Origin of the sequence: Rhizobium sp. NPDC090275 (assembly GCF_044772225.1) — a bacterium.
GTDB lineage: Bacteria > Pseudomonadota > Alphaproteobacteria > Rhizobiales > Rhizobiaceae > Rhizobium.
Genome location: NZ_JBIVYL010000008.1, coordinates 173015 through 230685 on the forward strand (window position 1 = coordinate 173015; position 57671 = coordinate 230685).

At 61.5% G+C, this 57671-nt stretch carries 51 protein-coding genes; 19 read left to right on the plus strand and 32 right to left on the minus strand.

What is annotated here, in order from left to right; translation table 11 throughout:
• Positions 1 to 19: 19 nt before the first annotated feature.
• Positions 20 to 238, minus strand: coding sequence for a hypothetical protein (locus ACIQUB_RS20930; RefSeq protein ID WP_402931767.1), 219 nt, complete (start codon positions 236 to 238; stop codon positions 20 to 22).
• A gap of 169 nt (positions 239 to 407) precedes the next feature.
• On the opposite strand from ACIQUB_RS20930, the gene ACIQUB_RS20935 reads away from it, so the two are divergent.
• Positions 408 to 659 (plus strand): DUF982 domain-containing protein, encoded by a 252-nt coding sequence (locus tag ACIQUB_RS20935; protein WP_113199019.1) that lies wholly within the window; start codon positions 408 to 410, stop codon positions 657 to 659.
• Between the two features lie 121 nt (positions 660 to 780).
• The gene (locus ACIQUB_RS20940; RefSeq protein WP_402931989.1) at positions 781 to 2598 is read left to right on the plus strand and encodes an EAL domain-containing protein; all 1818 of its coding nucleotides are present in this window, start codon (positions 781 to 783) and stop codon (positions 2596 to 2598) included.
• A 12-nt stretch (positions 2599 to 2610) separates the two neighbouring features.
• Here ACIQUB_RS20940 and ACIQUB_RS20945 read toward each other — a convergent pair whose 3' ends face one another.
• The 7 genes from ACIQUB_RS20945 to ACIQUB_RS20975 form a co-directional block, all read right to left on the minus strand.
• On the minus strand, positions 2611 to 4332 hold the full coding sequence (locus ACIQUB_RS20945; RefSeq protein WP_402931770.1) for a glycerol-3-phosphate dehydrogenase/oxidase: 1722 nt from the start codon (positions 4330 to 4332) through the stop codon (positions 2611 to 2613).
• Between the two features lie 59 nt (positions 4333 to 4391).
• Positions 4392 to 5921 (minus strand): FGGY-family carbohydrate kinase, encoded by a 1530-nt coding sequence (locus ACIQUB_RS20950; RefSeq protein ID WP_402931771.1) that lies wholly within the window; start codon positions 5919 to 5921, stop codon positions 4392 to 4394.
• Between the two features lie 7 nt (positions 5922 to 5928).
• Positions 5929 to 6789: a DeoR/GlpR family DNA-binding transcription regulator gene (locus ACIQUB_RS20955; protein ID WP_018896947.1), complete on the minus strand. Its 861-nt coding sequence runs from the start codon at positions 6787 to 6789 to the stop codon at positions 5929 to 5931.
• Positions 6790 to 6893: 104 nt separating this feature from the next.
• Positions 6894 to 7841, minus strand: coding sequence for a D-ribose ABC transporter substrate-binding protein (locus ACIQUB_RS20960; protein WP_018896948.1), 948 nt, complete (start codon positions 7839 to 7841; stop codon positions 6894 to 6896).
• A gap of 86 nt (positions 7842 to 7927) precedes the next feature.
• The gene (locus ACIQUB_RS20965; protein WP_402931774.1) at positions 7928 to 8980 is read right to left on the minus strand and encodes an ABC transporter permease; all 1053 of its coding nucleotides are present in this window, start codon (positions 8978 to 8980) and stop codon (positions 7928 to 7930) included.
• Between the two features lie 23 nt (positions 8981 to 9003).
• Positions 9004 to 10554: a sugar ABC transporter ATP-binding protein gene (locus ACIQUB_RS20970; RefSeq protein ID WP_113012154.1), complete on the minus strand. Its 1551-nt coding sequence runs from the start codon at positions 10552 to 10554 to the stop codon at positions 9004 to 9006.
• Positions 10551 to 11207, minus strand: a complete 657-nt coding sequence (locus ACIQUB_RS20975; protein WP_402931777.1) for a DUF2291 family protein — start codon at positions 11205 to 11207, stop codon at positions 10551 to 10553. The genes ACIQUB_RS20970 and ACIQUB_RS20975 overlap by 4 nt, the downstream gene beginning before the upstream one ends.
• Before the next feature lie 932 nt (positions 11208 to 12139).
• Between ACIQUB_RS20975 and ACIQUB_RS20980 the strand changes: the two genes are divergently transcribed.
• The 11 genes from ACIQUB_RS20980 (at position 12140) to minE (ending at position 22093) form a co-directional block, all read left to right on the plus strand.
• Positions 12140 to 13693 carry an FGGY-family carbohydrate kinase gene (locus ACIQUB_RS20980; protein WP_402931779.1) on the plus strand — a complete coding sequence of 518 codons (1554 nt, stop codon included), beginning with the start codon at positions 12140 to 12142 and terminating at the stop codon, positions 13691 to 13693.
• 85 nt (positions 13694 to 13778) lie between these two features.
• On the plus strand, positions 13779 to 15293 hold the full coding sequence (locus tag ACIQUB_RS20985; RefSeq protein ID WP_111565097.1) for a glycerol-3-phosphate dehydrogenase: 1515 nt from the start codon (positions 13779 to 13781) through the stop codon (positions 15291 to 15293).
• An 11-nt stretch (positions 15294 to 15304) separates the two neighbouring features.
• Entirely contained in the window at positions 15305 to 16237 is a 933-nt protein-coding gene (locus tag ACIQUB_RS20990) for a TIM barrel protein (RefSeq protein ID WP_402931781.1), read from the plus strand.
• Between the two features lie 64 nt (positions 16238 to 16301).
• Positions 16302 to 17237 carry a sugar-binding transcriptional regulator gene (locus ACIQUB_RS20995; RefSeq protein ID WP_402931783.1) on the plus strand — a complete coding sequence of 312 codons (936 nt, stop codon included), beginning with the start codon at positions 16302 to 16304 and terminating at the stop codon, positions 17235 to 17237.
• Between the two features lie 41 nt (positions 17238 to 17278).
• Entirely contained in the window at positions 17279 to 18076 is a 798-nt protein-coding gene (locus tag ACIQUB_RS21000) for a triose-phosphate isomerase (RefSeq protein WP_402931785.1), read from the plus strand.
• Positions 18073 to 18528: an RpiB/LacA/LacB family sugar-phosphate isomerase gene (locus ACIQUB_RS21005; protein ID WP_018896957.1), complete on the plus strand. Its 456-nt coding sequence runs from the start codon at positions 18073 to 18075 to the stop codon at positions 18526 to 18528. The genes ACIQUB_RS21000 and ACIQUB_RS21005 overlap by 4 nt, the downstream gene beginning before the upstream one ends.
• Before the next feature lie 358 nt (positions 18529 to 18886).
• A complete protein-coding gene (locus tag ACIQUB_RS21010) occupies positions 18887 to 19729 on the plus strand; it encodes an alpha/beta fold hydrolase (RefSeq protein WP_402931787.1) in 843 nt (280 codons plus the stop codon).
• A 186-nt stretch (positions 19730 to 19915) separates the two neighbouring features.
• The gene (locus ACIQUB_RS21015; protein WP_402931789.1) at positions 19916 to 20053 is read left to right on the plus strand and encodes a DUF1127 domain-containing protein; all 138 of its coding nucleotides are present in this window, start codon (positions 19916 to 19918) and stop codon (positions 20051 to 20053) included.
• A 216-nt stretch (positions 20054 to 20269) separates the two neighbouring features.
• Complete coding sequence (gene minC / locus ACIQUB_RS21020) at positions 20270 to 20992, plus strand: septum site-determining protein MinC (RefSeq protein WP_402931791.1); 723 nt, start codon at positions 20270 to 20272, stop codon at positions 20990 to 20992.
• A 31-nt stretch (positions 20993 to 21023) separates the two neighbouring features.
• A complete protein-coding gene (gene minD, locus ACIQUB_RS21025) occupies positions 21024 to 21839 on the plus strand; it encodes a septum site-determining protein MinD (protein WP_018896961.1) in 816 nt (271 codons plus the stop codon).
• Entirely contained in the window at positions 21836 to 22093 is a 258-nt protein-coding gene (minE, locus tag ACIQUB_RS21030) for a cell division topological specificity factor MinE (RefSeq protein ID WP_018896962.1), read from the plus strand. Before minD ends, minE begins: the two co-directional genes overlap by 4 nt.
• Positions 22094 to 22151: 58 nt before the next feature.
• Here the strand turns inward: minE and ACIQUB_RS21035 are convergent, their stop codons facing one another.
• Both ACIQUB_RS21035 and ACIQUB_RS21040 read right to left on the minus strand, forming a co-directional pair.
• Positions 22152 to 22382, minus strand: coding sequence for a hypothetical protein (locus tag ACIQUB_RS21035; RefSeq protein ID WP_018896963.1), 231 nt, complete (start codon positions 22380 to 22382; stop codon positions 22152 to 22154).
• Between the two features lie 225 nt (positions 22383 to 22607).
• The gene (locus ACIQUB_RS21040) at positions 22608 to 23708 is read right to left on the minus strand and encodes a DUF2218 domain-containing protein (protein WP_402931793.1); all 1101 of its coding nucleotides are present in this window, start codon (positions 23706 to 23708) and stop codon (positions 22608 to 22610) included.
• A gap of 354 nt (positions 23709 to 24062) precedes the next feature.
• On the opposite strand from ACIQUB_RS21040, the gene ACIQUB_RS21045 reads away from it, so the two are divergent.
• Complete coding sequence (locus ACIQUB_RS21045) at positions 24063 to 25055, plus strand: substrate-binding domain-containing protein (RefSeq protein ID WP_402931795.1); 993 nt, start codon at positions 24063 to 24065, stop codon at positions 25053 to 25055.
• A 51-nt stretch (positions 25056 to 25106) separates the two neighbouring features.
• Here ACIQUB_RS21045 and ACIQUB_RS21050 read toward each other — a convergent pair whose 3' ends face one another.
• Genes ACIQUB_RS21050 through ACIQUB_RS21070 form a run of 5 tightly spaced genes read right to left on the minus strand, consistent with a single transcriptional unit; the run spans position 25107 to position 30165 of the window.
• A complete protein-coding gene (locus tag ACIQUB_RS21050) occupies positions 25107 to 26372 on the minus strand; it encodes an ABC transporter substrate-binding protein (protein ID WP_018896966.1) in 1266 nt (421 codons plus the stop codon).
• A gap of 29 nt (positions 26373 to 26401) precedes the next feature.
• Complete coding sequence (locus ACIQUB_RS21055; protein ID WP_112949457.1) at positions 26402 to 27238, minus strand: carbohydrate ABC transporter permease; 837 nt, start codon at positions 27236 to 27238, stop codon at positions 26402 to 26404.
• A gap of 11 nt (positions 27239 to 27249) precedes the next feature.
• Positions 27250 to 28176 (minus strand): carbohydrate ABC transporter permease, encoded by a 927-nt coding sequence (locus ACIQUB_RS21060; RefSeq protein ID WP_402931798.1) that lies wholly within the window; start codon positions 28174 to 28176, stop codon positions 27250 to 27252.
• Positions 28169 to 29332 carry an ABC transporter ATP-binding protein gene (locus ACIQUB_RS21065; protein WP_402931799.1) on the minus strand — a complete coding sequence of 388 codons (1164 nt, stop codon included), beginning with the start codon at positions 29330 to 29332 and terminating at the stop codon, positions 28169 to 28171. The genes ACIQUB_RS21060 and ACIQUB_RS21065 overlap by 8 nt, the downstream gene beginning before the upstream one ends.
• Positions 29329 to 30165: a metallophosphoesterase family protein gene (locus ACIQUB_RS21070; RefSeq protein ID WP_402931801.1), complete on the minus strand. Its 837-nt coding sequence runs from the start codon at positions 30163 to 30165 to the stop codon at positions 29329 to 29331. The genes ACIQUB_RS21065 and ACIQUB_RS21070 overlap by 4 nt, the downstream gene beginning before the upstream one ends.
• Before the next feature lie 303 nt (positions 30166 to 30468).
• Between ACIQUB_RS21070 and ACIQUB_RS21075 the strand changes: the two genes are divergently transcribed.
• From ACIQUB_RS21075 to ACIQUB_RS21090, 4 genes are all read left to right on the plus strand, one after another.
• Entirely contained in the window at positions 30469 to 31599 is a 1131-nt protein-coding gene (locus tag ACIQUB_RS21075; RefSeq protein WP_402931803.1) for an ABC transporter ATP-binding protein, read from the plus strand.
• Between the two features lie 54 nt (positions 31600 to 31653).
• Positions 31654 to 32787, plus strand: a complete 1134-nt coding sequence (locus tag ACIQUB_RS21080) for an extracellular solute-binding protein (RefSeq protein ID WP_113236824.1) — start codon at positions 31654 to 31656, stop codon at positions 32785 to 32787.
• Positions 32788 to 32931: 144 nt separating this feature from the next.
• On the plus strand, positions 32932 to 33756 hold the full coding sequence (locus ACIQUB_RS21085; protein ID WP_402931806.1) for an ABC transporter permease: 825 nt from the start codon (positions 32932 to 32934) through the stop codon (positions 33754 to 33756).
• On the plus strand, positions 33756 to 34589 hold the full coding sequence (locus tag ACIQUB_RS21090) for an ABC transporter permease (protein WP_402931808.1): 834 nt from the start codon (positions 33756 to 33758) through the stop codon (positions 34587 to 34589). The genes ACIQUB_RS21085 and ACIQUB_RS21090 overlap by 1 nt, the downstream gene beginning before the upstream one ends.
• 22 nt (positions 34590 to 34611) lie before the next feature.
• Here ACIQUB_RS21090 and ACIQUB_RS21095 read toward each other — a convergent pair whose 3' ends face one another.
• The 7 genes from ACIQUB_RS21095 to cyoA form a co-directional block, all read right to left on the minus strand.
• A complete protein-coding gene (locus ACIQUB_RS21095) occupies positions 34612 to 34920 on the minus strand; it encodes a hypothetical protein (RefSeq protein ID WP_402931810.1) in 309 nt (102 codons plus the stop codon).
• 142 nt (positions 34921 to 35062) lie between these two features.
• A complete protein-coding gene (locus tag ACIQUB_RS21100) occupies positions 35063 to 35824 on the minus strand; it encodes a histidine phosphatase family protein (protein WP_402931990.1) in 762 nt (253 codons plus the stop codon).
• Between the two features lie 97 nt (positions 35825 to 35921).
• Positions 35922 to 36674 carry an SURF1 family protein gene (locus ACIQUB_RS21105; protein WP_402931812.1) on the minus strand — a complete coding sequence of 251 codons (753 nt, stop codon included), beginning with the start codon at positions 36672 to 36674 and terminating at the stop codon, positions 35922 to 35924.
• A 50-nt stretch (positions 36675 to 36724) separates the two neighbouring features.
• Positions 36725 to 37126 (minus strand): cytochrome o ubiquinol oxidase subunit IV, encoded by a 402-nt coding sequence (cyoD, locus tag ACIQUB_RS21110; protein ID WP_018896978.1) that lies wholly within the window; start codon positions 37124 to 37126, stop codon positions 36725 to 36727.
• A complete protein-coding gene (cyoC, locus tag ACIQUB_RS21115) occupies positions 37123 to 37743 on the minus strand; it encodes a cytochrome o ubiquinol oxidase subunit III (RefSeq protein ID WP_402931814.1) in 621 nt (206 codons plus the stop codon). Before cyoC ends, cyoD begins: the two co-directional genes overlap by 4 nt.
• Before the next feature lie 4 nt (positions 37744 to 37747).
• The gene (gene cyoB, locus ACIQUB_RS21120; RefSeq protein ID WP_402931816.1) at positions 37748 to 39751 is read right to left on the minus strand and encodes a cytochrome o ubiquinol oxidase subunit I; all 2004 of its coding nucleotides are present in this window, start codon (positions 39749 to 39751) and stop codon (positions 37748 to 37750) included.
• 49 nt (positions 39752 to 39800) lie between these two features.
• Positions 39801 to 40958: a ubiquinol oxidase subunit II gene (cyoA, locus tag ACIQUB_RS21125; protein ID WP_402931818.1), complete on the minus strand. Its 1158-nt coding sequence runs from the start codon at positions 40956 to 40958 to the stop codon at positions 39801 to 39803.
• Positions 40959 to 41344: 386 nt separating this feature from the next.
• Here cyoA and ACIQUB_RS21130 point away from each other — a divergent pair, with 386 nt between their 5' ends.
• The gene (locus tag ACIQUB_RS21130) at positions 41345 to 42676 is read left to right on the plus strand and encodes an MFS transporter (protein WP_402931820.1); all 1332 of its coding nucleotides are present in this window, start codon (positions 41345 to 41347) and stop codon (positions 42674 to 42676) included.
• Positions 42677 to 42759: 83 nt separating this feature from the next.
• Here ACIQUB_RS21130 and ACIQUB_RS21135 read toward each other — a convergent pair whose 3' ends face one another.
• The 10 genes from ACIQUB_RS21135 to ACIQUB_RS21180 form a co-directional block, all read right to left on the minus strand.
• On the minus strand, positions 42760 to 43227 hold the full coding sequence (locus ACIQUB_RS21135) for a cyclic nucleotide-binding domain-containing protein (protein ID WP_209192443.1): 468 nt from the start codon (positions 43225 to 43227) through the stop codon (positions 42760 to 42762).
• 94 nt (positions 43228 to 43321) lie between these two features.
• Positions 43322 to 46036: an ABC transporter transmembrane domain-containing protein gene (locus ACIQUB_RS21140; RefSeq protein WP_402931823.1), complete on the minus strand. Its 2715-nt coding sequence runs from the start codon at positions 46034 to 46036 to the stop codon at positions 43322 to 43324.
• 185 nt (positions 46037 to 46221) lie between these two features.
• The gene (locus tag ACIQUB_RS21145) at positions 46222 to 47361 is read right to left on the minus strand and encodes a glycosyltransferase family protein (protein WP_402931825.1); all 1140 of its coding nucleotides are present in this window, start codon (positions 47359 to 47361) and stop codon (positions 46222 to 46224) included.
• Complete coding sequence (locus tag ACIQUB_RS21150; protein WP_402931991.1) at positions 47358 to 48605, minus strand: glycosyltransferase; 1248 nt, start codon at positions 48603 to 48605, stop codon at positions 47358 to 47360. The genes ACIQUB_RS21145 and ACIQUB_RS21150 overlap by 4 nt, the downstream gene beginning before the upstream one ends.
• An 11-nt stretch (positions 48606 to 48616) precedes the next feature.
• The gene (locus ACIQUB_RS21155; RefSeq protein ID WP_402931827.1) at positions 48617 to 49825 is read right to left on the minus strand and encodes a glycosyltransferase family protein; all 1209 of its coding nucleotides are present in this window, start codon (positions 49823 to 49825) and stop codon (positions 48617 to 48619) included.
• A gap of 85 nt (positions 49826 to 49910) precedes the next feature.
• Positions 49911 to 51083 carry an ABC transporter permease gene (locus ACIQUB_RS21160; RefSeq protein ID WP_402931829.1) on the minus strand — a complete coding sequence of 391 codons (1173 nt, stop codon included), beginning with the start codon at positions 51081 to 51083 and terminating at the stop codon, positions 49911 to 49913.
• Positions 51083 to 52081, minus strand: a complete 999-nt coding sequence (locus tag ACIQUB_RS21165) for an ABC transporter permease (RefSeq protein WP_047504155.1) — start codon at positions 52079 to 52081, stop codon at positions 51083 to 51085. The genes ACIQUB_RS21160 and ACIQUB_RS21165 overlap by 1 nt, the downstream gene beginning before the upstream one ends.
• A gap of 3 nt (positions 52082 to 52084) precedes the next feature.
• The gene (locus ACIQUB_RS21170) at positions 52085 to 53995 is read right to left on the minus strand and encodes an ABC transporter substrate-binding protein (protein ID WP_402931832.1); all 1911 of its coding nucleotides are present in this window, start codon (positions 53993 to 53995) and stop codon (positions 52085 to 52087) included.
• Complete coding sequence (locus ACIQUB_RS21175; protein WP_402931834.1) at positions 53989 to 55887, minus strand: ABC transporter ATP-binding protein; 1899 nt, start codon at positions 55885 to 55887, stop codon at positions 53989 to 53991. Before ACIQUB_RS21175 ends, ACIQUB_RS21170 begins: the two co-directional genes overlap by 7 nt.
• A gap of 148 nt (positions 55888 to 56035) precedes the next feature.
• A complete protein-coding gene (locus ACIQUB_RS21180) occupies positions 56036 to 57379 on the minus strand; it encodes an adenylate/guanylate cyclase domain-containing protein (RefSeq protein WP_047504149.1) in 1344 nt (447 codons plus the stop codon).
• Positions 57380 to 57671: the final 292 nt, after the last annotated feature.

Here is a 57671-nt window from a genome sequence, read left to right on the forward strand (position 1 = left end):
TGACCAAGTCTCCCAAAGACTATGGCTTCAGCGGCAACTCGTCGCGAGCCAGCCGCGCGAGCTCTTTCTCGTCCTGCACGCCGAATTCGAACCAGTCGATCAGCGCCTTGGCGGTTGCCTGGCCGCGGTCGCTGGTCACGTCACAGTTTTGCTCAAGGGACCATTGTCTGAGGATGCGATCCAGCATCTCCATCGCTTCCGATGTCAGCGCCTCTTTCGGCCAGTCCGTCTTCGTCATCACATCCACCCCCGTTTCGCACCACCGTAACGCGTATCAGCTGGCGCGCTATGACCGGCAAAACACAGTCGCGTAAAATCGTCGCGGACATTCCGGTATCGACGATTACGTTGAAATATTGGAACGCCACAACCGCACATGCGTTAACCGGTATCGGAGGTATTGCGTTATGGACCCGAAACGATGGAGCCGGCCGATCTACTTCCAGGCGAGCAGATACGGCGAATTCCGAACAGTGACGAATACGAGCGAGGCCGCGACGGCGCTGAATACGGCGTGGCCGATCGATCGCGGGCGCAGTCTGAAGACCGCCAAGCGAACCTGCCAGCAGGTCTTAAGCGGCAAGAGACCGCCTTCGGAGGCCAGAAACGCGTTCATCGCGGCGGCTGTGGAGGCCAATGTCTACGTGAAAGAAAGGTAGCCGGAACAGAAATCAGAAAAATCTTATTTAGGTAGAGTGCAAAGATAGAAGTTTAATGATGCATTCAATCCGATTTGAACATGAGCGTGCCACTGTGGGTTTCGTAATCTCGAGTGGGACAATCATGCTGACGCTGCAGAATGCCATTCTTGAAATGATCGCCAAGGGCGAGCCGCTCGGCGCCGTCGTCCATGATCTTTGCACGCGCGTGGAGGCCGCCATCCCCTGGACAGTCTGTTCGGTGCTGACGGTCAAGGATGGCCGAATGCATCCGCTTGCCGGGCCATCGCTGCCGCTCACTTATTCGCAGGCCGTGGACAATCTGGCCATCGGCCCTCTGGCCGGCTCCTGCGGGACGGCGGCCTATCATGGCGTCCCTGTTACCGTTACAGACATCGAAAACGATGCGCGCTGGCAGGACTTCAAGGCCATGGTTCTCCCCCTCGGCTTCAAAGCGTGCTGGTCGACGCCAATCATGAGCGGCGATCGGGTTCTCGCGACCTTCGCCTTCTATTTTCGCGAAAAGCGTGGCCCGAGCCAGCTTGAGCGCGACGTCGTGGACGCATGCGTGCATCTTTGCGCTATTGCGCTGGAGAGAAACGAACGCGCGCTTGAGCGCGAGGCGCTGACCTATACGGATGCGCTTACGGGGCTGCCCAATCGCGCGCGGTTCAACGAGGTGCTCAAGCAGCAGCATCGATCCGCCGAGCGAAGTTGGGGCATGCTGCTTGTCGACGTCGACAACTTGAAGCTGGTGAACGACACGTTCGGTCATGGCGCGGGTGACGCGCTCATCCAGGTCGTCGCGCGCCGCATGGCCGCCACCATGCCGACCGAAACGACGTTCCGATTGGGTGGCGACGAGTTTGCGGTCATTCTGCATGATGGGCCGGAGCCGGATCTTGCCGCAAAGGCCGAGGACATCCTGCGGGAGATCAAGCGGCCGGCGCAGTGCGATGGCCATGTGATCTTTCCCGCGGCCAGCATTGGCGGCGCAATCGCCGAGATCGACGACACGCCCGAGCAGGTCCGGCACAATGCCGATGTGGCGCTCTATCACGGCAAGGAGCGCAATCGTGGTCAATACACGGCCTATCATGCGGGACTGGGGACATCTCTGACGCGCCGCTTCCGCGCCATCCGCGACGTCAGTGTCGCGCTGGCGCAGAACCGCATCGATGCTCATTACCAGCCGATCCTTCGCCTCGACACGCGCGAGGTCGTCGGCTTCGAAGCACTGTGTCGCATGACCACGCAGGCCGGGGATGTCGTCTCGGCGGCGAACTTTCATGATGCGACGCTGGACGCTCAGGTGGCATCCGAATTGACCGAGCGTATGCTCTCACGTGTTGCGGCCGATGTCCGCCGCTGGCTGGATATGGGCCTGCCGTTCCAGCATGTCGGCATCAATCTGTCGGCGGCGGATTTTCACGCCGGCCATCTTCAGGAGCGGCTGTGCAGCGTGTTTGCAGCATCAGGCATACCGCTGAAGCACGTCATCGTCGAGGTCACGGAATCCGTCTATCTCGGCCAGGGCGATCATGTCGTGGCAAACGAGATCAAGGCCATGCGGTCCCGAGGTTTGCGCGTCGCGCTCGACGATTTCGGCACCGGCTTTGCATCTCTGACTCATCTGCTGACCGTTCCCGTCGATATCATCAAGATCGACAAGTCCTTCGTCGATCGTCTGGTGCCCGGCGATGCAGGCGCGGTCATCATCGAAGGCCTGATGGGGATCGCCGAAAAACTCGGCATTCGTGTCGTCGCCGAGGGAATAGAAACGGAGATGCAGGCCGAACACCTGCGCGCCCTCGGATGTCTGCTGGGGCAGGGCTATTTGTTTCACAAGGCGGTCGACCGTCATTCGGCCGCCTGGCTGTTACGGGAGTTCGGTCAGCATTCGACCTCCGACGAGCACGCGATGTCGCGTCTCGCATAGGCCAGGTGATAATCAGGCCGCCTGCCTGAGATTCTGCCCGTGGAAATCGCTAAGCGTCGTCACGACGTCGTCGATCTCTTTCTCGGTGCGCGCCGTGTCCCAGCCGAGCGCTTTGGCGGTAACCTTTGCCATGTCTCGCAAGCCGGCCATCGTCAGCGCGCCTTCAATCGCGATCGTGGTTCGGCGAAGGACGATGTCGGACAGATGAACGACAAACTCTTTTCTCGCAATCCAGTCGATCTCAAGCAGGCTGTAGTGCTCGGCATCGGAAAGCCGCTCGCTGTCGCGATGGGCGGACGTCGCTTCGTGATCGAGGATCGCAGATGCCGTGGTGCCGTATCGCGACAGAAGCGTTTCGGCGCGTTCGATATCGACGCCGCTCTTTTGAACGGCAGCCGCTAGCCAAGCTTGACGCTGCGCGGCGTCACCAGGAAACTGCCGACCGCCGCCGATCGCCAGCTGCTGCGTCGATTGGCGGCGTGTGCGCTGGAGGCGTTTGAGCACGAGGTCGGCGACCTCCTCGGAGAAGCCACGGAACGTCGTCCATTTTCCGCCGACCAGCGATATGACAGGGAAGGGACGCTCCGCCGTCGCTTCCATCACTGGCGCCGAGTGATCGCGGCTGATGAGGCCGGGCGACGAGGCGTCGGAGGCCGGCAGCGGGCGGATGCCGCTATAGGTGTAGACGACCTGATCGCGGCTGAAGCGCAGTGAAGGGAGAAGGGAGCGTACGCTCTCGAGGAAATATTCGATCTCCGGCTCCTCGCAGCGCACGTTCTCCGGATCGCTCGCCGGTATGTCGGTCGAGCCGACCATGGCGAGACCGAGATAGTCGTATACGAGGCAGATGCGGCCGTCATCGGCCTCGAAGTAGATCATGTGCCCGTTGAGGCTCTTCACCAGTTCCGGATGATCGAGCAGGATATGCGAGCCCTTGGTGCCGCCGATCAGCTTCGAGGGCGCATTGAGCGAGGCGTTGGCATGATCGATCCATGGGCCTGCGGCATTGATGACCAGCTTCGCGCGAACGGAGAACGTTTCGCCATTGGCGCGCCTGAAGGTCAGTACGCCGTTTTCCGATGAGACCAGCGTCGTGAAGTTGGTGGCCAGCGCCTTGTCGTTGGCTTGCAGCCCATCCGCCACGAGTTCGTAGACCAAGCGCTCCGGGCGGCTGATCTTGGCGTCGTAATAGATGCCGCCCGCCACGATGGCGGGCGTGACATGCGGCATCTCCTTCAGCGCCTTCTTCTTGAAGAGAAAGCGATGGTTCGGCATCACCCGGTTGCGGGCGCCAAAGAAATCATACATCCGCAGGCCGATCTTGACGAGAACGGCGCCGCGGCTGCGCGGTGCCGTGGTCGAGCCGGTCAGCGTTCTCAGCGCTGCCCAGATGCCACGCGTCCAGGAGAAGACTGGAATGAAGGTCGGAAGCGGCTCGACGCAATGCGGCGCGTTGCGCAGCAGCAGATTGCGCTCCAGCGTCGATTGCGCGACCAGCCCGAACTCGCCGGTTTCAAGATATTTCAATCCGCCATGGATCAGGCGCGACGGCGCCGAGCTTGTGCCCGAACCGAAATCCGCCTTGTCGACGATCAGGCAATCGACACCCTGCACGCAGAGATCGTGGAACGTACCCGCGCCATTGATACCCGCACCGAGGATGACGACGTCAATGTCCTTGATCGCGCCGAGGTTCTGGAAACGAAGCGTGTTGGCGGCGGAAATATCGATCATCTGAAATCGTCCTGCTGAATGTCATTTGCAAACCGTGCCCGACGGGCGCGGTTCATATTTCAAGCCGATGGCTTGCCTGCGGTGAGCTTCCCGATCTTCGGCCAGATGGGCGCCATGGCATCGGCGATCTCGCGGAAGAGGTCGTAGCGCTCCTGGTACGCAGCACTTCGCGCAGCATCAGGGTAGCAGCGGTGTGCGATGGCCGCCGTGTCGCGTGGATCGTGCCGCGGGCTTGCATAGAGACCGGCACCAGCGCCGGCGCAAAGGGCAGCCCCCCACGCGGCCGCTTCGTCGGTCTCGGTGACCGTCGCCGGCATGCCGAGAATGTCGGCGAACATCTGCACGACGCGCTTGTTGCGCGAGATGCCGCCGGCAAGCCGCGCCTCGCTGAAGGTGAAGCCATCCCGCAAGGCGTCGACATGGATGCGATGGTTGAAGGCGATGCCCTCAAGCACGGCGCGCAGCATATCGCCGCGATTGTGCCAGCCGCCGAGGCCGAAAAAGCCGGCGCTGGCGGCTGCCCCATAGGGCGAGCCGAAGAGATAGGGATGGAAGAGCGCCGTCAAGGGACGCTCGAAGGCGGCCTCGATCTCCGGGGCGAGCAGCGCGTGGACCGAACCGCCGGATGCCTCGACGCTCTGGCGCTCGCTGGCGCAGAGCGTATCGAGGAACCAGTCGTAATTCGCCGTCGATGCCGGCGAGATCGACATATTGTTCCACTGGCCGGGCTCGATGGCGTTGCGGCAGAACCAGCGGCGGTCCATGCGCGGATGCGACGACAGCGTCTCGTTGATGGAGTAGGTGCCGGCGATGACGGCAACCACGTCGTCGGCATAGCCGCCGGAACCGAGCGCGGAGGCTGTGACATCGTGCAGGCCGGCAACGACGGGCGTTCCAACGGCAAGACCGGTGCGCTCGGCCGTTTGCGCGGTCACGTAGCCGATGATCTCGTCCGAGCGGGAAATCGGCGGCAACGCAGAAGCCATCTCCTCAATGCCGAACAATCGCAGGGCATCGAGATCATAATCCTGCGTCCGGACGTTGGTGAAGGAAGTGCTCGCCTCGGTGCGATCTGTGCCGATGACGCCGCTCAGGCAGAACCGCAGCCAGTCCTTGCACGACAGGATATGGCCGATCTCCTTGTAGCGTGCCGGCTCGTGCTTCTTGATCCAGGCAAGCAGTGCCGAGGGCGCCGAGACGTGCGGGACCTGGCCCGTCAGCTCAAGCGCCTGGTCGGCAAGTGGGCTGGCAAGCCAGGTCTCGACGATATCGACCGAACGGCTGTCGAGCGACAGAAGCGCGCGGCCAAGAGGGGCGTTGGTTTTGTCGGTCAGGTAGATGCCGTCGCCGTGTGCGGTGGCGGCGATCGCGGCGATATCGCTGGCCGGGCGGCCGCTGAGTTCGATCGCCTCGCGAATGGCATCGGCCGTCTGCGTCCAGAGTTCGTTCATGTCGCGCTCGACATGGCGCGCATGCGGCATGAACTGGGTCACGCGGCGGCGGGCAACGGCGATCGGGGTTCCGTCGACGTCGAAGATCACGGCCTTGGTGACGGTGAGGCCGCTATCTATTCCAAGCAGACTTGGCATTCAGGCTTTACTCCGGCTGATGTGGTCGCAGACGCGCCTTGTCCTCTCGCGCGATGATCACGTTGATATCGCGCGATCGCATGCGGTCGATATGGACGGCGGGCGTCTTGTCGTCGACGATGATGACGTCGAATTCGCTGAGGGCTGCGAAGCGATGCAGGGCGCGCCGCTCGAATTTGGTGTGGTCGGCCAGGAGGACGCGCTTGGCGGCGCAGTCGAACATGGCGCGTTTGGTGTCGACCATCTCAGGCGACTGATGAAACACCAGATCGTCGGTGATTGCCGACATGGAGATAAAAGCGACGTCGGCGCGCAGACGGTGGATCTCGTTGACGGTGGTGCGGCCGACGAAGGCGTTGCACCAGTTGTAATATTGCCCGCCGAGCGCCAGCAATGTCAGGTCCTGCATGCCCTTCAATGCGTTGATGAGCGTCAGCGAATTGGTGATCGCCGTGATCGGAACCTTCGCGGGAAGATGATCGGCCATCGGGAGTACGGTGGTGGAATCGTCGAAGAAGATGGCTTGCCCAGGCTCGACGAACTGCATGGCCGCCGCGGCGATCATGTTCTTCTCCGCCGATTGACGGCCGGAGCGGTAGACGTCGCTGGATTCGATCAGGCTGGAGGCGGCTGCGGTCACCACACCGCGTGTCTTGCGAAACAGACCGCGGCTGACGAGATCGTCGACGTCGCGATGCGCGGTCATGAGGCTGATGCCAAAGCGATCGGTCAGATCCTCGATCCGCATCTGTCCTTCCGCCATCACAGCCTCGGCAATCATCTGCCGACGCACGAGTTGACGCGTCTGGCGGCTGTCGCTTGGGAGTTCGTCGATGGGGAGCGCGCCTGCGCCTATCTTCTGTGTCACGATGGCCTCTGCGCTCGAACGACTGGTCTGCGCGTTGTATCGCGAAGATACGCAACTGTGGAGGAAAAAAGGGGGCGCCTCGGCGAGGCGTCCCCTTCCGTGTCTTACTGCTCGAGAACGAAGGGAGCGGTGTACTTGTCGACGTTGTCCTTGGTGATCAGTAGGCAATCGAAGAGCTGCTTTTCGCTCTTGGCACCGGTGCTGCCGTTCTTGATGACATTGTCGGCCTGCTTGACGGCTTCTTCCGAGAAGACTGCGACCGGCTGCAGGACGGTGTACTGCAGGTCGCCGGCCTTGATGGCGGCTACCGCGTCAGGCGAACCGTCGAAACCGCCAACCTTGACGTTTGCGAGCTTGCCGGCTTCCTTCAGTGCTGCGATCGCGCCGAGAGCCATTTCGTCGTTGCCGGAGATGACGCCGATGATGTCAGGGTTTGCCTGGAGCATCGACTGCATCTTGTTGTGGCCCTGGGTACGGTCCCAGTTGGCGACTTCCTTGGCCGACTTCACGAGGTCAGGATACTGGGTCAGGACCGACTCGTAGCCGTTCGAGCGCGTTGCGGCGTTGTTGTCGGAAGGAGAGCCGAAGAGTTCGGCATACTTGCCCTTGTCGCCGACAGCTTCAACCCACTGCTGCGCACCGATGGCGGCACCCTGTGCGTTGTTGGAAACGAGCTGTGCCTTGGCCAGGCCTTCCTGGTTGATCTCAGCGTTGACGAGGATGACAGGGATGCCAGCTGCAACGGCCTTCTTGACGGCTCCGACCGAACCATCGGCGTTTGCGGGGTCGAGGATGATGGCAACCGACTTGTTGGTGATCGCGGTGTCGATCAGGTTGCTTTCGGTGTTGGTGTCACCCTTGTGCGCGCCGACGGTCGCGGTGTAGCCGAGCTTTTCAGCAGTTGCCTTGGCAACGTTGCCTTCGGTCAGCCAGTAGGGGTTGGACGGGTCGTTGACGATAACCGTCATCAGGCCCTCTGCCCATGCGGAGCTTACGAAGATCGGCGCTACGGCAACAGCTGCCAGAAGAACGCGCATGCCCTTTTTAAACATAGTCTCTCTCCCATTGATGAGTTCGTGTTGTGCCGGCTTCCCGGCGGTGCTTTCCGCTTTGTTGCGGAGAAGTTCGGTGGCGTGCGTCAGGAGGATTTGACCCGACGCCCGTATTGGATGCTGTTCATGAGAACGGCGAGAACGATGACCGCGCCGGTAAAGACCGTCTGCCAGTAGGCCGAGACGCCGATGATGACGAGGCCGTCCGACAGGAAGCCGATGACGAAGGCGCCGAGCATGGTGCCGCGTACGGTCCCCCGTCCGCCGGTGAGCGCGGCACCGCCGATGACCACGGCAGCAATCGCCGTCAGTTCATAGGTGGTGCCGGCGGTCGGACCGGCGGACGTCAGCTGGGAGGAAAGGACCAGGCCGGCAATGGCCGCGCAGACGCCGGAGAACACGTAGACGAGGATCTTGACGCGCTTGACGGGAACGCCCGAGAGTTCGGCGGCGCGTTCATTGCCACCGGAAGCGTAGAGCCAGCGACCGAAAGCAGTCTTGCTGAGCACGATGCCGCAGATGATGGCGAGAGCCGCAAGCACGAGCACGCCGATCGGAACGCCGCCGAGACGGTTGAAGCCGAGCCAGTCGAAGCCGGTGTTGCCGAGTTCGGGGCGGCCGCCGAGATTGTTATATGTCAGGCCGTTCGTCATCAGAAGCGCGATGCCGCGGGCAACGTAGAGAACGCCGAGCGAGGCAACGAAGGCCGGAACCTTGAGATAAGCGATCAGCACGCCGTTGACGGCACCGACCAGCGCACCCATCGCGCAGGTGAGGACCACGACCGCCCAGACCGGCGTGTAGAGGATGACGCCGAAGGAGGGAAGCTGTACGCCTTGCATTAGGAAGCCAGCGATACATCCCGCAAGACCCAGGGTCGAGCCGACCGAAAGGTCGATGCCGCCGTTCAGGATGACGAGCAGCATGCCGATCGCCAAGATCCCGAAGATCGCCACGTGCGAGGCCATGATCAGGAAGTTGTTGAGGCTGAAATAGTAAGGCGACAGGAAGGAGAAAACCGCGATGATGACGATCAGCGCGAAGAACGCGCGACCTTCCAGCAGCAGGCGAATGATATTGAAATCCCGCCGTGGCCCGTTCGAAACTGTCTTTTTGTCGTTTGCTTCAGTGACTGACATAATCAGTGCTCCATAATTCCGGGCTAGTGCGCGACCACTGCTTCGCCAGAGGCGGCCATGATCTTTTCCTTGGTGACGTCAGAGCTGAACTCGGCGGAAATCTTGCCGCGATGCATGACGATGATGCGATGTGCGATGCTCAGGCATTCGGCGACCTCCGAGGTGGAGTAGATCACCGCCAGCCCCTGCTTGGCGCGCTCCGCCAGAAGCTTGAACACCTCGGCCTTGGCGCCGATGTCGATGCCTCGGCTCGGCTCATCGAGCAGGATGACCTTCGGATGCGTCGCCAGCATCTTGCCGATGACGACCTTCTGCTGATTGCCGCCGGAGAGCGAGCCGATTGCAGCGGCGCCGCCGTCGGTCTTGATGTGAACCTTGCGGATCGAATCCGTGACCAGTTCGCGCTCGCGGCCACCCGAGGTGAATAGCCCCCTGGTGAAGGCGCCGATGCTGGCAAGCGACAGGTTGGTGCCAACGGTCATCGTCTGCACCAGGCCGTCACGCTGACGGTCTTCGGGCACGAGGCCGAGGCCGCTTGCGATACGGTTGGCAATGCTGAGGCCGGCCACGTCCTGGCCTTCGAGAAGAATATGTCCGCCGCTGGCGTGCAGCCGTCCGGCCACGCATTCGAGAAGCTCGGTACGCCCGGCGCCCATGAGGCCGTAGATGCAGACGATCTCGCCGGCGCGCACATCGAGCGACAGGCGGTCGACCGCGTTATAGGCGGCACCAGAGGGGCCGGGAACGGTGAGTTCCTTGATCGACAGGGCGACCTTGCCCATCTCGTAACCGGTCGGCGGGCTGCCGAGGTCGAAGTTTTCGCCCACCATGTTGCGGACGATCCATTCGAGATCGATATCCTTGCGCTCGGCATAGGCGGTCATGGTGCCGTCGCGCAGCACGACGGCATGGTTGGTGATCTGTAGCGCCTCTTCGAGGTGGTGCGAGATATAGACGATCGATACGCCGCGGCTGGTGAGATCGCGGATAACCTTGAAGAGCACTTCGACTTCGGTGGCGCTCAGCGCAGACGTCGGCTCATCCATGATCAGGATACGCGAGTTCACAGACAGCGCGCGGGCGATTTCCACGATCTGCTGCTGGCCGAGGCGGAGATCCTCGACGGGGGTCAGCGGATCGATGTCCTCTTCCAGCTCTTCGAGCAGGGCGCGGGTCTGGCGTTCTTCCTCGGCGAAATCGACTGTTCCCGCCGTGATGATCTCGCGGCCCATGAAGATGTTGTCGCGGACACTCAAGTTGGGCGCCAGGCTGAGTTCCTGGTGGATGATCGAGATGCCGCATTCGCGGGCATGCGTCGAGGACACGAAGTTGACGGTCTGTCCGTCGAGGATGATCTCGCCGGATGTCGGGCGAACGACGCCCGACAGGATCTTCATCAGCGTCGACTTGCCGGCACCATTTTCGCCGAACAGCGTGGTGACCTGGCCGCGGTGGATGTCGAAGTTCACGCCCTTGAGGGCCTGCACGCTGCCATAGGTCTTGGCAACGTTGCGGGCGCTGAGCACGACCTCACCGATCTCACCCTTGATCTGGCGTTGGCTTGCCTGGCTCATTTGACTTCAACCTTGACAGGGGTGACGAGCCAGTTCTTCGGATTGATGAGCTTGAAGACGCCCGTGACGGTGACCGTCTTGCCGGTCAACTGAGCGGGGTCGATGCTCCCAAGCACGGCCTTCTTCATCTCGTTGTTGATCGCCGAACCGGCGTCCTGGTACTCGATCTGATTGGTGAACTGGCCGAATTCGATCGTACCCGTGGCATCGCGCAGATCGGTGCCGTTGATTGCCGGACCGGTCTGCACGCGAATGACGACTTCGGGCGGCAGGCCGTCGACCTTCACCTCGTTGATGTTGCCCTTGCGCTCTCCGACAACGCCGGAGAAGGACACGGGCAGAACCGGGCCGGTGGTCGTTGCGACGCCGTATTTCTCACCCGCCGCCTTCTTGTCGGCGAGGGCAGCCGGTGCAAGCTCGGCAGCTGGGACCGCGCGCTTCTCGACATCAGCCGCGATCTTCGGGAACTGCTCCACGCCATAGGTTTCCGAGGAAAACGCCTGCTGGCGCACGTCATTCTCGGAGCCGATATGGACAACCTTCGTGTCCAACGCGATCGCACCGACGACAACCACGACGGCCGCAATGCCGACCGCGATTTTCAGTTTGCCGCTCTTCGGCTGGGAAGCCGCGTAGTCCGTTTCTATGCTCATTTTCTTACAACCTTCGGCGCGAGGCCGGATTTCCTGTTGAGGGAAAGAAAAGGGGATGGGGGATTATCGACGTCGCGACCGGTCGGTCGGGCGACAATCCTGTGTATTGGCCAGTATGTTGGCTGGAGAGTTGGCGAGGAGGCCGCCAAGCGGGGATCGCGCGTCGGGGCGGAAATGCTGGCGGGACGCCAAGCCATGTCTGGAAACAGAAATTCGCACCGTCGTGATCCTCCTCAATAACCCGGCGTTTGTTTCTCCTCCAACCGCCGGGCGCTTCACGCAGATACCGTGTTAGCCTGTGGGCTATGGTATCATCGTGTTATCAATGGCAGTAAAGATGTTATAAAGATTGCACCTTGTCAATCGGCCATTCGGCGGCGTTTTCCGTTTTAGGCGATGTCGATGACTGTGGGGAACGATCGGGCTGGTGCGCGGAGAGGGCGCTAACAGGGCAACGTTTTGTAATCTCTTGCATTACTGACGCATGCGTGACCAATCGCATGACGAGATCACAAGTTATTGATATCATTATATTTGATTGAGATTCACTATGGCATGCGCTTTGGCGCTGGCGAGCATCCTCGCTTTACCTGCGCAATGGCACTCAGCCGAGTGCCTCGCTCATCGTGTCTATTTGATGGTTCGCATTATAGCTGAAAAAAATTGCGACAACAGAAAAAAAATTCATTTGCGGTGATAAGTTTGTGTTATATTCTGCATGAAACGAAAATCCGGTGCTTGCCGGTTTCCGGTTGCTGCCCGAGGCGAGGTCTTTCAGTCTGATCTCGCGAGGAGCAGTCGCAATGCGACGTACTTGCCTGAGTGGTGGCGCTTGGCGCGGTCCATCGGCGGTCGTCTGGGAGGAGTGACCATGAATGGGATGAGGATGCCGTATCCAGCGGCATGGATTATCGTGGCCGACGAGGCTTTCGATGTCTGAACGTGGACAGATCATTATCGGTATCGATGCCGGGACCTCGGTGATCAAGGCGGTTGCCTTCGAGCTCTCCGGGCGCCAGATCGCATCCGCTTCGGCGCGCAATCAATATGCGACCGGCGATGACGGTTCGGCGACGCAGTCTCTGACGCAAACCTGGGCCGACTGCGTGACCGCGCTGCGCGGCCTCAGCGAAAAGGTGCCGAGCCTTGCCGAGCGCACGGCGGCCATTTCGGTGACGGGGCAGGGCGACGGCACATGGCTCGTCGGCGCCGGCAACCGACCGGTTGGCGATGCATGGCTCTGGCTCGATGCGCGTGCGGCCCCCACCGTGACGCGACTCAGTGCCGGCGCCGGCAATCGCGCGCGTTTCGAAGCAACCGGGACCGGCCTCAATACCTGCCAGCAGGGCGCGCAGATCGCCCATATGGACCGCAATCAGCCCGATCTTCTCGATCGCGCCGAAGTCGCGCTTCATTGCAAGGACTGGCTCTATCTCAATCTCACGGGCGTCCGCGCCACCGACCCCTCGGAAGCAAGTTTCACCTTCGGCAATTTCCGCACGCGCCAGTATGACGACGCGGCGATCGATGCGCTGGGCTTGTTGCGCCGCCGGTCGCTGTTGCCAGAGATCATCGATGGCACCGAGGTCACTCATCCGCTTTCCGCCGATGCGGCGCGGGCCTGTGGGCTTCTTGCCGGCACGCCCATCAGTCTCGGCTATGTCGATATGGTCATGACCGCGCTCGGTGCCGGCGTGCGCAGCGCGGGTCAGAATGCGGCCTGCTCGACCGTCGGCTCCACCGGCGTCCACATGCGCGCCAAGGCGGTGGCCGACGTGCAGCTCAATGCCGAGGGCACGGGTTATGTGATCGCCTTGCCGATGCCAGGGATCGTCACCCAGGTGCAGACCAACATGAGCGCCACGATCAACATCGACTGGCTGCTGCAGATGGCCGGGTCGCTGATGGCAGAGGGCGGCAAGACGGTATCGCATGCCGATCTGATCGCCCGCATCGACAGCTGGTTCGCTGAAAGCCGGCCGGGTTCGGTGCTCTATCACCCCTATATCTCGGATGCGGGCGAGCGCGGCCCCTTCGTCAATGCCGCTGCCCGTGCCGGCTTCACCGGCCTTTCCATGCGCCACGGCTTTGCCGATCTGTTGCGCGCTGTCGTCGAGGGTCTCGGCATGGCGACGCGCGATTGCTACGCGGCGATGGGCGATATGCCCGAAGAGCTCCGGATCACCGGCGGCGCGGCGCGTTCGCGCGCGCTTCGCGGTTGCCTGTCGGCGGCGGTCAATGCCCCGGTCAGGGTATCGCGGCGCGAAGAGGCGGGTGCTGCCGGCGTTGCGATGATGGCGGCTGTCGCGATCGGCGCCTATCGCAACATGGACGATTGCATTGCCGAATGGGTGACGCCGCTGCTTGGCGAGGCCGAAGCGCCCGACAGCGAGCAGGCCGAGCGCTTCGAGCGCCTGTTCAAGGCCTACGTGATGGTACGCCAGGCGGTTGCGCCCGCCTGGGATCAGCTGGTCGCCACGCAATAGACGGAAATCCCGCGCTGGGCCGCGACTGATGCGCGGCCGCGCTGAATGAATGTGTTGATGCAAAAGCATCCGAAGGAGCATGTTGATGACTGAGTCCGGAATGGTGGATCTGTTCGTGATCGGTGGCGGGATCAATGGTGCCGGCATCGCGCGCGATGCGGCGGGCCGTGGCCTGAAGGTCGTTCTGTGTGAGAAGGACGACCTTGCGCAGGGGACATCGTCGCGCTCCGGCAAGCTGGTCCATGGTGGCCTGCGCTATCTCGAATATTACGAATTCCGGCTGGTGCGCGAAGCCCTCATCGAACGCGAAGTGCTGCTCAACGCCGCTCCCCACATCATCTGGCCGATGCGCTTCGTGCTGCCGCATTCGCCGCAGGATCGCCCGGCCTGGCTCGTTCGTCTCGGCCTCTTCCTCTATGATCACCTCGGTGGTCGCAAGAAGCTTCCGGGCACCCGCACGCTCGATCTGCGCCGGGATCCCGAGGGCACGCCGATCCTCGACCAATACACCCGCGGCTTCGAATATTCCGACTGCTGGGTCGACGATGCGCGCCTCGTCGTGCTCAACGCGGTCGATGCCGCCGAGCGTGGGGCCGAGGTTCTGACCCGCACGGCAGCCGTCTCCGCCCGCCGCGAGAATGGCGGCTGGAGCATCACCACCAAGAACAGCGTCACCGGTGAAACCCGCAATTTCCGCGCCCGCTGTATCGCCAACGCGGCAGGCCCGTGGGTGTCTGATGTCATCGGTCGCGTGGCCGGCGCCAACAGCAGCCGCAATGTCCGGCTGGTCAAGGGCAGCCATATCATCGTGCCGAAGTTCTGGGCGGGCTCCAACGCCTATCTCGTTCAGAACCACGACAAGCGCGTGATCTTCATCAACCCCTATGAGGGCGACAAGGCCCTGATCGGGACGACGGACATCTCCTACGAAGGCCGGGCCGAGGATGTCGCGGCCGACGAGAAGGAAATCGAATACCTGCTCACCGCCGTCAATCGCTACTTCAAGGAAAAACTCCGCCGCCAGGATGTGCTTCACAGCTTCTCCGGCGTGCGTCCCCTGTTCGACGATGGCAAGGGCAATCCGTCGGCTGTGACGCGCGATTACGTCTTCGATCTCGAAGAGACCGGCAACGCGCCGCTTCTCAACGTCTTCGGCGGCAAGATCACCACTTTCCGCGAACTCGCCGAGCGCGGCATGCAGCGCCTGAAGCATATCTTCCCGCAAATGTCCGATAACTGGACGGAGCACGCGGCACTTCCGGGCGGCGACATGCCGAAGGCCGATTACGAGACCTTTTTCAACGGTCTGAAGGAAACCTATCCCTGGATGTCGCGCACGCTCGCCGGGCACTATGGCCGTCTCTACGGAACCCGCACCCGCAAGATCGTCGGTGATGCAAAAGGTGTCGAAGGGCTTGGCCGTCACTTCGGTGGCCATCTCTATGAGGCCGAGGTTCGCTATCTCGTCTCGTCCGAGTGGGCGCTGACCCCTGAGGATGTGCTGAAGCGCCGCACCAAGCACTATCTGCACCTGACCGAGGCCGAGCAGGCCGCCTTTGCCGACTGGTTCGCCGGCGCGAATCTCGTTGCGGCCGCCTGAGGATACCGATCATGGCATTGACCCTTTCGCTGAACACCAATCCGCTCGTCAATCGTTTCGCCGAGCCGGATGACCTGATCGAAACCGTGGCGCGGGATCTCCGCATCCGCGACCTGCAGCTCACCCACGAGTTCATCAATCCCAGCTGGCAGGCGCCCGTCATTCGCAGGCTGACCCGGAACATGTCGGCGGCGCTCCAGCGCACCGGCGTCAGGGTGACCTCGGGCATGACCGGGCCCTACGGCCGGCTCAACCATTTCGGCCATCCCGATGCCGACGTCCGTCGCTATTATGTCGACTGGTTCAAGACTTTCGCCGATATCACCGCCGATCTCGGCGGAACCTCGGTCGGTACGCAGTTCGCGATCTTCACCTACAAGGATTTCGACGATCCCGCGCGGCGCGAGGAATTGATCAAGATCGCCATAGATTGCTGGGCAGAGGTTGCCGAACATGCGAAGTCGGCGGGCCTCTCCTACGTTTTCTGGGAGCCGATGAGCATCGGCCGCGAGTTCGGCGAGACGATCGCCGAGTGCGTGAAGCTGCAGGACCGGCTGACCGCCGCCAACATGGCCGTGCCGATGTGGATGATGGCCGATATCGACCACGGCGACGTGACCTCGACCAACCCCGATGATTTCGAACCCTATGCCTGGGCGCGTGCCGTGCCCAAGGTCTCGCCGATCATCCACATCAAGCAGAGCCTGATGGACAAGGGCGGGCATCGGCCGTTTACGGCCGAGTTCAACGCCAAGGGCCGCATCCAGCCGCCGGAGTTGCTCAAGGCATTTGCCGAGGGCGGCGCCAAGGATAACGAGATTTGCCTCGAGCTGTCCTTCAAGGAGCGCGAGCCGAACGACCGCCAGGTCATCTCGCAGATCGCCGAAAGCGTCGCGTTCTGGGCTCCCCACATCGACACCGGCATCGCCGACCTGCATATCTGACCGAAAGGCGAATCGAAAAAAAGAGGCGGGATATGCGCGTGGCCAAATCGGGAGACGACTGTCGATGAACGATCCGGAAGAATCGCTCGCGGTGCGGGCCGCCTGGCTGCATTACGCTGGCGGATTGACTCAGTCCGAGGTGGCCAAGCGTCTCGGGCTGCCATCGGTGAAGACGCACCGTCTGATCGCGCGCGCGGTGGCCGAAGGTGTCGTCAAGATCAGTATCGAAGGCGACATCATCGAGTGCGTCGCGCTGGAGAACAGCCTCTCCGAGCGCTTCGGCCTGCAATATTGCGAAGTGACGCCCTATGTCGGCGAAGACGAGTCGATCTTTCGCACACTCGGCCTTGCCGGTTCGAACTTCCTGAAGCGCGAGATCGAGCGCGGCGACAATGACGTGATCGGGCTTGGCCACGGCCGCACGTTGTCGACAGCAGTGCATCTCCTGCCGCGCGTCTCCGCCCGCGACCTGCGCTTCGTCTCGCTTCTCGGCGGCTTGACCAGAAACTACGCGGCCAACCCCTATGACGTCATGCACCGCATCGCCGAAAAGACCGGCATGCCTGCTTATGTCATGCCCGTTCCGTTCTTCGCCAACACGGCCGAGGACCGCGAGGTGCTCCTGGCGCAGCGTGGCGTGAAGGAAGTGATGGACCTCGCAAACACCGCCACGCTCAAGCTGGTCGGGCTCGGCACGGTCGATACGCAAGCGCAGCTTGTCCAATCGGGCATGATCGAGGCCCGCGAGATCAAGGAAGTGGCGGCTGCCGGCGGTGTCGGCGAAATCCTCGGCTACTTCTTCGATTCCAACGGTCGCATTCTCGAAACCTCGCTGACGGAGCGAACGCTCTCGGCACGCCTGCCGCAGCCGAGGACGGAGCGGCTGGTGGCAATTGCGGGCGGCGGCGGCAAGGTCGAGGCGATCCGCGCGGTTCTGCGCAGCGGCAGCCTCCACGGGCTTATTACCGACGAACGCACGGCCGAAGCGCTTCTGCGCTAGCCGGATGATCAGATAGACGACGATAGGGAATAGGATTGCAGATGGCCAACTCACCACGTTTCTGGATCGGCACCAGCTGGAAGATGAACAAGACGCTTGCCGAGGCGCAGAGCTTCGCGAACGGCCTCAAAGCTGCGGATGATGCGCGCGATCCGCGCATCCAGCGTTTCGTCATTCCGCCTTTCACGGCGGTGCGCGAGGTCAAGGCCATGCTTTCTGAAACCTCCGTCAAGGTGGGAGCGCAGAACATGCATTGGGCCGATGATGGCGCATGGACCGGCGAGGTGTCGCCGGTGATGCTCAAGGACTGCAACCTCGACATTGTCGAACTCGGTCACTCCGAGCGGCGGGAGTTCTTCGGCGAAACCGACGAGACCGTTGGGCTGAAGACCGAAGCGGCCGTCCGTCATGGTCTGATCCCGCTCATCTGCATCGGCGAGACGCTGGCCGACCGCGAAAGCGGCCGTGCCGCCGAGGTACTTGCAACCGAGGTTCGCGGCGCACTTTCCAAGCTGACTGGCGCGCAGAAAGGGGCCGAGATCCTGCTCGCCTACGAGCCGGTCTGGGCGATCGGTGTCAACGGCATTCCGGCCACGGCCGAATACGCCGATGCGCGCCAGGCCGAAATCATTGCCGTTGCAGAGGAGGTGCTGGGTCGCCGCATTCCCTGCCTCTACGGCGGGTCGGTCAACCCCGGCAATTGCGAAGAACTCATCTCAAGCCCACATATAGACGGGCTTTTCATCGGCCGTTCGGCCTGGAATGTCGAAGGTTATCTCGACATCCTCGCGAAATGCGCCGCCAAACTTGACGCCAAACTCGAAGGAGAAAAAGCATGAAACTGGCTATCGCAGGAGACAGCGCGGGCGAAGGTCTCGCCAAGGTTCTCGCCGACCACCTGAAGGACCGCTACGAGGTGTCCGAAGTCTCGCGCACGAGCGCGGGCCCGGATGCATTCTACGCCAGCCTGTCGGATCGTGTGGCGTCGGGCGTTATCGACGGCACCTATGACAAGGCGATTCTCGTTTGCGGCACCGGCATCGGCGTTTGCATCTCCGCCAACAAGGTCCCCGGCATCCGCGCCGCACTGACCCATGACACCTACTCCGCCGAGCGCGCCGCGCTGTCGAACAACGCCCAGATCATCACCATGGGCGCGCGCGTCATCGGACCTGAGCTCGCCAAGGCCATCGCCGATGCGTTCCTGGCGCAGACCTTCGATGAAAACGGCCGCTCCGCCGGCAACGTCAAGGCGATGGACGAACTCGACGCCAAGTACAATCAGCGTTGATAGACTAAGAGCTGCGGCCCGCACCTTGCGGGCCGTATTCTCCATGAGCGCGTCGACCAAGTCCGCGTTCATCCCGCAGCGGCCCTTCTGTCGTCTGCCACGATTCTCCGCACGAATATCCAAACGCCACCGAAAACGACAATCGCCATGCGTGTCGTTTCCATAAGCTCCTGACATCAAAGGGCGGCGAAGCCGGCTCTGATGATTTGAGACGGAGCGCCCTGTGGCAAACGAATTTTCATTCCCGCTTTCTCGCCGGCAAGCAATGCTTGCCGGAGCAACGATTTCATTCGCGATGGCCACACCGGCCTTCGCCGCGAAGCAAAAGACAGTACACACTGCAAAAGGAGCAACTCCCATGACCGGAAACTTTGTGAAGACGAAAGATGGCGCTGAAATCTTCTTCAAGGATTGGGGTCCGAAGGATGCCCAGCCGATCGTTTTCCACCATGGCTGGCCGCTGTCATCAGACGATTGGGACGCGCAGATGCTGTTCTTCGTCAACAAGGGCTATCGCGTCGTTGCGCACGATCGTCGCGGCCACGGCCGCTCCGCGCAGGTGAGCGACGGTCATGACATGGACCACTATGCCGCCGATGCCTCCGCCGTTGCCGAACATCTCGATCTGCGCAACGCGGTCCACATTGGCCACTCCACGGGTGGCGGCGAGGTCGCTCGCTACGTCGCCAAGTATGGCCAGCCGCAAGGGCGCGTCGCCAAGGCCGTTCTGGTCAGCGCGGTTCCTCCGCTGATGCTGAAGACGCCGGGCAATCCCGATGGCACGCCGATGGAAGTGTTCGATGGTTTCCGCGCGGCGCTGGCCGCCAACCGCGCCCAGTTCTACATCGACGTCGCCTCCGGTCCCTTCTATGGGTTCAACCGGCCCGGCGCGAAAGTATCCCAGGGCGTGATCGACAACTGGTGGCGGCAGGGCATGATGGGCTCGGCCAAGGCGCATTACGATGGCATCAAGGCGTTCTCGGAAACCGACCAGACCGAGGACCTCAAGGCGATCACCGTGCCGACGCTGGTGTTGCAGGGCGATGACGACCAGGTCGTGCCCTACAAGGATGCCTCGCTGCTGCAGGCGAAGCTTTTGAAGAACAGCACGCTGAAGGTCTATCCCGGCTTCTCACACGGCATGCTGACGGTGGATGCCGACGTGATCAACCCGGATCTGCTCGCCTTCATCAAGGGCTGATCGCGCATCGATCATTCGCTTTAACGCGTGTGGCCGACTCATCTCGTCGGCCGCACCGCCAGAGTGTGAGTCTTGCCTTTCACACAGTGCCGATTGCGATTCTCGGATGCCTCTTATGCAAATTTATCTCTGCTCATTATCAGGGCAATGAGATAATTAATTGAGCATCGAAGAAGGAGAAATGCAATGAAAATCACCAACAAGATCGTCGAGTACTTTCAGCTCGGCAAAGCATACCGCGAACTTTCCCGCCTCGACGACGCTGCCCTCAAGGACATCGGTGTCAGCCGCGCTGATCTGAAGCGTCGCGTATACGGTCGCTGATCACATCACTACCTGATTGCTTCCGATGGGCCTGCTTAAGCGGGCCTTTATCGTTTCTGGGGTCTTTCACAGCACAAATTCAGGGCGTTCGATACTGCCTATCCGCCCTCGAAAAATGCCCCGTCATCGGCGCCGCTCGCGGCCGGCTGAAATGCCCGTGTTAACCATTTGTTAACCAATTCATCGTTAATAAATCTCAACGATTTCTTAACGTAGATGACCAAATTGCTAACAGACGCCCGCTCCATCCGTATCAAGGGCCGCTCGTTTCTGGCGGTGATGCTATCGCCGGATTTGCCGCTCGACGACTGGCTGGTTCGGTTGGACGATCTGGCCGCGCGATCGGCCGGCTTTTTCCTTGGGCGCCCTGTCGTGCTCGATATCAGTGAGCTCGACATTGATCGCGCGCAGTTGAAGGAGCTTATCGCGGCGCTCGGCGAGCGCAATGTCAGCATCATGGGCATCGAAGGTGGGCGTCCTTCGCTGATCGGACCAGGCATGCCGCCGGCTCTCAAGGGCGGGCGTCCGGTTTCCGATTTCGAGATGCCGCAGAGCGAACCTGTTCTCGAAGCGCCACGCAAGCCTGACGCAATCGAGACGCGGCAAACTCCGCAGTCACTGGTTATTCGGGAGCCGGTTCGCTCCGGGCAGTCGGTGATTTTCGCGGAAGGCGACGTGACCATCATCGGGTCTGTCTCGTCAGGCGCGGAAGTGATCGCCGGCGGTTCGATCCATGTCTACGGCGCCTTGCGCGGACGGGCGATGGCGGGGTCGTTGGGCAATGCCTCGGCGCGCATCTTCTGCCGCAGGCTTGAGGCTGAACTGGTTGCCATCGATGGCATCTACAAAATGGCGGAAGACCTGGAGCCGGGGCTTCGCGGACAAGCAGTCCAGCTCTGGCTGGAAGACGACGCGATCAAGGCCGAGAAACTTAGCTGAGCCCAGGTTGGCCAGATATTAGGAGAGAAAGATGGGGAAAGTCATCGTCGTCACTTCAGGCAAGGGCGGAGTTGGAAAGACAACCTCCACCGCGGCACTTGGAGCGGCTCTTGCACAGAGAAACGAGAAGGTCGTCGTGGTGGACTTCGACGTCGGGCTGCGTAACCTCGATCTGGTGATGGGCGCCGAGCGCCGAGTCGTCTACGACTTGATCAACGTCATCCAGGGCGACGCCAAGCTGTCGCAGGCGCTGATCCGCGACAAGCGCCTCGAGACGCTCTTCCTCCTTCCTGCCTCGCAGACCCGCGACAAGGACAATCTGACGGCAGAGGGCGTCGAGCGCGTCATGGCCGACCTTAAGCGCCATTTCGACTGGGTCATCTGCGACAGCCCCGCCGGAATCGAGCGCGGCGCGACGCTTGCTATGCGCCATGCCGATGTTGCCGTCGTCGTCACCAACCCTGAAGTCTCGTCGGTTCGCGACTCGGACCGCATCATCGGCCTGCTCGATTCAAAGACGCTGAAGGCCGAACGCGGCGAGCGCATGGAGAAGCATCTGCTTCTCACCCGCTATGATGCGAACCGCGCCGAGCGCGGCGACATGCTGAAGGTCGACGACGTGCTGGAGATCCTCTCCATCCCGCTGCTCGGCATCATTCCTGAAAGCATGGACGTTCTGCGCGCTTCCAACATCGGCGCCCCGGTCACGCTCGCGGACAGCAAGAGCGCGCCCGCCATGGCTTACTTCGACGCCGCTCGCCGCCTGGCCGGCGAAGAGGTGGCGATGACGGTGCCGGGCGAAAAGCGCGGTATCTTCGGCAAGATTTTTGGAAGGAAGGCCGCATGAGCATTTTTCGGCTTTTTGGAAAACAGAGAACCGCACCGGCTGCCCGCGAGCGCCTGCAGGTGCTCCTGGCTCACGAGCGGTCCTCGACCGGCTCCGATCTGATCACGGTTCTCCGCGAGGAAATCCTCGCTGTCATCGCCAAGCACGTGCAGGTCGACAACGACCGCGTACATGTGAAGATGGACCGCGATGAGCATATGTCGATCCTCGAGATCGACGTCGAGATCCCACTGAACGCAGCTCGCGCTGCCTGAGCAAGAATAGGGGAGGCGGCACATAACGTGCCGCTTTCAAATGACGGTGTGGCGGACTTCAGTCCTGTGGACCGCCAGGCTGCCAGTTGTTTTTGGCCAGTTCCCACTCGCCATCGGCGCCGATCTCGACGCGCTTGTTGCCGCGGTAGAATATTGGCGTGCCCGACTTCTTATCGATTGCGAAGCGGCTCGGCGAGAACTTCGCCTTTTCCTTGCCATCCAGGGCAAGCGCCAGTGCTTCCTTGAATTTTCCGCTTTTGCATAGTGCCATGAACTGGGCTTCATTCATCGGAGCACTCCTTATCGACGCATGCCGTTGTTTGACCGACCTACGCGGCCGCAATGGTTGAGAGCAGTGACCTACTGCAGACGCATGGCGTTCCGCAAGCCGAATGTCACCTCAGCGTCCGCCTACGATCTGGCGCCCGGCCGACGATGAACGGGGCGGATGGCTTCGCCCCTTCACCGCTCCGCCGATGCCCTGTCCCTATAAAGGCATGCCAGGCCGCCCCGATCAACCGGCCATCAGCCCGGTCACGCCTCGCCTCCAATAGCCGGCAGCCAGCGTCTGGTCGCGTCCGTAGGACAGCGTGTCGCGCCAATACTCGCGGATCTCCTTGGTGGCGTCGTTCTCCGAGGCAAACCAGCCGAAGCTTGAGACGCCCTTTGGCCACTCCACGGCGCGGATCGCTCGGACCAATTCGCCGTGCTCGCCGCCCGGAACGCCGTTGCGATGGATCCAGCGAAGCTCGATGCCCTCGGGATGCGTGATCGGCTGCTCGTCGGTCGCCCGCGCCACTTCGACGAAGGCATGGCCGCGCGCATCGGCCGGCAGCCGCTCCAGAATGCGGCTCAGTGCCGGCAATCCCGTCTCGTCGCATCCCATGATGTACCACTCCGCCGGTCTCACAGGCCGGCCGAGCGGTCCCATGATGCCGACTTCATCGCCTTCTTTCGCATGCATGGACCAGGCGCAGCCCACACCTTCGTGCGCGCCGTCGCCATCGCCGTGGACGACAAAATCGACGTCGATATAGCCTGCCTTCGCATCCATCTCGCGGATGGTGTAGACGCGCGCGACCGGCTTGCGTTCCTCAGACGGCCAGAATGTCAGGCCGTTCGGTCCGGCGATCGGCCATACCGGCTCGGGAACATCGGCTGTCGGAAAATACATGCGGATGTGCATGCTGTTGGGATTGTCGAAACGCTCGAGATTGCTGCCCGTCAGGCGCACACGTCGCATGCCCGGTGTCACCTGCCAGGCGCGCTCGACGCGCATGAGCCGGAAGGACGAGAGCGTCGTGTCGCCGGCGAGGTCGCCCGTCCAGACGAATTGCGGCTTTTCGCTCTTCGCGTAGAGCTCGACCGCGACACCGAGAAGTTCCTTGGCGCGGCGAAGGCCCTCTTCATCAGGCGACGAGGCTTCCATCGTCAGCCGCTCGGGCGCCATGTCGAAGCGCGCGGAGGCGAAGGGGAATTCGAAGGTTACGCTGTCATCGGTCTGAACGACGGCGGCATCGAAGCTCGCCAGCCGGTCGACGATCAGGTGCAAATATTCAGACAGCTTCAGCAGACGGATGTCGGTGCTGCAGCGCAATCGTGTGGGTTCGGTCATCGGGTATCACCTCGGGTAAACGACCGGGGAATGGCAAGCCATCCCCGATGGGACATCGGACACCCCGATCCCGCTCGTGGAATGATCCCGAAGCTCGTGTTGCTGCCATTACCTTTTGTACCTGCCCTGATGTGCGCATGCACGGATCGGTATAGGTGACGTTTCACCGGTTTTCTACACCCATGCCGGCTTTAGACGTCTGCAAATTTGCCGATCGGCAAGGCGGCGGCTGAATTGTGCTCATCGGGAGAGGGGTGCGACAGAGTGCAACCGCGCGTATTCTTGCGCGCGTCGCGCCATCCCTGCTAAAGCCGGACACGGGAGGCTCTATCCGAGAACGCGGGAAAACGATCCATGGCGACACTGCGCCAAGTTGCTGAACGTGCGGGCTGCTCCACGGCGACGGCGAGCCGCGTTCTGAACCATAGCGGGCCGGTCAGCCCCGCGATGGTCGGCAAGGTGCGCAAGGCGGCCGGCGAACTCGGCTATCGCGCTCCCGGCGCCAACGCCAAGGGCGGCCGGCGACCCGTGATCGGCGTGCTCGTACCCAGCCTCACCAACCCCGTCTTTGCCGCATCCCTGTCGGGTATCCAGAACCGCATGCTGAGCGCCGGTCACAGCGTGCTGATCGCCCAGTCCAACTACGATCCGCTGCAGGAAGCGGATGCCGTTTCGGGCTTGATGAGCGAACGGCCGACGGGATTGATCCTGACCGTCTGCAACGGCCTCACCAGCCAGGCGCTACTTGGCGATTTGCCGCCTACCGTGCTCTTGCACAATCTGCCGACGGAACGTCATCCGGCTGCCGTTACCGTCGATAATTTCGCCGCAGGCCGGGACCTCACGCGCTATCTGCTGCAGATGGGGCACGAGCGAATCTTGTTCGTCTCCGGCAGCTTCGCCGCCTCCGACCGCGCCGCGCGCCGCTATCAGGGTTATCTCGAAGCCTTGCGGGAAGTCGGCAAGCCGCCGCTTGCTGCCATGCAGATCTCCTTCGTCTCGGAATACGACCAGATCGACATCCTGACCGCCATCCGGGACGGTCGCCCGACCGCGATCATCGGGTCCAATGACCTTCTGGCGTTGGGGGTGATCGCGGCCCTGCGCCGCGAGGGTCTGTCCGTGCCGCGCGACATATCGGTGGCCGGCTTCGATGGCATCGTCATCGGCCGGCTGATCGATCCGCCATTGACGACGATGAACATGCCGGATGCCAGTATGGGCACGACGGCGGCGTCGCTGCTTCTCGATATGGTCGAGAACGCAGCACCAGACCGGCATCTCGAACTCGCCTATTCGCTGCACAAGGGCGGGACCGTTCGCGATCTCAACAAACCATCCAAATAGAAAGAGCCGCCGCACAGTGTGCGACGGCTCGATAGGACCATTCGGTCGCGCTTAGCTGCGCGGCAGCATGCCTTCGACGTCGGCGGCTGCGTCGTCGAGGGCTTCCTTCGGCGCCGACGACTGGTCGACGATGCGCGAGAGGTTGTCGACGATCGTCTGGGTGACGCGAACGCCGTTGGAGCCCGGGAAGGCATACCACGGAACCATCAGCGGCATCTGCTTCAGGCCGGCCTGGAACAGCGGGTTCTTGGCGTAGAAGTCACCGAGATAATCAGGCGACTTGGCGGCCAGCTCGTTGTTCGGAACGTAGCCGGTACCGGGTACGACGACCGAGGCACCATAAGGGCCGGCCGCGAACTTGGCGAACTTCCAGGCGGCTTCCTGCTTTGCGGCATCCTTGGTCAGGATGACGACGGCGTTGCCGCCGGTCGGCAGGTGGCCCTTGGCGGGGTCGAGCAGCGGCAGCGGAGCGGTGCGCAGGTCGAACTTGTCGCCGACATTCTTGATGGTGTTGCGCAGCGCGCCTGTCGTCTGGAACTCGAAGCCAACCTTGCCGGCCGCGAATGCCTGCTCGCCGGCAGACTTCGTGAACACGGGCAGGCCGCCTTCCTTGACCATACGCTCGATCACTTCGCCGGCCTTCTGGCCTTCCGGACCGTTGAAGGTAACCTTGCTTTCGTCTTCGCTGAGCATGGAGCCGCCGGCGCCGAACAGCAGCGCCGAGAACATCCAGTCGTCGCCCTGCCAGCGGAAGTCGATACCATCGACGCCGTTGCCGAGCGCCTTGATCTTACCGCCGAGCGCGATCACTTCATCCCAGGTCTTCGGCGGGTTCTCGGGGTCGCCGCCGGCGGCCTTAACGAGATCGGCGTTGTAGTACATGATCGGGGTCGAGGTCGCGAAAGCGAGGCCGATCTGCTTGCCCTTGACCTGGGCGAGCTTCAGGATCGTGTCCGAGAAGCCCTGCTCGGCCATGTTGCCGTCTTTCTTGACGAGCGGGCCGAGGTCGACGGCGACATCGCGCTCGTCGATCATGCGTAGGCGGTTGAGGCCGATGAAGGTCAGGTCGGGCATTTCCGACGTGCCGACTTGGCGAAGGATCGTCTGGATACCTTCTTCATAGGTCGCCGACGGGCTGGCGAACTGGATCTTGATATCGGGGTTTTCTTCCATGAACTTCTTCGAGATCGTGTCCATCACGTCCTTGAAGAAGCCCGGCATCGGGTAGTGGACCGTCAGCGTCGTCTCGGCGAAAGCCGGCACGGTTGTCGCCATCGAGATGGCCGCTGCGGCGAGAAGCTGGGTGATACGTTTCATCGCTCGTTCTCCTGGGTTGAGGCGACCGGTCAGCCTTTGAGACCGGTCATGGTGATACCCTCGACGAAGCGCTTCTGCGCGAGCAGGAATGCGGCGACGAGGGGAAGGGTGATGATCATGGTGGCGGCCATCAGCGCGCCGTAGTCGTCACCGGCCTCGGCGGCGCGGAAATACATCAGGCCGAGAGGCGGCGTGGCGTAGTCCTGCTTGGTGATGACGACGAGAGGCCAATAGAGGTCGTTCCAGTGGGCGACGACCGAAAAGATCGAAAAGGCGGTGACGGCGGGCCAGGCATTCGGCACGATGACGCGTGCGACAATCCCAAGCTCCGACATGCCGTCCAGGCGCGCCGCATGGATCAGATCGTCGGGCATGGACCGGAAGAACTGAAGGAACATGAAGATCGCGAAGACCGAGATCGAGAACGGAGCCACCAGCGCGGTGTAGCTGTTGAGCAGCGACAGGCTGTTGAAGCCGACATAGAGCGGCAAGGCGGTCGCATGGATCGGCACCAGCAGGCCGAGCATGACGAGAACCATCATCAGCCGCGCCGCACGGAACTTCAGCTTCGCCATGGCGTAGGCGCAGGGAATGGCGATCAGCACCTGGAAGAAGAAGATCAGCCCGCAGACCAGCACGCCGTTCCAGAGAAGCGTTCCCATCGGCACGCGGGTCAGCGCCTTGGTGAAGTTGGCGACGTAGTAGAAGTTGGTCGGGATCAACGACAGAGCGGAGGTGAAAATCTCGCTCTGCGCCTTGCCTGCCGTCGACAGCATGAAGACATAGGGCGCGAGGAACAGCAGCGCGCCGAAGGAGAGCAGCGCCAGGCGGCTGACGCGGCCGAGAGTCCACCGGTTGGCGGTCATCGTGTTTACGCTCATGAGTAGTGCACCCGACGGTCGAGAACATTGTACTGGAGGAAGGTGAGCACCATCAGGATGGCCAGGAACACCACGGTCATCGCCGATGCGTAACCGACTCGCAGATAGACGAAGCCTTCCTGGTAGATGCTGAAGAGCAGCACTTCGGATGCGTGGTTCGGCCCGCCCTGGGTCAGGGTCTGGACGGTTTCGAAGACCTTCACCGAGTTGATGATGCTGATGGTCGTGACGAACAGCGTCGTCGGCCCGAGCATCGGCCAAGTCACGAGACGGAACCGATCGAAAGCCGAGCGGGCGCCATCGACTTCGGCTGCCGCATAGAGCTCACGCGGAATGGCGGTGAGGCCGGCGAGGAAAAGCACCATGTTGAAGCCGACGGACTGCCAGATGCCGATGATCGACAGGCTGTAGAGAACGGTGCTGGAGGCTGCCAGCCAGTTGGGGCCGGGGATGCCGACCAGCGCCAGCAGGCTGTTGATCGGCCCGATGGTCGGGTGGAAGAGATATTGCCACACGGTCGCCATGGCGACGATCAACGATGCCACCGGCAGGAAGTAGACCGTACGGAAGAAGCTGCGGGCGGTGGTCTCGCTTTCGATCAGCAGAGCGACGACAAGGCCGAGGACGATCGAAACAGGGGCGACGATCGCCGTATAGCACGTCGTGTTCCACAGAGCCTTGCGGAAGGCGCGATCGTTGATCAGGTGCGCATAGTTCTCGAAACCGACAAAGCGGAACTTGCCCATGCCGAGCTCGAAATCTGTGAAGCCGAGCAGGACGACGGCAACCACTGGCAGGAGCACGAAAACAAAGATCAGGATGATGGCGGGCAGCGCCAGAAGCCAGGCCGTGCGCGCTTCGTTGCGTTCGCGGGCGGCGGTGGTCTTGCGGGCCGCGGGGGCGTCCATGGCGATGCTAGCCATGAGCCTTCTCCAAAGTCGCGTCGATCGTAATCGGGCTTGCCTTCAGGCGGCTGCCATCCTCGGCAAAGACCATGGCCTTGTCCGGTGACAGCGAGAGAGCAACGGGCATGCCCGCCGAGACGCCGCTGGCCTCCGCCGGCGAGAGCTTGGCGATCATGATTTCGCCGATCGCATCGAGCTTGCAGTAGAGGATGACCTCGGAACCGAGGAACTCGATGCGCTCGACCTTCGCCGCAAGACCATCCTCACGATTATCCGCCAGGCGGACGAATTCAGGGCGGATCGCCAGGCTTACCGGCGTGCGGGCCGACACCGGGGTGTGCAGGCCGAGCCTGACGCCACCGAAGGACACCATGCCGCTTTCGGCAAGCGCCGGCACGATATTGATGCGCGGCTGGCCGACGAAGCGGGCAACCTCGATATGGGCGGGGTCATCGTAAATGACCTGGGGACTTGCCAGCTGAAGCAGGTTGCCGCCGATCATCACGGCCACGCGGTCGGCCATCGACAGGGCCTCGGCCTGGTCGTGGGTGACGTAGACGGTCGGCACACCGGCGCGCCGATGCAGCTCCACGATCTCGCCGCGGGCGTGGACGCGCAGGTTGGCGTCGAGGTTGGAGAGCGGCTCGTCCATGAGGAACACGCTCGGATGGCGCACCATGGCGCGTGCCAGAGCCACACGCTGGCGCTGGCCGCCCGACATCTGGCCGGGCTTTCGGTCGAGCAGATGGTCGATCTTCAGCGACTTCGCCATCTCGGCGACATCACGCGCGATCGCCGCGCTGATGGCGCGCTGGCCGGGAAGCATGGAGCCGACGAATGGCAGGCGCTGCGCGCCGGAGAGACGGCGCATGGCGAGCGGAACGGCGATGTTCTGGCCGGCTGTCAGATGCGGATAGAGCGCGTAGGACTGGAAAACCATCGCGATGTTGCGATCGGCGGCCGCAATGGCCGACATATCCTCGCCGCCGATGATGATCTGGCCCTGATCGGCATGATCGAGACCGGCAAGGATGCGCAGCAGCGTGCTCTTGCCGCAGCCTGACGGGCCGACCAGCGCGATGAACTCGCCCGGCTTGACATCAAGGCTGACGCCCTTGAGGATGGCGTTGCCGGAGAAGGACTTGGTGATGCCGCGAAGGGAAAGCGCGCTCATTCCGCTCGCTCCCGCTGCTTCTTCGGCGCTGCCTGCGGGTAGACCTCTTCCACGACATCATCGAGGAAGTAGGCAGTCATCCCTGGTACGGCGACCAGTTCGGTGGTGACGTCGTCGCCAAGTTCGTGCACGGCCGCACCCACTAGGCGTTCGCCAGGCATTTCGCGCTCCATCGTGTCCAGGATAAAGGCTGTCGGCGGCGCCCAAACGACGGAGGTCTGGCCGAACTCGCCCTTCCACGTCCAGTGCAGGTGGCCGCTGCCGAAGAGCGCGACGTCGTGGGCGGCGATCAGGTCGTAAAGCTTGCGGCGCTGCGTCGGGCGCACGCTCCAGTAACCGGTATCGCCTTCATTGGCGTCGTCCACGAACAGCGGCTTGTGCGCGAAGATCGCGACGCGGCGCTCGCCGCGTTCGGCGAGCGTCTTCTGCAGCCAATCGAACTGCGCCTGCTCTTCCGCGTCCTCGAAGCCCATCAGCAGGCTGTTGAGACCGATGATGCGCCACTCGCCGATATCCTTGACCCAGTAGTCGGGGCCGACGAGATTGCGCCAGCGCGCCAGACGCTCCGGATTGACCGGCTGAGCGGAGCCCGGGAGGTGGCCGACGTCGTGATTGCCGGGAACGCTCAACATGGGGATCGATACTTCGCGCATCAGATCCATGGAGAAGGTCAGATCCTCGTCCTTGTCCGCGCCGTCAACGCTGAGATCGCCGGTGTGGACGATCAGGTCGGCGCCGGTTTCCTCGATCCAGCGGACCAAGGGCGCCCAGTTGCCGTTGAAATGCGGCTTGTTGGGGCTCAGATGTGTATCGGTGATATGGATGATCTTCACGGCGCTTCTCCGGTTCCAAGCCGCCGGCCAAACTCAGGCCAGCGACGTCTTCCGGCGCCTCTTTAGAGCGATCATGTGTCGTGGGCGTAACACGGCTTTCCAACTGCGTTTCATTTTCGTCATCGAATTGTCACTGCGCATCCGGGCCGCTTGTTAGTGCCTGAAATCGGGGGCAAAACCGCGCAAGGATAATCCATTCGATGCAGTGGATCGCGAGAAGGCGGCAACCGTCATCTAACTGTAAAGGAAACATTCTAACTAGCTCCTGAGCATATTGCACAGCTGTGCAACGGGAGTTGAAAGATGAGCCAAGGCGCGTTTCTGGAATTGCGGTCGGTTGCCTGCAGATATGGCAACACCCAGGTTCTGGAGGACATAGACCTCAATATAGAGCGCGGGGAATTCGTCGCCTTGCTGGGGTCTTCCGGCTGCGGAAAGACGACATTGCTGCGTGTTCTGGCCGGCTTCGTTACGCCATCCTCGGGATCGGTCTCCGTGCGCCATCGCGAGGTGACGCACCTGCCGCCCGACAAGCGCGGCATGGCGCTCGTCTTTCAGTCCTACGCGCTCTGGCCGCATATGACGGTGGCGCAGAACATCGGCTACGGCTTGAAGCTGAAGAAGGTCCAGCGCAGCGAAATCGACAAGCGGGTCTCCGCTATGCAGTCTCTTCTGGGGCTGGACGGGCTTGGAGCACGAAAGCCGGCGGCCTTGTCCGGCGGCCAGCGCCAGCGCGTCGCGCTCGGCCGTGCCTTGGCGGTTGATCCCGAGATCCTGCTGCTTGACGAGCCGCTCTCCAATCTCGACGCCCGTATAAGGCTCAGCGTTCGCCACGAACTGCGTGCGCTGCAGAAGCGCCTCGGCATCACCGCCGTTCACGTGACCCATGATCGCGAAGAAGCGATGGTGATGGCCGACAGGATCGTCATCCTCAATGCCGGCCGGATTGCACAACAGGGCACGCCTGAAGACGTTTACAACAGGCCGGCCTCGGCCTTCGTCGCAGCCTTCATGGGCGCCGAGAACGTGATCTCGCTGACCGGCGCGCCTGATGGCAACGACTTCGTCATCGCCGCAGGTCCAACGAATGCCGCAGGCCATGTCGCTCTCATGGGGCGAGACCTCGTGCAAGGCACCGTCGAGGCGCGCTTCCGGCCGGAGGCGGCGCAAATCCTCTCCGCCGAGACTGCCGTTGTCGGGTCGGGCGTTACGCTCGATGGCGAGATCGCAGCCGTCAGCTATCCCGGTGGCCATTGGCGCCATGCCGTTCGTGTCGGCGACCGCGAGATCATGGCCGACGCGCCGCGTCCATTCGAGCCGGGCGAACGCGTCCGCGTCCAGGTGCCTGCCGACGCCCTGTTCCTCTTCAATTCGCCGAGCACCCAGCCGGCAAACGCCATTTCCCGGGTTTCGCCCGGGAAAGTCCACGCCTGACTTTTTGATGCCTGACTTTCAGAACCTCACATTTTCATAACAAGGAGAAGCCTGATGCAGAGATTGACGTATGCCGCTATCGCCATTGCTCTCGCGACGTTGCCGGTAAAGGCCGAAGAGCTGACGGTCGCCACCGCCGGCGACCAGAACATGGTCGATTACATCAACCAGTATCTCGGACCGTTGTTCGAGAAGGCCAATCCGGGCGACACGGTTCGCGCCGTCGGCACCGGCCCCGGCGATGCGGGCTCGCAGAAGATCCTGGAGCGTTTCGACGCGCAGGCCGCAGCCGACAGCAAGGTGTGGGACGTCGACGTTGCCGTCGTCCACGAAAAGTTCGCCGGCCCGATGGTCCAGAAGGGTTACCTCGAGAAGTATCGCGGCAACATCGACACCGGCAAGCTCGTGACCCGCGGCAACGCGAAGAACGCCCTCGGCTCGGATGTCGATGGCTTCGTCATGCCGATGTTCAACAGCCAGACGGCGATCGCCTATAACCCGGCGCTCGTTCCGAACCCGCCGAAGAGCTATGCTGAACTTGCCGAATGGGCAAAGGCCCACCCGAAGCAGTTCGGCTATAACGGCATCAAGGGCGGCGCTTCGGGCGTGTCCTTCGTCATGGGCTGGGTCTATGCCTTCGGCGGCGGCGATGCCAACAACCTGATGACGGGTCCGTTCAAGCAGGAAGAAACCACGAAGTGGGACGGCGCCTTCAAGAGCCTCGCCGACTTCACCAAGAACGCCACGCTGACACCCGGCAATGCCGGCACGCTCGACCTTCTCAGCCGCGGCGAAATCGCCATGGGCCCTGTCTGGGTCGACATGTTCTACAGCTGGCAGGCCAATGGCCAGCTGCCGCCGGAAATGAAGCTGGTACTGCCGGCACCGGGTATGCCCGGCCAGCCGATGCACTACGTCGTTCCTGAAAAGTCGGGCCACAAGGCGCTTGCCGAGAAGTTCATTGCGCTCGCCACCAGCCCGGAAGTCCAGGCCGAAGGCATCGTCAAGCGCTTCAACTGGTATCCGGGTATCGACGCCAACTTCGTCAAGCCGAAGCTCGACGACGCGACCTGGAACAAGCTCTTCGTCGACATCACGCCGGATGACCTTGCCAACAACGGCAAGCCTTTCCCGATCGCGCCCTACAACACCGCGATCCTCGAAGCCTACGAAAAGTCCGTAAAGTAAGCCTGCGAACCGCCTTCTCTCCCGGGGGAAGGTGGTTCGATGGACTGGATGAGAGGTGGCACGCGGTGTCGTCGTCCTTTCGGCGGCGCCGGTCTTTGTCACCGCCTCCTCTCATCCGCCTCGCTCGCGTCTCAAGGTCGTAACATGTCGAAACGCCTACTCGGTCTCCTGCTCGTCCTGCCCGCGCTGGCGGTCATCGCAGCCCTGTTCATTCTTCCGCTGATCATGTCGGCGGTGGGCGCCTTCAGGGTGGAAGGCGGAGCGCTCGGCTTCGACAATTTCGTCAAGACCTTCGACCTCTACACCAGCGACATCGTCTTCACCGTTGTTATCGTCGGTCTCTCGACCGTGCTGATCGGCCTCGGCTCGATCGCAATCGGCGGCTATCTGACGCTCGGCGAGCATCCGCGTGCCGTTGCGATCCTGCGTTGGCTCTACCGCTGGCCGATGTTCATTCCGTTCATCGTCGTCGGCCAGATTCTCCGCACCTTTCTCTCGAAGAACGGCATGATGAACAACACGGCCGTCAGCCTGGGCCTTATGACGCCGCTCGATACCGTGAGCTTCCTCGACTGGCGCGGCATCGTCATCGCCTTCGTCTGGAAGCAGACGCCGTTCGTGGCTTTGCTCGTCGCCGGTGCGATGGCCTCCATCAACCGCGACACCATCGAGGCGGCCCGCAATCTCGGCGCGTCGAAATTGCGACTGCTGTTCGAGATCATCGTGCCGCAGGTCGCCGTCACGCTCACCGTCGGCCTGATCCTATCTTTTGTCACCATGATGTCGGTGCTCTCGGTGCCTTTGATGATCAACGCGCAATCGCCGACCATGCTCACCGCCGATATCGCTTTCCGCGTCAACGCCTATGGCGACTATGGCGTCGCCAACGCGCTCGGCCTGGTCTCGCTGGTGCTGGCGTCATCCGTCGCCTGGATCTATCTCCGCCAAAGCCTGAAGGAGCGCGCGTGATGACGACGGTTTCTCGATCGCGAGCCTCGCTCGCCGCACTGTGGTGGGTGCCGCGCGGTATCATCTTCGGATTGATGGCCTTCTTCATTTTCGGCCCGCTCGCCAATCTGGTTCTGTGGACGGTCGCCGAGAAATGGTACTTTCCGCATAGCCTGCCGCTGGAATACGGCTTCAGCTCCTGGGCTAAGGTCTTTGCGCCGCGTGGCGGGGCGCTGGATTCGCTACGCAACTCACTCGTCGTGGCCGTCCTGACCGTCATCGTCTCTCTGCTGCTCGCCATTCCGGCCGGTTATGCGCTGGCGCGGCTGAAGCTGCCGCTGCGCAGCGCGATCCTGCTCGCCTTCCTAATCCCGCAGGCCTTCCCGAACCTCACGGTCTACGTGAATGTCGCGCGCATCTTCTACGAAATCGGTCTCAACGGTACGATCCCGGGCGTCGTCCTCGTGCATGTCTCGCACGGCCTCGTCTACGCTGTGTGGATCGCCACTGCGGCCTTCTCGGCGATCGATGCGGAACTGGAGCAGGCGGCGCGCGTCACCGGGGCAGGGGCCTTGCGCACCTTCTTCGATATCACCCTGCCGCTTGCTGCTCCCGGCCTGATGGCAAGCGCGATCTTCGTCTTCCTGGAAAGCCTCGACGAATTCACGGGCAGCTACTTCGTGGGCGCGCCTGATGTGAACATGCTGCCGCTGCTGCTCTACACGACGGCCTCTGGCGGCAACTATCAGATCGCCTCGATCACGGCGCTCCTGCTGCTGATCCCGTCGCTCGTCTTCATGCTGATCGTCGAGCGCTTCCTGAAAGCGGACGTGCTGTCGCGCGTCGGACACTGAGACTTCATCTGCAAAGCGGCGATTAGTTGGTCGGAGCGACCTTGTAGACGTCGTCGCCAACGAAGACGATGACATAGCCGCCACGCCCGGCTGCGTCCGTCGCCCATGCCGTTAGCTGGCTTGCGTATGGCTCCTCGCGCCACGCTCGCGGATGCTCGGGATCGACAAGCACCGTGAGCTGATCGCCCTGGCCGTAGACCATCATCTTCGCGACTGTTGGGTCCCATTCGGGGCCGAGCATGGGGTTCGTCATCCACGCGCAGAGAAAATCCCGGCAGAGATCCGGGCGATCGTTGTAGATGCGGCAGCCTTGGTCTGTCACGCAGTTCACGCACAGCTCATTCGCCGGCTTCGAGAGCTGATCGATCTCGGGCAGTCGACAGCACAATGTGCATGTGCCGCAGGAGCGGGGTTCCGTACCAGATGTTGTGACGTCGATCATCGCAGGCAACGTAGCCCCATATGTGCGCAAATCACGTCCCACTCCCTTCAGGAGTATCGAGCCTCGTCGCGATCGTGACCCGGGCGCCATAGGCCTCCCGCATCTCGCTTTCCTCGCCCGGCCGGCGATCGGCGGCGTGGTGGAGCAGCGTCGAGGTGTATCCCGCAGCATGCGATCCATGAAGCAGCGTCACATCGGCATTGCCGGGATTATAGGAGCGCTCGAACCAGTCGACCGGTTGCTGCAGAAAATTCATCTCGAATGCACGGTTGGTAACACCGTGGCCGACGATGATGACGGTGTCGTCGCCATTGCGGGCGTCGTGCAGTGCCGTCTGGATAAACAGGCGCATGCGCTGGGCGACATCGGCACGGCTCTCGCCGTCCGGCGGCCGCGCGTAGAACTTTCCGCTGTTGTTGCGCAGCCGTGCCCATTTCTCGAACTCGTCGGGAAATTTTTGCCTCTGCTCCGCATGGTCATAGATCTCGGTGAACAGGCCGAAATCCTGCTCGCGCAACAGATAGTCTTCCCGGACCTTGCCTATGAGATCAGACGGAAGAACCTCGAGCAGCGCGTCCTTGGTCTGGCGCGTTCTCAAGAATGGCGAATACCAAATCTGCAGCTGTCGGACGTCGGCCAAGGTTCTGAGGTGGGAAGCTATCGCCACGGCCGCGCCAATCGCCTGCCGGTGTCCCCACCTGGTCAGCGGGACATTGTGATCGCCGAACTGGCCGTAAGCCCGCTCATCAAGATTGCCGAGGGATTCGCCGTGGCGAACGAGAAAGATGCGCATCATGCGGCCCGGATTGTCCGAAATGGAATCGCCGTATCATGAACGGTGCGGCCGCCCGGGGCAACGCCGTGGATGTCGGGCCCGAAGGCCCGACCCGTTATCGACGTCGGCGCAGCTCGCTGCGCAGGACGAAAACCAGAAGGCCGGCGACCATCGCGGCGAGCGCAAACCAGGTGAGCGCATATTGGAGGTGGTTGTTCGGGAAGCTGACCTGCGTCAGCCCGCCAACGGGAAAACCACCCGCATTGGCCGTGGCATCGGCATCGATGAAGTAAGGGGCGATATCGGTGACCCCACGCTTGGCGGCCATCGCGTCCACGTCGCGCGAGTACCATCGGTCGTTCGCGGGATCGTTCGACTTGATGAAGGTGCCGCCCGGCTCGTTGAGGCGGAGCAAGCCGGTAATCTTGACGGGGCCGGAAACCTGGCCGTCGAGGCGCGTGTTCACATCGCGCTTGTCCGTCGGCACGAAGCCGCGGTTGATCATCACGGATGTCCCGTCGGCAAGCGTCAAGGGCGTGATCACCCAGTATCCGGCGCCAAGCGTCGTCGCCGCGTAGACGAGGCTTTCCTTGTCGTTCTGCAAGGTGCCTTCAGCCGTGACGCGGCGGTATTCGTCATTTTCTTTGGTGATATTTCCCCAGTCAGCGCGGGCGGGGGCGGCCACCGGTTCGGCATGGATGCGTTGATCGACACGGGCGATCAGATCCAGTTTCCAGGCGCGGCGTTCGACCTGCCAGACACCAAGCGCGAAAACCGCGCAAAGGACAACGACGAGGAAGCCGCAGAAGATCGTCAGTGCGATCGCCGAACGACGTTTGGGGGCTTGGTCTGCAGGGGAGTTTGTCAAGGTCTTAAACCGTAACGGGCGGCGTTGCCGCCGCCCGTCCATTGTGCCCGTCAGGGCATGTTTTTCATCATTTCCGGGTTCATCGGCATCATGTTCGTATTGAGATGATGCATGACCCAGAGCGAGCCGGAGAGTGCGATGACCACGAGCAGGATCGTGAAGATCAGCGCCAGCAACGTCCAGCCACCCTCGGAGCGAGAGTTCATGTGCAGGAAGAAGATCATGTGAACGACGATCTGGATCACGCCGAAAATCATGATCAGGGCAGCGGTGACAGCCTTGCTGTCGAAGACGCCTGCCATGACCAGCCAGAACGGAATAGCCGTCAGGATGACCGACAGGACGAAGCCGATCATGTAGCTTTTGAAGCTGCCGTGCGCTGCTTCATGCCCATGGCTGTGCCCATGATGGGCTTCGTGAGCATCCTCGTGTGCGGGTGCGTGCGAACTCATCCGAGTACTCCCATAAGATAAACAATCGAGAAGACGCCGATCCAGACAACGTCGAGGAAGTGCCAAAACATCGAAAGGCACATCAGGCGACGCTTGTTCTCAGGGATCAAGCCATGCATCGAAACCTGGACCATTAACGTCACCAGCCAGATGATGCCGAAGGTGACGTGGAGACCGTGCGTGCCGACCAGCGTGAAGAACGCCGACAGGAACGCCGAACGCTGCGGGCCCGCACCTTCGTGGATCAGGTGGATGAACTCGTAAAGTTCGAGCGCGATGAACACGGCGCCGAACACGCCGGTGACGGCGAGCCAGAACAGTGTTTCAGCCTTCTTTGCCCGCTCCATCTGTAGCATGGCGAAGCCATAGGTGATGGAGGAGAGGAGCAGCATGGAGGTGTTGACCGCCACCAGCGGCAGATCGAAGAGATCTGCCGGCGACGGGCCGGCCGCATAATTGCGGCCGAGAACGGCGTAGGTGGCGAACAGGATCGCGAAGATCAGGCAGTCGCTCATCAGGTAGAGCCAGAAACCCAGCATGGTGCTGTTTTCCGGATGATGCTCTTCCGTCAGGTAGAATTCGGGCTTTTCAGCCGTATCGATTGCAGAGTTGCTCATGATCTTACACCTGCTCGGCAAGCAGCTTGGTGCGCTTGTCTTCCGTTTCCACGACTTCCTCTACGGGGATGTAGAAGTCACGCTTGTAGTTGAACGTGTGACCGATGGTGATCACGAGCATGGCGACGGCCGAGAGCACGACGAGCCACCACATGTACCAGATCATCGCGAAGCCGAAGACGACGCTCAGAGCACCGAGGATGACACCGGTACCGGTGTTCTTCGGCATGTGGATCGGCTTGAAGCCTTCCGTCGGACGGACGTGGCCGCGAGCCTTCATGTCGTACCAGCTGTCATGGTCGTAAACGATCGGCGTGAGCGCGAAGTTGTAGGCCGGAGGCGGCGACGAGGTCGACCACTCGAGCGTACGGGCACCCCACGGGTCGCCGGTCGTGTCACGCAGCTCTTCGCGCTTCAGGAAGCTGACGACGAGCTGGATCAGGAACGAACCGATGCCGAGCGCGATGAGGAAGGCGCCGAAGGCAGCGATGATGAACCAGATCTGCAGTGACGGATCTTCGAACTGCGACATGCGGCGGGTTACGCCCATCAGGCCGAGAACGTAGAGCGGCATGAAGGCGAAGTAGAAGCCGACCAGCCAGAACCAGAAGGACATCTTGCCCCAGAACGGATCGAGCTTGAAGCCGAAAGCCTTCGGGAACCAGTAGGTCACGCCGGCCATCAGACCGAACACCACGCCGCCGACGATGACGTTGTGGAAGTGGGCGATGAGGAACAGCGAGTTGTGCAGCACGAAGTCGGCAGGCGGGATAGCCAGCATGACGCCGGTCATGCCGCCGATGACGAAGGTCACCATGAAGCCGATCGTCCACAGCATCGGCACTTCGTAGCGAATACGACCGCGATACATCGTGAACAGCCAGTTGAACATCTTCGCCCCTGTCGGGATGGAAATGATCATCGTCGTGATGCCGAAGAAGGAGTTCACGCTTGCGCCCGAACCCATGGTGAAGAAGTGGTGCAGCCAGACGAGGTACGACAGGATGGTGATGACGACGGTGGCGTAAACCATCGAGGCATAACCAAACAGGCGCTTGCCGGTGAAGGTTGCGACGACTTCCGAGAAGATGCCGAAGGCAGGCAGCACGAGGATGTAAACTTCCGGGTGACCCCAGATCCAGATGAGGTTCACATACATCATCGGGTTGCCACCAAGATCGTTGGTGAAGAAGTTCGTGCCGGCGTAGCGATCGAGCGACAGCAGCGCGAGCGTTGCGGTCAGGATCGGGAAGGAGGCGACGATCAGCACGTTGGTGCAGAGCGAGGTCCAGGTGAAGACCGGCATCTTCATCATGGTCATGCCGGGCGCACGCATCTTAACGATCGTCGCGATCAGGTTGATACCCGACAACGTCGTTCCGATACCGGCGACCTGCAGGCCCCAGATGTAATAGTCGACGCCAACGCCAGGGCTATATTCGACGCCCGAGAGCGGCGGATAGGCCAGCCAGCCGGTACGCGCGAATTCGCCGACGAACAGCGACATCATGATCAAGACCGCGCCGGCCGTCGTCATCCAGAACGAGAAGTTGTTCAGGAAGGGGAAGGAGACGTCGCGTGCGCCGATCTGAAGCGGAACCACGAGGTTCATAAGACCAGTAACGAACGGCATGGCCATGAAGAAGATCATGATGACGCCGTGGGCCGTGAAGACCTGGTCGTAGTGGTGAGGCGGGAAAATGCCGGGATTGCCGTTGAAGGCCATCGCCTGCTGGGTACGCATCATGAGGGCGTCGGCAAAGCCGCGCAGCAGCATGACCAGAGCAAGAATGACATACATGATGCCGATCTTCTTGTGGTCGACGCTGGTGAACCACTCTTTCCAGAGATAGGTCCAGAGTTTGAAGTAGGTGATGAGACCGAGGACCGCGATCCCGCCGACCACGACCGCGCCAAACGTGGCGACGAGAATTGGCTCGTGATAGGGGATTGCCTCGATCGTCAACCGGCCGAAGATCAACTTCAGAAGGTCAGGATTGGAAAACATGGAGTAACCCGTTCATTGGTGTCTTTTAGACGCAAAGCGCCAGGTTGAATTATTTGGTCGCAGCAGGCGCGCTCGCGTCGGACGACGGCATGGTATGGCCGTCGTGCTGCATGGTCATGGCAGGTGCGGCCGTCGCGTCGGAAGCGTTCTGCATGCCCGGCATGTTGTCCATGCTCTCGGCACCGTGCGCGGGCGCGTCCTGCGATTCGCCTGCAGCCGGAGGATGGAAACCGTCGATTGGCTCACCTTCGAATTTCAGCTTGTCGCGGTTCTCATGGCTTTCCTTGCCGGCGCCGCCCATCATGTCGATATGCATCATTTCGTTCATGCACATTTTGCCGGGCGTGGCGCACATGTTCAGGATCGCGTTGTAGAGATCCTTGTCGGCGGTGGCGTAGTAGCGAACCGGCTCGCGCTCGCTCGGACGTTCGAGCTTGAGATAGGCGTCGCGGTTAAGCGCGGTGCCCTGGTTCTTGACCTGAGCCACCCAGCTTTCGAAACCCTGCTGGTTCATGCCGTGGAACTTGAAGCGCATGTGGGAGAAGCCGGCGCCGCTATAGTTCGCGGAGAAACCGTCGTACACGCCTTCCTTGTTGATGACGGCGTGCAGCTTGGTCTGCATGCCGGGCATTGCGTAGATCTGGCCAGCGAGTGCGGGGATATAGAACGAGTTCATCACTGACGACGCGGTGATCTCGAAGTTGATCGGAACATCGACGGGAGCCGCCAGTTCGTTGACGGTTGCGATGCCCAGTTCCGGGTAGAAGAACAGCCATTTCCAGTCGAGAGCGACGACCTGGACGGTCAGGGGCTTTACGTCGGCGGGAATCGTGCGCTCCGCATCGATGCGGTCGAGCGGACGGTACGGATCGAGCTTGTGCGTGGTGATCCAGGTGATCGCACCCAGCACGATGATGATCGCGAGCGGAGCGGACCAGATGACCACTTCGAGGCGCGTGGAATGATGCCATTCCGGATCATACGTGGCGGAGGTGTTCGACTGGCGGTAGCGCCAAGCGAAAAACAGCGTCAGACAAATCACCGGGATGATGATCAACAGCATCAGCAGGACTGACACGATGATCAGGTCTCGCTGTTGCATGGCGATATCGCCGGAAGGCGACATGACCACCAGGTTACATCCTGCGAGCATGAAAAACAGCGGCAGAATGACGAGATGGCGGGAAAACTTTGACAGCTTTTGCACGTCGTTATTGCTCTTTTTGTTTCGTCCGATCCGCGACTAAAGCACTATAACTTGTAGCAACATGAGGTGTTTGGTCGCAGCGCAGCAGAATTGCCGCAGTGCGGGATACGACGGAGCGCGTGCGATGTCAAAAACTTGAAGCGGCGAAAAGAGGCATTTTTTGCACGCCGCCGCATTCGTGCAACTATATATCCCCGAAAGCCCCTTCGACCACCGTTCAGGGCCTTATTTTAGCGCTTTCGCGCACAATTCTTCATGTGGCGCTAATTTTCGAAGCCGGTCATAAACTATTTCTGCATTCCACCCTTGATAAGCACGACAGTTAGTTCAAAATCTTACCTGAGACGCTTTGCCGCAAGCGTCTTAACGAGGGAGGCGTTTTGAATATGGCTACTGTGACTAACTATGGTCCTTCGTCCACGTCCATGGAACGTGACGCGAGACAAATTCATGCTGATAAGCCGGTGTCGCCGGGCAGCATTGCAATCGGTGTCGTCATTGGACGCACATCCGAGTTCTTCGATTTCTTCGTCTACGGGCTGGCCTCGGTGCTGGTCTTTCCGCAGCTTGTCTTTCCGTTCGCGCCGGACAGGTTGACAGCCACACTTTATTCCTTTGCGATCTTTTCGCTTGCATTCCTGGCTCGTCCCGTCGGTTCGGTGGTCTTCATGACGATCGACCGCCTGTATGGCCGCGGTACCAAGCTCACCATCGCCCTGTTCCTGCTCGGTGGATCCACCGCATCAATCGCGTTCTTGCCGGGTTATAGTGAGATCGGCGCCTGGTCGATCGCGCTTCTGGCGCTGTTCCGATTGGGGCAGGGTTTCGCGCTCGGCGGCGCCTGGGATGGCCTGGCGTCGCTTCTGGCGCTGAACGCGCCGAAGAATCACCGCGGCTGGTATGCGATGATCCCGCAGCTTGGCGCGCCGATCGGCTTTGCACTGGCAAGCCTGCTGTTCGGCTACTTCGTCGCCAATCTGTCGTCGGAAGACTTCCTCAGCTGGGGCTGGCGCTATCCGTTCTTCGTCGCTTTCGCCATCAACGTCGTCGCGCTCTTCGCGCGTCTGCGCCTGGTGATGACGACGGAATTCGGCACGGCGCTGGAACAGCACGAGCTCGAAGCCGCACCGATTCGCGATGTCGTGCGCATCCACGGTCGCGATATCCTGATCGGCGCCTTCGTGCCGCTGGCAAGCTTTGCGATGTTCCACCTCGTCACGATCTTCCCGCTTGGCTGGATGAGCCTTTACGGCGATCAGCCGATCGGCGCTTTCATGCTGGTGCAGACGGTCGGCGCCATGGTCGGGATCCTGACGATCATCGCGTCGGGCCTGATGGCTGACCGTATCGGTCGGCGTGGGCAGCTCGCCGTTTGCGCGGTGCTGATCGCGATCTTCAGCTTCGTCGGCCCGATCATGCTCGGCTCGGGCTCGAATGGCCACGATGCCTTCGTTATCATCGGCTTCGGCGTTCTCGGACTGTCCTTCGGCCAGGCCACGGGGTCGATCTCGTCGCGCTTCGGCCGGGGATACCGCTACACGGGTGCGGCGTTTACGTCCGACCTGGCTTGGCTCGTCGGCGCCGGCTTCGCGCCGCTCGTCGCACTCAGCCTGTCCAGCCGCTTCGGCCTGACCTTCGTCGGCTACTACCTGCTGTCGGGTGCGATCTGTACGCTGGCTGCTCTGGCCTTCAGCCGGGCGCTCGAACAGCGCGACTGATTGATTGCCGCGAATAAAGAAAGCCCGCCAGAACTGATGTTCAGGCGGGCTTTTGCGTTTCCGCTTAAATTGCGAGGGGTCGTCTAATTCACCGCTTCCGGCTTCTTTGCCGCGCGCGCGGCGGTCAGTTCGGCAGTCGTGTGGTTCAGACGATCCGCTAGAACGCGCATGATCTCGACGGCCATCTCGGGAAAGTCGCTCAGCAGCTTCAGGAAATGCTCCTTGCTGATGCGCAGCACTTCAAGCGCCGACGTGGCGCGAACGGTTGCGGTACGTGAGACGTCGCAGAGGATCGCGATCTCGCCGACGATCGAATTGGGATCGACGTCCGCAACCTTGATGTCGCCAGCGGGCGAGCGAACGAGAATATCGGCTGTTCCCGAGAGCACCACATAGGCGGCGTCCCCTGGGTCGCCTTGTCGGAATAGATCCTGACCGGCGCTATATGTCATGCGATCCGAGGTGAAGGCCAAAAGTTTGAGCTTGGCTGGTGCAATCCGCGAAAAGATCGGCACGCGCCGCAGCATCTCGACTTCGTCTCTCAGCAGCATGAGCTTATTTTCTCCCTGCGCGCTCGCGGCGCGCTTGCTAGAATGACGTGCGTCCTTTTTGGCAGGACGTCACTTTTGTAGCCCCTGTAGAATATTACGATAACAGTTCCTTGAACATCCTGTTCTGTTCGGAAAGTTCCGGAAAATTCCCGGCCTCGACTAGGCTTCCACGGTCGAAAAGCAGGATTCGATCGAAGAGCGCGGCCAGTCTGGCATTCGAAAGAACCCAGACGATCGCCGGCCGCTCGCCCTCGTGATGCAGCTCGTTGACGAGATTGTTGGTGATCTGATCCTGCACGCGCTGGTCCAGCGCTGACAGCGGCCGGTTGAGAATGATGTAGTCCGAACGCCTGAGCAGCGTTCGCGCCAGGTTCAGCTTCTGGCGCTGGACCATCGTCAATCGCTTGCCGCCGGAGCCGACATCGAACTCAAGGCCGATCGACAGCACATCGTCGAAGAGATCGAGCGTTTCGAAGAGGCCGACCATGATCGAGCGGATGCTCTCGGAGGCGTCGGCGCGCTGGTAGGCGATACGACCGAACAGGACGTTGTCCATCAGGCTCGCCGACGAGATGAAGTGCTCGGGATCGTACCGCTCGATGACGGCGGCGAGATCATCCGGAATATTCTCGTGGAACTGCTTGCGTGCGCTGACGATCTTGGCCGTCAGCTCGTCGGTCAGGAGACCGAAGCGGTGGCGGGGTTCGATATAGGCGAAGCTCAACCGGATGATGGCCGAGCGTTCTTCCGGCGTGGCATCGTCGAACTTGCGGCTACTGAGCTTCTGCAGCAGCGCCTGATAGGTCGGAATGTCGTCCGCCGTCATGAAGGTCAGCTGCTGGAAGAAAGGGTGGTCCGGCGGCAGGTCGTGGAAGAGTTCGACCGCGTTCTCGGCGATCTCAAGGCCCATCGCGTAGAGGTCGTTGCTCAGTCCCGTTTCCCGGAACAGTGTCTGGAAATAGGGATGCGCCGCCAGACGCCTGTTGTTCATGATCGGCCGTTTCATCGAGCCGAAAAGCAGGTTCTCACCGACGGTGGCCTGCGCGTTGTAGCTATCGAAGTCGAAGGGTACGACGATGTTACCGAGCTCCGACTGCTGCATCTTCTCGCGGAGCGCCGCACGCAGATCGACGATATGCTCTGCAAGCTTTGTGTGGACGTGCGTGTCGACAGTCGAGCGCAGCGCGAGATCAAGAATGTCCTCGGTGATTAGCACGGCGTCGAGAGCCGGCCGCATCGCCGTCAGGATATCGCCAGGACCCGTGGCGCCCGCCGCGCGGTAGTCCACCCAGTCGCTGTTCGGGTCGAGCGTCGGGTTGCCGGCCTTGATCGCTTCCAAGGCATGCCACTTGGCTTCTTGGGCCGTCTGCTCGTCGTATTCGGGATCCTTCAGCGGCGCGTGCTTCAGGCCATAGAGAAGGTTGTCGCGCAGCGTTCCCTGGAAGAAATAAAGATCCGACGAGGCATAGGAAATCCGGCGGCCCGAAACCGATTCCGGCAGTTCCAGCAAATCTTTTCCATCGATGGTGATACGGCCTGAGTTAGGCCAGACCACCCGGCCGAGCGCTTCGGCGAAGGCTTCCGCCCCGCTCGAATTAGGGCCGACGACGGCGACCGTCTCGTTCGGCTTGATCTCGACGGAGACGTGATCGATCAACTTGGCGCCGCTATCGTCGCTGACGGCAAGGTTGGTGACGACGATCGGTGCGGCTAAAGCCGCGACCTCTTCAATGGCGACCTTGTGGATGCTGTCGTCGATCAGCGGCTCGACATTGAACTGCTCGTAGACCTGCTGGTACTTGACCTGCACGTCCTGGCGCATCTGGTCCCAGTCGATCAGTTCCTTCAGCGGTCCCGGCAGATCCTTGTAGGCGCTGATGACGGCCACCAGCTGCCCGATATCCAGCCGCCCCTGAAGCGCCAGATAGCCGCCGATCGCGTAGAACAGGAATGGGGTGACCTGCGCCAGGAAGTTGTTCAGGAACTTGACCAGGAACTTCCACTGATAGAGATCGTAGCGGATCGAGAAGATGAGACCGAGGCGCGCGGCGATGTCGGCGCGTTCGAGGTTCGACGTGTCGTTGCCGTGGATCGTGCCGATGCCATCGACGATCTCGCCGACACGGCCGGAAAGCTCGCGCGCTGTCAACTGGCGCTGGCGACCGAGTTCCAACAGTCGCTTGCGCATGCGGGGGATGACGACGGCCTGAACGCCGACGATCGCAGCCGCGATCATGCCCAGCCAGAAGTTCTGCACGATGATGAAGGCGAGCGCCGTCAGCGCCTGGCCGCCGAGCAGGGCGGGCGAGACGAAGGCATCCCCGGTGAAGCCGCCCATGGGCTCGACTTCGTCCTTGATCATGGTCGCGATTTCAGCGGACTTCACGCGCTTGAAGTGGTTGGGTGGGAAACGCAGAACCCGGTCGATCAGCTGAAAGCGGATACGCCGCAGCATGCGCTCGCCGAGCCGGCCCTTGTAGGTGTTGATGTAGAACTTGAAGAGACCGTTGAGGACGACGAGCGCCAGGAAAACCAGGCTGAGCGCCATCAGCATCTGCTCGCGGCCGAGCTGGACGCCCTGGAAGAACTCCACCTTTCCGATCAGCGGGAAGGTGTAGGACAGATGCATGAAGGTCTGCGTGGCGCCTTCACCCTCGAAGCCCGAGCCCTGAATAGGTCCATTGACGATCTGCTTGGGCAGGTCGAACGACAGGAAGTAGGGCACCATCGAGAGCGCGACGACCGCCAGAATCCAAAGCTGCTGCAGCCGCGTGTTCGACCAGATATATCGCGCGAGGCTTTTTTCCATTGCTAACCGTCGATTGTCGGGAAAATTTGAGACATCAATCCTGCACGAGAGGGCGGTGGTACCGAGAACAGGATCATGCTACCGGATCGCTCAATAAAAACAACGCGAAGCGGCGTGTATTACTGGATGCCGATTCACGCGAGAGTCTGTTTTATATCACATGATTTTCATAAAGGGCGAGAGTTTCACGCGAGCATAGCGCGAATGATTTCGGCCGTTCGTTTGGCGCCTTCGAGATCGATATCAAGATCGACGGTGCGACGGTTGGGGGCCGCAAGCGCTGCACTCACCGCCGCCGCCACATGATCCGCTGTCAACCCTTTTTCGGGCAGCAACTCGGCCAAGCCGAGCTTGGCAAGCCGCTCGGCCCTGACGGTCTGCTCGGTCTCCCCACCCGCCACGAACGGGATCAGGATCGGCCGGCAATCGGTGCGCATGAGGTCGCCCACCGTGTTGTAGCCCGCCTGCGAAATGGACACGCGCGCGGCGCCGAGCAACGAGGGGAAATCCTTGCGGAACCGGACGAGCGTGACGTTGGATGGGATCGCTTGCGACAGCGTCGCGAAATCCGTCTCCGGCAGGTTCGGGCCGCTGATCAGCAGCCAGCGCAGATCAGCCGGCAGCATTTTCGCGGCTTGGCCGGCTGCATTCAAAAGCTCCATCCCAACCGCGCCACCACCGGCGGATGCGATGATGTCGAATATCTCCGATGCCGGCTCGGGCGGAGGCGGCGCGACGATCCCGGTATAGGAGACCTTGTCGGCGATATCAGCAGTCAGCGGGAACGTGTCTTCCAAGCGGATGAAGTCGGGATCGCCATGAACGAGCACGCCATCGAAATGCGCCTGCACGAGCTTCACGGTTTCGGCATCGCGACCGGCCTTGCGGTTTTCCTGCAATATGTCGCGCACGGAGCTCAAGAGTCTCGGTCGTGGGCTCGATGCCTCGATCGCTTCGATGAGCGGTAGAAGTTCGAAACGCATCTGCCTGCGGCCAAAAGGAAAAGCCTCGATGATGACCACGTCGGGGCGCGCATCGCGAAACGCCTGCAGCAACAGGTCCCGGCGCCGATCGAGAAAATCCTGATCGACCGCAACACCCCGTTCATCGGCGAGCCCGGAAAAACCGGCATTGCTGGCCACCACCGGAGGAAGCGCCACCGTCTTCAGCCCCGCAGCCGGGAAACCCGCGACAGGCAGCCCGCCAGTCACGACGGTGACATCGAAGCCATCGTTTTGCAGGGCATTGGCGATGCGGCTTGCGCGCGCGATGTGGCCTATGCCGAGCAGGTGCTGAACGTAGAAGAATACCCTCGGAGCGCTCATGATGCTTTCTGCCACTCCTGTTGGAACAGCTGGCTGAGCTGGACGATGCTGGCATTGTAGTCGAAGTGGCTGCGCACGCGCATCTCGGCAGCGTCGCCCAGCCTCTGCCGCAAGCCGGGATCGCGAATGGCTATCTCAAGCGCTTTCGCCAGCGCCTTGGGATCATCTGGTTCGACCAGAAGCCCATTCTCGCCATCGACCAGCAGTTCCGGCACGCCGGACACGGAGGTCGAGATGCAAGGCAGACGCTGGCTGGATGCCTCGACGAGAACGTTCGGCAATCCGTCGCGATCGCCATTGGCCGCGATGCGGCAGGCGAGGGCGAAGAGATCGGCGCGGCGATAGTGATCCAGAACCTCCTCCTGGGCGAGCGCGCCCTTCCAGGTAATGCGCTCGGAGAGCTTGAGTTCGCTCGCCAGCGCCTTCAGCTTGGCCAGTTCATCACCGCCGCCGATATGCTCGAAACGCCAGTTCAGATCGCTGGGCAGGAGCGCAAGCGCACGCAGCAAGGTGTCATAACCCTTCTTCTCCACCGCGCGCCCGACACTGAGCAGGAACACGGGCTTCGTCGGATCGCTGCCATCCCCGCCGGATCGTTCGCCGGGGAAATGACCGAAGCGCGCCAGATCGAGACCGTGATAGCTGAGATGCACCGCGTCCTTGCGCGATGTCAGCGTGCGCATGTGCTGGTAGCCATTGCGGGTGCAGGTCACGGCCCATCGGGCGCTGGAAAGCTTTTCCGTCAGCTCCCAGTCGGGCGATGTCCAGATGTCCTTGGCATGGGCCGAGCAGGTCCACGGCACGCCGGTCAAAAGGCTCGCATATTCTGTGACGGAGGCGGGCGTGTGGATGAAATGCGCGTGCAGCCACTCTCCGCCGTCGGGCCATTCATGGGCGAGCACCATTGCCTGGCCAAGCCGGCGAAAGCGATTGCGCGAGATATCGCGCGGCAGGTCCTTGAAGAAGCGCTTCATCAGCGCGCCAAAGCCCGGCTTCCTGAAGCTGGCAAGCAGCCCCTTCAGCACCCTGAGCGGTTCTTCGTGCAGATATTCCGGCAGGTAGACGACGCGGGCCTTGATCTCGTCATGGACGGGATGGCGCTTCTTGTCGGTCGGGCGGCGCATGGAGATCAAGGTCAGGTCGAAACCGGCCTTCTCGAGACCGAGCAATTCCTGCGCGATGAAGGTTTCCGAAAGGCGCGGATAGCCCTTCAGGACGACAAGCAATTTCCGGCGTGGCGGCAATGATGCGACTTTCACTCGGCGCCGACGACGGAAAGGTGGCGGCCACGGTTGTCGAGCCAGGCGCCGACCGTCTCGGAAATATGGTTGAGGCCCTCAAGCCGCATGTTGGATCCGCTCATCGAAGGCGGCTGTCGATGCGGCAGGCGCTTCAGCGCGTCGGCCATGACGGCGGCGTCGGCCGATGCTTCCGGCAGAAGCATCTCGACGAGGCCAAGGTCGCTGGCGCGCTGCGCGCGCAACAACTGCTCCTCACGCGGCTTGACGCGGGGCACGATCAGCGCCGGTTTATCGAAGGAGAGGATTTCGCAATAGGTGTTGTAGCCACCCATCGCAACCACGCCGGCAGCGCCGGCGATCAGCTCTTCCATGTTGTTGTCGAATTCGATCACCTGAATATAGGGGATCTTCGATCCCTTCTGGACCAGCGTCGTTCGTTCGGCCGCGGGCATGTAAGGACCGAGCACGACCAGTGCCTTCTGCTGCAAGGTTGGGTCCTGCTCATAGGCATTCATCACGTCGTGCACGAGATCGGAGCCATCGCCGCCGCCACCCGTTGTGACGAGAATATAATCGTCGCTGCGCGCGTTAATCGATGTCTTGTTGGCCGAAACGCTGCGCTGCAGGAAGCCAACGAAGTCCATCTTGCGGCGAACGCTAGCGGGCACATCGAGGCCGACGAGCGGGTCATAGAAATCAGGCGGGCCGTAGACCCAGATCGAATCGTAATATTGATCGATCTTCTGCATCACGCCGTTCTTCTTCCACTCGGCGTCGAGCAGGTGAGGGGCGTCCATGATCTCGCGCAGGCCAAGCACAAGCGTCGTGCCGCGTGCCTTCAAATAGTTGAGCGTCTCCTCGACCTCACCCTTCAGTCCCATCGGCTCCTTGTCGACGATAAAGATGTCGGGCTGGAACGTTTCGGCCGTGTGGCGGATGATCGATTCGCGCATCTTCAGCGTATCCTGAAGATCGATATGGCTTGCCATCGAGGTGTATTCGCCGTTGCGCAGCTTGATGACGCTTGGGACCTTCACGAAGTCGACACGGGCGCGATAGTCGAAAGCCCCGGCGATTGTCGCGCCTGAGATGATCAGGATGTTCAGGCCGCGATAATCTTCGACCAGGGCATGCGCAATGGTCCGACAGCGGCGCAGATGGCCGAGCCCGAACGTGTCGTGGCTATACATGAGGATGCGTGCGTCTTCCAGGCGCCGGGCCATGGACATTCCTTCCGGGCTATACATCATCTAGCACCGCCGCTTTCAACGACGCTTGCGACGGATCACGGTGGATCGCCGCAGGCCGTTATTTGTAGGGATCAGCCGCATCGCGCAACCCGTCTCCCAGAAAGTTGAACGCCAAAATCACCAAGACCACAGGTATAATCGGGAAAAGCAACCACGGATAGAACGCAATAACACTTACGCTCTTGGCTTCCGTCAGCAGAATGCCCCAGCTGGTTATCGGCGGACGCAGGCCAAGCCCGAGGAAGCTCAGCGCGGTCTCGCCCAGGATCATGCTCGGAATGGAAATTGTTGCCGAGGCGATCAGGTGCGACATGAAGCCCGGCACGAGATGCCGCCCGATCACGCGCGAAGTGCTGGCACCCATCAGCTGGGCAGCCTGCACATAATCCTCTTCGCGCAATGCCAGCAGCTTGGAGCGCACGGCGCGCGCCAGACCGGTCCAGTCGATGATACCGAGAATGATGGTGATGCCGAAATAGATGACGAGAGGGCTCCACGTCACCGGCATGATCGCCGCCAGCGCCATCCACAGCGGCAGGCTCGGGAGCGATTGCAGCACTTCGATCAGGCGTTGCACGATCAGGTCGAACACGCCGCCACGATAGCCCGCAAGGCCGCCGATGACGATGCCGAGGCAGAAGCTGATCGAGATGCCGATCAGGCCGATCGTCAGCGAGATTCGGGCACCGTAGAGAATGCGCGAAAGCACGTCGCGCCCCAGCCGGTCGGTCCCGAGCAGAAACATCTGGCCGCCCTCGGCGGGGCAGACCATATGCAGGTTCGAATCGAACACGCCCCAGAACTTGTAGGCGTCGCCGCGGCAGAAGAAGCGGATCGGCTGCACATCGTCGGGCTTGTCGTTATAGAACCTGTGCAGCGTGTCCATATCCAGCGACATCGTGCGGCCATAGACGAACGGGCCGACGAACTTGCCGTCATTGAAAAAGTGCACACGTTGCGGCGGCGAGTGGATGAAATCGACGTTTTTGGTGTGCAGCCCGTAGGGCGCCACGAATTCCACGACGACGATCATCAGGTAGACGGCGATCAGGAAAACCGCCGAGGCCAGCGCCAGGCGGTGCTGCTTGAACTTCCACCACATCAGCTGCTTTTGCGAAGCCAGGTGGATGCGCGATTGCGCCGCCGTCATCGTTTCGGTCGCCATCGGATCGAATGGCGCGGTCGAGACATAGTGCGGCATCGGTGCGCCGGGTGGGGGCAAGGGCGACATTATTTGGTGCTCCTGCCTTGCAGGCGAATACGCGGGTCGAGGAAGCCAAGGGCGATGTCCGAGATCAGCACGCCGATGACGTTCAGGAAGGCCAGAAACATCAGGAAGGAGCCGGCCAGATACATGTCCTGGCTCTGCAGCGCCTTGATCAGCATCGGGCCGGTGGTCTCAAGCGACAGCACGATCGCGACGATTTCCGCGCCAGAGATGATCGAAGGCAGGATCGAGCCGATATCGGCGACGAAGAAGTTCAGCGCCATGCGCAGCGGATATTTGAGCAGTGCGCGCAGCGGATGAAGACCCTTGGCGCGCGCAGTCACGACATATTGCTTCTGCATCTCATCGAGCAGATTGGCGCGAAGCCGCCGGATCATGCCTGCGGTACCCGCTGTGCCGACGATGATTACGGGGATCCACAAATGCGAGAGGATCGATCTCGCCTTTTCCCAGCTCATCGGCTCTGCGAGATATTTCTGGTCCATCAGATGGCCGATCGACACCCCGAACCAGATGTTGGCGAAATACATGAGGATCAGCGCCAGCATGAAGTTCGGAATGGCTATGCCGAGCAGGCCGAACAGCGTCAGGCCGTAGTCACCCCAGCTATACTGGTGGGTCGCGGAATAGATGCCGATCGGAAAGGCGATCAGCCAGGTCAGGAGAATGGTGGCGAAGGAGACCAGAATGGTCAGCCACAGCCGGTCGCCCACCACTTCGGAGACCGGGAGCTGGTATTCGAACGAATAGCCGAAGTCGCCATGCAGCATGCCGCCGACCCAGTAGAAATAGCGGACCACGGCCGGCTTATCGAAACCGTACTGTTTCCTGAGTTCCTCGATCTCCTGCAGGTTGGCGTTCTCGCCCTGCGCGCGCAATTCGGCAATCTGGCTTTCGAAGAAGTCGCCAGGCGGCAGTTCGATAATTGTGAAGACCAGCGCCGAGATGATGAACAGCGTGGGCACCATGGCGGCGATGCGCCAGAGGATATATCTCAACATCGCTCAGGCCTCCTTGAACCAGAAGGTGTCTGGCATGTAGATGCCGAGATAGGACGTCGGGTCGAAGCCATAGAGGCCCTGCTCCGGCACGTTCTGCAATTTCGCCGATTTCAGAATGGGTTGCAGCGTACTGTTGATCAATCCGATCGAGAAGACCTGCTGCGTGTAGAGCGACAGCATTTGGTGCCAGATCGCCTGGCGTTCCTCGAAGTGAGAGGTCGCACCCCAATGGCTGAGCAAGCTGACCAGCTGTTCGGCTTCGGGCAGGTCAGGCGCCGTTCCAGCTTGCCCGGCTGACAAATGGTACATGCCCCAGAGAGGCCATTGCAGCTGGTCGTCCATGGTCGGCGCCAGCTGGCTGGGCGACATGTCGGCCGTCGCCACGCCATTGTCGATGCCGAACCAGATCGACATCATGATGCGTCCGCTCATGGCGCGGTCACGGAAGACGTCGCGTTGCGAGGTGCGGGTGTAAAGCGCAATGCCCACTTCGCGCCAGTGATCGCGCACCAGTTCGAGCACGTCGGTATCGAGATTGCTCTCGCCAGCGGTTTCCACCGTGATCTCGGCGCGGCGCCCATCCGGCAGCAGGCGGATGTCTTCGCTGTCGCGCTGGGTCAGCCCCAGTTCATCGAGCAGGCGGTTGGCTTCATCAGGATCATGGGCGATGAAGGCGTCGGCATATTCCTGCTTGAACAGCGGACTATCCGGAAGCACGGTGTCGGCGCTCGGCTTGCCGAGGCCGTAGAAGGCCACCATGTTGATTTCGTGCCGGTCGACCGCGAGCGAAAGCGCGCGCCGGAAGCTCGTCTCGCGGAAAAGCTTGCGCCAGACATCGTCGGCACAATTGAGGTTCGGCAGCAGCGCCACGCGTGAGCCGCGCACCTGTTTCCAGAGATTGACCTTCACGGGGAAGCGCTTTTCCGCGTCCTTGAGGTAGGTGTAGTCGTTGAAATCGACGCCAGTGGCCTGCAGATCGGATTCGCCCGCGCCCGCCTTGGCGGCGATGATCGAGGACGAGCTGACACCCATGATGAACCGGTCGATGTAAGGCAGCTGAACGCCGTTCTCATCGATCCGGTGGAAGAACGGATTGCGCACGAAGACGAACTGTTCGGCCGGCGGCGGCGTCGTGTTGACCCACGGATCGAGCGTCGGCAGGTCGGGATTTTCCGGGCGCGAGGCGCGCGACATCTTGATGTGCAAATCGGCCCATTTCTTGACCCGGTTCTGCTTCATCAGCGCGGACAGACGAAAGTCGTCCTGATACTTCTTGTGGAATTGCTTGAGATAATGCGCCGGCCCGTAGATGACCAGCGGCAGGGGGCCGGCGAGCGCCGGCATGAAGTTCGGGTTCGGCCGGTCCCAGGTGTAGCGCACGGTTAGGGGATCAAGCACCTCGAAGCGCGGCAGGTTGCCATGCGGGCGAAGCTCTAGCGCGCCGCCTCCCGGCGTCAGATCCTTGTTGAGGATGACATCTTCCCACCAGTAGCGGAAATCATCCACCGTAAACGGCGATCCGTCTGACCAGCGATGGCCTTCGCGCAGGTGGAAGGTGAAGACGGAGTCGTTTTCCGAGGTGAAGCCCATCAGGATGTCGGGCTGGAACTGCAGCTTGGTATCGTAGCCGATCAGCCTGGAATAGCCGTAGACCGTCATGTAGCGGATGTCTTTCGCGCTGCCGATGATCGTACGCACGGTGCCGCCATAGACGCCGGGCTGCCGCCCGGTGGCCTTCATGTTGATGATTCTCGGGTGGGTCGGCAGGCGCTCCACCATCGGCGGGATGCGATCGGCCCGCAGCCAGTCGCGCAGGAATTCGGGCTCAATGTCCCGATCGCCTACTGCTTTCGCCAGTGATGGTGAAATCGCCGCGCCAACCAGTCCGCCGATGAAGCCACGACGCGTTACCATGCGCGCAACTCCTTCGCGTCGGCGCCTTTTCGCGCGCGCACGAAATGCCCGTTGCCGAGATCGGCATAGTCGAGTTCCGATGCGTCGTCGTGCTCGGCGGTAAAGGTCACGCCCCAATTCTGCTTGTCGGCCGCGCCGTTCCTGCGCAATGCCTCGAAGTCGAGCGGACGGTCGAGATCGGGGAAGGGGACGGCTGCCAGGAGCGACTTGGTGTAGGGGTGGACGGGATCGCGCAGGATGATCTCGCGGGGTGCGATCTCGACGATGCGGCCCTTGCACATGACCGCGATACGATCGGCCATGTAATCGACCACGGCCAGATTGTGCGAAATGAACAGATAGGTCAGTCCAAGCTCCTTCTGGAGATCCTTCAGGAGATTAAGGATCTGCGCCTGCACCGAAACGTCGAGTGCCGAGACCGGCTCGTCGAGGATGATGAGCTTCGGTCCGAGTGCCAGTGCGCGCGCGATCCCGATGCGCTGGCGCTGGCCGCCGGAGAAGCTGTGCGGATAGCGGTTGAGATAGCGCTTATCCAGCCCGATCGCACCCATCAGCGCTTCGACCTTGCGATTACGCTCCGCGCTGTCGCCACGATCGTGGATCTCCAGCGGCTCGCTGAGAATGTTGCGCACGGTCATGCGTGGTGACAGCGACGATACGGGGTCCTGAAAGACCATCTGGATATTGGTGCGCAGCTCCTGCAGATCATCGCCGGTGACGGACAGGACATCGACGACATCCTTGCCGTCGTTGAAGATCACCGAGCCGCTGTCCGGCGACATCGCCCGCATGAGTATCTTGCTGACGGTGGTCTTGCCGCAGCCGGATTCACCGACGAGGCCAAGGCATTCGCCGCGACGAATATCAAAGCTGACATCGTCGACCGCGCGGACGCCCGCGTGATCGCGCATGCCGAACAGGCCGCGATTGCGTGTCTTGAAGGTCTTGGTCAGATTGTTGACCGACAACAGCACCTCAGGCCCTTCGGCCGCCACCTTGGCCTTCTTCTTGCCGACGAGGGATTCGAGATTGACCGGAACGTCGCGCAGCGCCTTCAGCCGCTCGCCTTCCTTCATGTCGAAGTGCGGAACGGCGGCCATCAGACCCTTGAGATAGGGGTGCTGCGGATTGCGGAAGATCGATTCCACCGGCCCGGCTTCCATGATCTCGCCATGGTAGATCACCACGACTTCGTCGGCCATGTTGGCGACGACGCCGAGATCGTGGGTGATCAACAGCATCGCCATGCCGAGCTTGTGCTGGAGATCGCGTAGCAGTTCGAGGATCTGCGCCTGGATCGTCACGTCGAGCGCGGTGGTTGGCTCGTCGGCGATCAACAGGGCTGGGTTGCAGATGAGCGCCATGGCGATCATGGCGCGCTGGCGCATGCCGCCCGACAGCTCGAAGGGGTACATGTCGAACGTGCGCTTCGGATTGGCGAAGCCGACGAGGCCGAGCATCTCCTCCGTCTTCTGCCGCGCTTCCTTCTTCGTCGCGTCGGTGTGGATCAGTAGCGACTCGCTGATCTGGTTGCCCACAGTGTGCAGCGGCGACAGCGACGTCATCGGCTCCTGGAAGATGGTCGCCATGCGCCGGCCGCGCAGATCGCGCATCTCCTCGCTGTCCCGCGAATATTTTAGGATATCGGTGGCTTTGCCATCCAGCGGGTCGGTGAAGAGAATGCTTCCCGATGCCTGCGCGGGATTGGGCAGAATGCCCATGATGCTCTGGCTGATGACCGACTTGCCCGAGCCGGATTCGCCGACAAGCGCCGTCACCTTGCCCGGCAAAATGCGCAAATTTGCGTTCTTTACGACACGCAGCTTGTCGCCGAAAACCGAGAAGGAGATATCCAGATTTTCGATGCGCAGCAGATCGGACGCGGACGCCATACCAATGAAATTCCCCAGTTTTCTTCGTTCCCGTTACGAAGACACTAGCGTACGGCAATCAGGGTGTCCAGTTGATGACGAACACATTGAAATTGGGGACATTTCAGCATTTTTATCCAGCCTAACCCAGGCACGCTGCCTAAAGCGACTATTGCATGAACTTGTCCGCCGTTGGCGCCTTGGCGTGCTTGCGCGCATCGCGGTGCAAGAGGATGACCTGCTCGGCCTCCGACAGTGCGTCCTGGGGCACGTCGTGGAAGCTCTGCTCGGTATGCGGATGCGGGGCCGGCGCATGCGGTTGCAGCACCGTGATCTTCTGGCGCACGCCACGTAGCTTTTCCTCGCCCAGCGTCGTCCATTCACCGCCGCAATAGCCAGCGAAGGCCTGGCTTGCGACGACCTCCCGCGAATATTTCTTGGTCAGTGATTGCAGCCGCTGGACCTCGTTGACGGCTGAGCCGAAGGCCGAAAACGTCAACCTGTCCTTCAAGCCGACATTGCCGAACATGACGTTGCCGACATGCAGGCCGATGCCGTAGGCAATCTTGCCGAGGCCATTGGCCTGCCGCTCGCTGTTGAGCTCGGCCACCCGCGATTGCGCCTGGTGAACGGCAGACAGTGCCGACTGACATGCGATCTTCGATGGGTCCTTGTGGCGGCCGCAGGGGTAGACGGCTAGGAAGCCGTCGCCGATGAAGCTCAGGATCTCGCCGCCATTGCGGTTGAAAGGTGCCGCGATCGCATCGAAGAACTGGTTCAGCGTATCGATGTAATTCTGGCGGCCTTCCTTTTCGGCATAGACCGTCGATTGGCGCATGTCGCCCATGACAAGTGCTGCGCGGATGGTTTCCCCATCGCCGCGTCGGATCTGGCCGTTCAGCACACGCTTGCCCGCATCGCCGCCGAGATAGGTGGTCAACATGTTGTTGGCGAGCTTGCCGAGCACCGCCATCTTGGCAGCAACGGCGAGGTGGTTCTGCATGCGCAGCAGGGCGTCGATCATGTCGTCGGAAAAGCCGGAATGGCTGTCGGTCGACCACGAACCCATCATGCCCTGCACCGAGCCATCGCCGAAAGGCTGCACGAAGGCGAGATAATCGGTGATCCGCTCGGCGCGCAGATCGGCGAAAACAGGAAATTCCACCGGCCCATCCGCGGGGATATGGCGACGGATATGCTGCAGATTGTTGTCGAGGAGATAGTAGTAAGGGCTCTGCAGGAACCGATCAGGCTTCTGCCCCGCCGCGTGGCGATACCCCTCGATCGTCACCCCGCTTGCTCTTCGCCAGGTGAAGCTGAGCGCATCGTACAGGGGATGCAGCATCGAGAAGGTCAGGTGAACGCGCGCGATCGGAAGGCCGGCGGCCGCGATGCGCTCGCAAAAGCCGCGAACGATGTTTTCGAGATCGTCGCCAGCGAGCGACGAATTCGTCAGCCACTCAGCAACACGGTCCAGTAGAATTGAAGAAACCCGAGTATCGATCGCGCCCATGCCTGCCAATATCCTCATAAGGCGCGTCACCCCCGAAAAACGTCGGATACTCGTCCAGCCGCACCGTGTGCGCCAGGCGAAATGAGGATGAACGAGCAGTATTATTGTGTCAACGATCCGCCACAGCGGCGGAGGTACCTGTCAGGCCACAGGTGAATGCGGCCGGATAAGCTGCCTTTTGATGGTTGGTTATACACCCTAGATAGGTCCGCCATCCGCGCGAAACAATGGGCGCGGACCAAATTCCGCTGTTCCTCCAGATGTCTGCGGGAGGCCGAGTCATTTTAGCAAC

Excerpts from the sequence above, each read along its gene's own strand:
- ACIQUB_RS21145 (WP_402931825.1), bottom strand. The coding sequence starts at position 47,361 with ATGAGCGCTCCGAGGGTATTCTTCTACGTTCAGCACCTGCTCGGCATA.
- ACIQUB_RS21165 (WP_047504155.1), bottom strand. The coding sequence starts at position 52,081 with ATGTTGAGATATATCCTCTGGCGCATCGCCGCCATGGTGCCCACGCTG.
- ACIQUB_RS21155 (WP_402931827.1), bottom strand. The coding sequence starts at position 49,825 with ATGGCCCGGCGCCTGGAAGACGCACGCATCCTCATGTATAGCCACGAC.
- ACIQUB_RS21135 (WP_209192443.1), bottom strand. The coding sequence starts at position 43,227 with ATGCTGCTGAGAGACGAAGTCGAGATGCTGCGGCGCGTGCCGATCTTT.
- ACIQUB_RS20975 (WP_402931777.1), bottom strand. The coding sequence starts at position 11,207 with ATGAGCATAGAAACGGACTACGCGGCTTCCCAGCCGAAGAGCGGCAAA.
- minE (WP_018896962.1), top strand. The coding sequence starts at position 21,836 with ATGAGCATTTTTCGGCTTTTTGGAAAACAGAGAACCGCACCGGCTGCC.
- ACIQUB_RS21040 (WP_402931793.1), bottom strand. The coding sequence starts at position 23,708 with ATGACCGAACCCACACGATTGCGCTGCAGCACCGACATCCGTCTGCTG.
- ACIQUB_RS21000 (WP_402931785.1), top strand. The coding sequence starts at position 17,279 with ATGGCCAACTCACCACGTTTCTGGATCGGCACCAGCTGGAAGATGAAC.
- ACIQUB_RS20930 (WP_402931767.1), bottom strand. The coding sequence starts at position 238 with ATGACGAAGACGGACTGGCCGAAAGAGGCGCTGACATCGGAAGCGATG.
- ACIQUB_RS21085 (WP_402931806.1), top strand. The coding sequence starts at position 32,932 with ATGTCGAAACGCCTACTCGGTCTCCTGCTCGTCCTGCCCGCGCTGGCG.
- ACIQUB_RS20965 (WP_402931774.1), bottom strand. The coding sequence starts at position 8,980 with ATGTCAGTCACTGAAGCAAACGACAAAAAGACAGTTTCGAACGGGCCA.
- ACIQUB_RS20985 (WP_111565097.1), top strand. The coding sequence starts at position 13,779 with ATGACTGAGTCCGGAATGGTGGATCTGTTCGTGATCGGTGGCGGGATC.
- ACIQUB_RS20945 (WP_402931770.1), bottom strand. The coding sequence starts at position 4,332 with ATGATCGATATTTCCGCCGCCAACACGCTTCGTTTCCAGAACCTCGGC.
- cyoD (WP_018896978.1), bottom strand. The coding sequence starts at position 37,126 with ATGAGTTCGCACGCACCCGCACACGAGGATGCTCACGAAGCCCATCAT.
- ACIQUB_RS21130 (WP_402931820.1), top strand. The coding sequence starts at position 41,345 with ATGGCTACTGTGACTAACTATGGTCCTTCGTCCACGTCCATGGAACGT.
- ACIQUB_RS20960 (WP_018896948.1), bottom strand. The coding sequence starts at position 7,841 with ATGTTTAAAAAGGGCATGCGCGTTCTTCTGGCAGCTGTTGCCGTAGCG.
- ACIQUB_RS21175 (WP_402931834.1), bottom strand. The coding sequence starts at position 55,887 with ATGGCGTCCGCGTCCGATCTGCTGCGCATCGAAAATCTGGATATCTCC.
- ACIQUB_RS21170 (WP_402931832.1), bottom strand. The coding sequence starts at position 53,995 with ATGGTAACGCGTCGTGGCTTCATCGGCGGACTGGTTGGCGCGGCGATT.
- ACIQUB_RS21005 (WP_018896957.1), top strand. The coding sequence starts at position 18,073 with ATGAAACTGGCTATCGCAGGAGACAGCGCGGGCGAAGGTCTCGCCAAG.
- ACIQUB_RS20995 (WP_402931783.1), top strand. The coding sequence starts at position 16,302 with ATGAACGATCCGGAAGAATCGCTCGCGGTGCGGGCCGCCTGGCTGCAT.
- ACIQUB_RS21015 (WP_402931789.1), top strand. The coding sequence starts at position 19,916 with ATGAAAATCACCAACAAGATCGTCGAGTACTTTCAGCTCGGCAAAGCA.
- ACIQUB_RS21050 (WP_018896966.1), bottom strand. The coding sequence starts at position 26,372 with ATGAAACGTATCACCCAGCTTCTCGCCGCAGCGGCCATCTCGATGGCG.
- ACIQUB_RS20980 (WP_402931779.1), top strand. The coding sequence starts at position 12,140 with ATGTCTGAACGTGGACAGATCATTATCGGTATCGATGCCGGGACCTCG.
- ACIQUB_RS20935 (WP_113199019.1), top strand. The coding sequence starts at position 408 with ATGGACCCGAAACGATGGAGCCGGCCGATCTACTTCCAGGCGAGCAGA.
- ACIQUB_RS21090 (WP_402931808.1), top strand. The coding sequence starts at position 33,756 with ATGACGACGGTTTCTCGATCGCGAGCCTCGCTCGCCGCACTGTGGTGG.
- ACIQUB_RS21045 (WP_402931795.1), top strand. The coding sequence starts at position 24,063 with ATGGCGACACTGCGCCAAGTTGCTGAACGTGCGGGCTGCTCCACGGCG.
- ACIQUB_RS21180 (WP_047504149.1), bottom strand. The coding sequence starts at position 57,379 with ATGGGCGCGATCGATACTCGGGTTTCTTCAATTCTACTGGACCGTGTT.
- ACIQUB_RS21080 (WP_113236824.1), top strand. The coding sequence starts at position 31,654 with ATGCAGAGATTGACGTATGCCGCTATCGCCATTGCTCTCGCGACGTTG.
- ACIQUB_RS21060 (WP_402931798.1), bottom strand. The coding sequence starts at position 28,176 with ATGGCTAGCATCGCCATGGACGCCCCCGCGGCCCGCAAGACCACCGCC.
- ACIQUB_RS21055 (WP_112949457.1), bottom strand. The coding sequence starts at position 27,238 with ATGACCGCCAACCGGTGGACTCTCGGCCGCGTCAGCCGCCTGGCGCTG.
- ACIQUB_RS20990 (WP_402931781.1), top strand. The coding sequence starts at position 15,305 with ATGGCATTGACCCTTTCGCTGAACACCAATCCGCTCGTCAATCGTTTC.
- cyoC (WP_402931814.1), bottom strand. The coding sequence starts at position 37,743 with ATGAGCAACTCTGCAATCGATACGGCTGAAAAGCCCGAATTCTACCTG.
- ACIQUB_RS21100 (WP_402931990.1), bottom strand. The coding sequence starts at position 35,824 with ATGCGCATCTTTCTCGTTCGCCACGGCGAATCCCTCGGCAATCTTGAT.
- minD (WP_018896961.1), top strand. The coding sequence starts at position 21,024 with ATGGGGAAAGTCATCGTCGTCACTTCAGGCAAGGGCGGAGTTGGAAAG.
- ACIQUB_RS21160 (WP_402931829.1), bottom strand. The coding sequence starts at position 51,083 with ATGTCGCCCTTGCCCCCACCCGGCGCACCGATGCCGCACTATGTCTCG.
- ACIQUB_RS21140 (WP_402931823.1), bottom strand. The coding sequence starts at position 46,036 with ATGGAAAAAAGCCTCGCGCGATATATCTGGTCGAACACGCGGCTGCAG.
- ACIQUB_RS20950 (WP_402931771.1), bottom strand. The coding sequence starts at position 5,921 with ATGCCAAGTCTGCTTGGAATAGATAGCGGCCTCACCGTCACCAAGGCC.
- ACIQUB_RS21065 (WP_402931799.1), bottom strand. The coding sequence starts at position 29,332 with ATGAGCGCGCTTTCCCTTCGCGGCATCACCAAGTCCTTCTCCGGCAAC.
- minC (WP_402931791.1), top strand. The coding sequence starts at position 20,270 with ATGACCAAATTGCTAACAGACGCCCGCTCCATCCGTATCAAGGGCCGC.
- ACIQUB_RS21035 (WP_018896963.1), bottom strand. The coding sequence starts at position 22,382 with ATGAATGAAGCCCAGTTCATGGCACTATGCAAAAGCGGAAAATTCAAG.
- ACIQUB_RS21075 (WP_402931803.1), top strand. The coding sequence starts at position 30,469 with ATGAGCCAAGGCGCGTTTCTGGAATTGCGGTCGGTTGCCTGCAGATAT.
- ACIQUB_RS21010 (WP_402931787.1), top strand. The coding sequence starts at position 18,887 with ATGACCGGAAACTTTGTGAAGACGAAAGATGGCGCTGAAATCTTCTTC.
- ACIQUB_RS20970 (WP_113012154.1), bottom strand. The coding sequence starts at position 10,554 with ATGAGCCAGGCAAGCCAACGCCAGATCAAGGGTGAGATCGGTGAGGTC.
- cyoB (WP_402931816.1), bottom strand. The coding sequence starts at position 39,751 with ATGTTTTCCAATCCTGACCTTCTGAAGTTGATCTTCGGCCGGTTGACG.